The sequence below is a fragment of the Terriglobales bacterium genome, assembly GCA_035487355.1.
GTDB lineage: Bacteria > Acidobacteriota > Terriglobia > Terriglobales > Acidobacteriaceae > QIAW01.
Genome location: DATHMF010000115.1, coordinates 1 through 57,671, shown reverse-complemented (window position 1 = coordinate 57,671; position 57,671 = coordinate 1). Strand labels below are relative to the sequence as shown.

General features: G+C 55.2%; 49 protein-coding genes (1 of these 49 running past the window's edge). 33 read left to right on the top strand and 16 right to left on the bottom strand.

Features of this window, described 5'->3' with window-relative positions:
- Positions 1–625, top strand: partial view of an energy transducer TonB gene (locus VK738_21050; GenBank protein ID HTD25150.1) — the 3' portion only. The gene continues 77 nt to the left of window position 1, outside the view; 625 of the gene's 702 nt are visible here — the last part of the coding sequence; its start codon lies beyond the left edge, outside the window; it ends in the stop codon at positions 623–625.
- Between the two features lie 26 nt (positions 626–651).
- Here the strand turns inward: VK738_21050 and VK738_21045 are convergent, their stop codons facing one another.
- Positions 652–1,809, bottom strand: a complete 1,158-nt coding sequence (locus VK738_21045; protein ID HTD25149.1) for a hypothetical protein — start codon at positions 1,807–1,809, stop codon at positions 652–654.
- A 361-nt stretch (positions 1,810–2,170) separates the two neighbouring features.
- Here VK738_21045 and VK738_21040 point away from each other — a divergent pair, with 361 nt between their 5' ends.
- Positions 2,171–4,822, top strand: a complete 2,652-nt coding sequence (locus tag VK738_21040) for a hypothetical protein (protein HTD25148.1) — start codon at positions 2,171–2,173, stop codon at positions 4,820–4,822.
- 81 nt (positions 4,823–4,903) lie between these two features.
- Here the strand turns inward: VK738_21040 and VK738_21035 are convergent, their stop codons facing one another.
- Positions 4,904–7,816 carry a carboxypeptidase regulatory-like domain-containing protein gene (locus VK738_21035; protein HTD25147.1) on the bottom strand — a complete coding sequence of 971 codons (2,913 nt, stop codon included), beginning with the start codon at positions 7,814–7,816 and terminating at the stop codon, positions 4,904–4,906.
- A gap of 111 nt (positions 7,817–7,927) precedes the next feature.
- Positions 7,928–9,184 carry a hypothetical protein gene (locus tag VK738_21030; protein HTD25146.1) on the bottom strand — a complete coding sequence of 419 codons (1,257 nt, stop codon included), beginning with the start codon at positions 9,182–9,184 and terminating at the stop codon, positions 7,928–7,930.
- A gap of 588 nt (positions 9,185–9,772) precedes the next feature.
- On the opposite strand from VK738_21030, the gene def reads away from it, so the two are divergent.
- The 3 genes from def to VK738_21015 all read left to right on the top strand — a co-directional run bounded on the left by def (position 9,773) and on the right by VK738_21015 (position 12,217).
- Positions 9,773–10,357 (top strand): peptide deformylase, encoded by a 585-nt coding sequence (def, locus tag VK738_21025; protein HTD25145.1) that lies wholly within the window; start codon positions 9,773–9,775, stop codon positions 10,355–10,357.
- Between the two features lie 28 nt (positions 10,358–10,385).
- A complete protein-coding gene (locus VK738_21020; protein ID HTD25144.1) occupies positions 10,386–11,309 on the top strand; it encodes a DUF6159 family protein in 924 nt (307 codons plus the stop codon).
- A gap of 164 nt (positions 11,310–11,473) precedes the next feature.
- Positions 11,474–12,217: a hypothetical protein gene (locus tag VK738_21015; protein ID HTD25143.1), complete on the top strand. Its 744-nt coding sequence runs from the start codon at positions 11,474–11,476 to the stop codon at positions 12,215–12,217.
- An 89-nt stretch (positions 12,218–12,306) separates the two neighbouring features.
- Here VK738_21015 and VK738_21010 read toward each other — a convergent pair whose 3' ends face one another.
- Positions 12,307–13,179 carry an energy transducer TonB gene (locus VK738_21010; protein ID HTD25142.1) on the bottom strand — a complete coding sequence of 291 codons (873 nt, stop codon included), beginning with the start codon at positions 13,177–13,179 and terminating at the stop codon, positions 12,307–12,309.
- 1,232 nt (positions 13,180–14,411) lie between these two features.
- On the opposite strand from VK738_21010, the gene VK738_21005 reads away from it, so the two are divergent.
- Positions 14,412–16,295 (top strand): tetratricopeptide repeat protein, encoded by a 1,884-nt coding sequence (locus VK738_21005; GenBank protein HTD25141.1) that lies wholly within the window; start codon positions 14,412–14,414, stop codon positions 16,293–16,295.
- 93 nt (positions 16,296–16,388) lie between these two features.
- A complete protein-coding gene (locus VK738_21000) occupies positions 16,389–17,093 on the top strand; it encodes a hypothetical protein (GenBank protein HTD25140.1) in 705 nt (234 codons plus the stop codon).
- 38 nt (positions 17,094–17,131) lie between these two features.
- On the opposite strand, the gene VK738_20995 is transcribed toward VK738_21000, so the two are convergent.
- The 3 genes from VK738_20995 to VK738_20985 form a co-directional block, all read right to left on the bottom strand.
- Positions 17,132–17,668 carry a DUF2199 domain-containing protein gene (locus VK738_20995; GenBank protein ID HTD25139.1) on the bottom strand — a complete coding sequence of 179 codons (537 nt, stop codon included), beginning with the start codon at positions 17,666–17,668 and terminating at the stop codon, positions 17,132–17,134.
- 17 nt (positions 17,669–17,685) lie between these two features.
- Complete coding sequence (locus VK738_20990) at positions 17,686–18,477, bottom strand: OmpA family protein (GenBank protein HTD25138.1); 792 nt, start codon at positions 18,475–18,477, stop codon at positions 17,686–17,688.
- A 109-nt stretch (positions 18,478–18,586) separates the two neighbouring features.
- On the bottom strand, positions 18,587–18,721 hold the full coding sequence (locus tag VK738_20985; GenBank protein HTD25137.1) for a hypothetical protein: 135 nt from the start codon (positions 18,719–18,721) through the stop codon (positions 18,587–18,589).
- A 252-nt stretch (positions 18,722–18,973) separates the two neighbouring features.
- On the opposite strand from VK738_20985, the gene VK738_20980 reads away from it, so the two are divergent.
- From VK738_20980 to VK738_20945, 8 genes are all read left to right on the top strand, one after another.
- Positions 18,974–20,533, top strand: coding sequence for a tyrosinase family protein (locus VK738_20980; GenBank protein ID HTD25136.1), 1,560 nt, complete (start codon positions 18,974–18,976; stop codon positions 20,531–20,533).
- 273 nt (positions 20,534–20,806) lie between these two features.
- A complete protein-coding gene (locus tag VK738_20975; GenBank protein HTD25135.1) occupies positions 20,807–21,151 on the top strand; it encodes a metalloregulator ArsR/SmtB family transcription factor in 345 nt (114 codons plus the stop codon).
- 269 nt (positions 21,152–21,420) lie between these two features.
- Positions 21,421–22,278 (top strand): arsenite methyltransferase, encoded by an 858-nt coding sequence (locus VK738_20970; protein ID HTD25134.1) that lies wholly within the window; start codon positions 21,421–21,423, stop codon positions 22,276–22,278.
- Complete coding sequence (locus VK738_20965; protein ID HTD25133.1) at positions 22,275–22,997, top strand: MIP/aquaporin family protein; 723 nt, start codon at positions 22,275–22,277, stop codon at positions 22,995–22,997. The genes VK738_20970 and VK738_20965 overlap by 4 nt, the downstream gene beginning before the upstream one ends.
- A complete protein-coding gene (locus VK738_20960; GenBank protein HTD25132.1) occupies positions 22,948–23,427 on the top strand; it encodes an arsenate reductase ArsC in 480 nt (159 codons plus the stop codon). The genes VK738_20965 and VK738_20960 overlap by 50 nt, the downstream gene beginning before the upstream one ends.
- Before the next feature lie 144 nt (positions 23,428–23,571).
- A complete protein-coding gene (locus tag VK738_20955; GenBank protein HTD25131.1) occupies positions 23,572–24,360 on the top strand; it encodes a hypothetical protein in 789 nt (262 codons plus the stop codon).
- Positions 24,361–24,545: 185 nt separating this feature from the next.
- On the top strand, positions 24,546–25,307 hold the full coding sequence (locus VK738_20950) for a sigma-70 family RNA polymerase sigma factor (GenBank protein HTD25130.1): 762 nt from the start codon (positions 24,546–24,548) through the stop codon (positions 25,305–25,307).
- Positions 25,304–25,975 (top strand): zf-HC2 domain-containing protein, encoded by a 672-nt coding sequence (locus VK738_20945; GenBank protein HTD25129.1) that lies wholly within the window; start codon positions 25,304–25,306, stop codon positions 25,973–25,975. The genes VK738_20950 and VK738_20945 overlap by 4 nt, the downstream gene beginning before the upstream one ends.
- Before the next feature lie 59 nt (positions 25,976–26,034).
- On the opposite strand, the gene VK738_20940 is transcribed toward VK738_20945, so the two are convergent.
- Positions 26,035–26,538, bottom strand: coding sequence for a DinB family protein (locus VK738_20940; GenBank protein ID HTD25128.1), 504 nt, complete (start codon positions 26,536–26,538; stop codon positions 26,035–26,037).
- 242 nt (positions 26,539–26,780) lie between these two features.
- Between VK738_20940 and VK738_20935 the strand changes: the two genes are divergently transcribed.
- The 8 genes from VK738_20935 (at position 26,781) to VK738_20900 (ending at position 35,541) form a co-directional block, all read left to right on the top strand.
- Positions 26,781–28,292, top strand: coding sequence for a tetratricopeptide repeat protein (locus tag VK738_20935; GenBank protein ID HTD25127.1), 1,512 nt, complete (start codon positions 26,781–26,783; stop codon positions 28,290–28,292).
- Positions 28,293–28,326: 34 nt separating this feature from the next.
- Positions 28,327–29,142, top strand: a complete 816-nt coding sequence (locus VK738_20930) for a hypothetical protein (protein HTD25126.1) — start codon at positions 28,327–28,329, stop codon at positions 29,140–29,142.
- Between the two features lie 16 nt (positions 29,143–29,158).
- Positions 29,159–29,974: a ribonuclease III gene (gene rnc, locus VK738_20925; protein HTD25125.1), complete on the top strand. Its 816-nt coding sequence runs from the start codon at positions 29,159–29,161 to the stop codon at positions 29,972–29,974.
- Complete coding sequence (gene lepB / locus VK738_20920; GenBank protein HTD25124.1) at positions 29,971–30,852, top strand: signal peptidase I; 882 nt, start codon at positions 29,971–29,973, stop codon at positions 30,850–30,852. Before rnc ends, lepB (VK738_20920) begins: the two co-directional genes overlap by 4 nt.
- Before the next feature lie 8 nt (positions 30,853–30,860).
- The gene (gene lepB / locus VK738_20915) at positions 30,861–31,661 is read left to right on the top strand and encodes a signal peptidase I (GenBank protein ID HTD25123.1); all 801 of its coding nucleotides are present in this window, start codon (positions 30,861–30,863) and stop codon (positions 31,659–31,661) included.
- A gap of 14 nt (positions 31,662–31,675) precedes the next feature.
- The gene (locus VK738_20910; protein HTD25122.1) at positions 31,676–33,367 is read left to right on the top strand and encodes an AsmA family protein; all 1,692 of its coding nucleotides are present in this window, start codon (positions 31,676–31,678) and stop codon (positions 33,365–33,367) included.
- Positions 33,368–33,371: 4 nt separating this feature from the next.
- Entirely contained in the window at positions 33,372–33,992 is a 621-nt protein-coding gene (locus tag VK738_20905) for a hypothetical protein (protein HTD25121.1), read from the top strand.
- Positions 33,993–34,671: 679 nt separating this feature from the next.
- Positions 34,672–35,541 carry an aldo/keto reductase gene (locus tag VK738_20900; protein ID HTD25120.1) on the top strand — a complete coding sequence of 290 codons (870 nt, stop codon included), beginning with the start codon at positions 34,672–34,674 and terminating at the stop codon, positions 35,539–35,541.
- A gap of 8 nt (positions 35,542–35,549) precedes the next feature.
- On the opposite strand, the gene VK738_20895 is transcribed toward VK738_20900, so the two are convergent.
- On the bottom strand, positions 35,550–36,986 hold the full coding sequence (locus VK738_20895; protein HTD25119.1) for an MFS transporter: 1,437 nt from the start codon (positions 36,984–36,986) through the stop codon (positions 35,550–35,552).
- Positions 36,987–37,206: 220 nt separating this feature from the next.
- On the opposite strand from VK738_20895, the gene VK738_20890 reads away from it, so the two are divergent.
- From VK738_20890 to VK738_20855, 8 genes are all read left to right on the top strand, one after another.
- Positions 37,207–37,758: a GNAT family N-acetyltransferase gene (locus tag VK738_20890; GenBank protein ID HTD25118.1), complete on the top strand. Its 552-nt coding sequence runs from the start codon at positions 37,207–37,209 to the stop codon at positions 37,756–37,758.
- Positions 37,759–37,842: 84 nt separating this feature from the next.
- Positions 37,843–38,235, top strand: coding sequence for a nuclear transport factor 2 family protein (locus VK738_20885; GenBank protein HTD25117.1), 393 nt, complete (start codon positions 37,843–37,845; stop codon positions 38,233–38,235).
- A complete protein-coding gene (locus tag VK738_20880; protein ID HTD25116.1) occupies positions 38,232–38,693 on the top strand; it encodes a nuclear transport factor 2 family protein in 462 nt (153 codons plus the stop codon). Before VK738_20885 ends, VK738_20880 begins: the two co-directional genes overlap by 4 nt.
- A gap of 145 nt (positions 38,694–38,838) precedes the next feature.
- The gene (locus tag VK738_20875) at positions 38,839–39,558 is read left to right on the top strand and encodes a VIT1/CCC1 transporter family protein (GenBank protein HTD25115.1); all 720 of its coding nucleotides are present in this window, start codon (positions 38,839–38,841) and stop codon (positions 39,556–39,558) included.
- A gap of 429 nt (positions 39,559–39,987) precedes the next feature.
- On the top strand, positions 39,988–42,420 hold the full coding sequence (locus VK738_20870) for a 3-hydroxyacyl-CoA dehydrogenase/enoyl-CoA hydratase family protein (protein HTD25114.1): 2,433 nt from the start codon (positions 39,988–39,990) through the stop codon (positions 42,418–42,420).
- 67 nt (positions 42,421–42,487) lie between these two features.
- Positions 42,488–42,853, top strand: coding sequence for a hypothetical protein (locus VK738_20865; protein ID HTD25113.1), 366 nt, complete (start codon positions 42,488–42,490; stop codon positions 42,851–42,853).
- Positions 42,854–42,866: 13 nt separating this feature from the next.
- Positions 42,867–44,045 carry an acetyl-CoA C-acyltransferase gene (locus tag VK738_20860; protein ID HTD25112.1) on the top strand — a complete coding sequence of 393 codons (1,179 nt, stop codon included), beginning with the start codon at positions 42,867–42,869 and terminating at the stop codon, positions 44,043–44,045.
- Positions 44,046–44,203: 158 nt separating this feature from the next.
- Positions 44,204–46,003, top strand: a complete 1,800-nt coding sequence (locus VK738_20855) for an acyl-CoA dehydrogenase family protein (protein HTD25111.1) — start codon at positions 44,204–44,206, stop codon at positions 46,001–46,003.
- 66 nt (positions 46,004–46,069) lie between these two features.
- Here VK738_20855 and VK738_20850 read toward each other — a convergent pair whose 3' ends face one another.
- From VK738_20850 to VK738_20825, 6 genes are all read right to left on the bottom strand, one after another.
- On the bottom strand, positions 46,070–46,345 hold the full coding sequence (locus VK738_20850; protein ID HTD25110.1) for a hypothetical protein: 276 nt from the start codon (positions 46,343–46,345) through the stop codon (positions 46,070–46,072).
- 194 nt (positions 46,346–46,539) lie between these two features.
- Positions 46,540–48,042, bottom strand: coding sequence for an aminomethyl-transferring glycine dehydrogenase subunit GcvPB (gcvPB, locus tag VK738_20845; protein ID HTD25109.1), 1,503 nt, complete (start codon positions 48,040–48,042; stop codon positions 46,540–46,542).
- A complete protein-coding gene (gene gcvPA / locus VK738_20840) occupies positions 48,039–49,364 on the bottom strand; it encodes an aminomethyl-transferring glycine dehydrogenase subunit GcvPA (GenBank protein ID HTD25108.1) in 1,326 nt (441 codons plus the stop codon). The genes gcvPB and gcvPA overlap by 4 nt, the downstream gene beginning before the upstream one ends.
- A 97-nt stretch (positions 49,365–49,461) precedes the next feature.
- Positions 49,462–49,851, bottom strand: a complete 390-nt coding sequence (gene gcvH, locus VK738_20835) for a glycine cleavage system protein GcvH (GenBank protein HTD25107.1) — start codon at positions 49,849–49,851, stop codon at positions 49,462–49,464.
- A gap of 101 nt (positions 49,852–49,952) precedes the next feature.
- Positions 49,953–51,116 carry a glycine cleavage system aminomethyltransferase GcvT gene (gene gcvT, locus VK738_20830; GenBank protein HTD25106.1) on the bottom strand — a complete coding sequence of 388 codons (1,164 nt, stop codon included), beginning with the start codon at positions 51,114–51,116 and terminating at the stop codon, positions 49,953–49,955.
- A gap of 396 nt (positions 51,117–51,512) precedes the next feature.
- Positions 51,513–53,141, bottom strand: coding sequence for a methylmalonyl-CoA mutase family protein (locus VK738_20825; GenBank protein ID HTD25105.1), 1,629 nt, complete (start codon positions 53,139–53,141; stop codon positions 51,513–51,515).
- Between the two features lie 753 nt (positions 53,142–53,894).
- Here VK738_20825 and VK738_20820 point away from each other — a divergent pair.
- On the top strand, positions 53,895–54,176 hold the full coding sequence (locus tag VK738_20820) for a hypothetical protein (protein ID HTD25104.1): 282 nt from the start codon (positions 53,895–53,897) through the stop codon (positions 54,174–54,176).
- Positions 54,177–54,280: 104 nt separating this feature from the next.
- A complete protein-coding gene (gene glgC / locus VK738_20815; GenBank protein ID HTD25103.1) occupies positions 54,281–55,582 on the top strand; it encodes a glucose-1-phosphate adenylyltransferase in 1,302 nt (433 codons plus the stop codon).
- 440 nt (positions 55,583–56,022) lie between these two features.
- Here the strand turns inward: glgC and VK738_20810 are convergent, their stop codons facing one another.
- A complete protein-coding gene (locus VK738_20810; GenBank protein HTD25102.1) occupies positions 56,023–57,639 on the bottom strand; it encodes a DUF4097 family beta strand repeat-containing protein in 1,617 nt (538 codons plus the stop codon).
- Positions 57,640–57,671: the final 32 nt, after the last annotated feature.

Sequence of the window (57,671 nt, the reverse complement as noted above, 5' to 3'; positions counted from 1 at the left end):
GATTTCTGCCTCCGTGTTGCTCCATGTGTTGATTTTGTGGCTGGTGGTCCACCCTCCGGCGCCTACTTTCGTAAAAGTGAAGGAAGTACGCGCAGGACGCAACGGCACAACTACGTCAATCATTTATTCTCACTACGACGGAGAAGCCAGTGCCGAGCGTACCGTCTCCAGGTCGGATTCATCTTCTCAGTCGGCCCAGCTCCATTTAAATAATCCAGCACGCTCGAAGGCCCGCTCTTATGCTCCCCAGGTTCCCGCAAAGGGAAACGCAAGCCAGGCGGCGGAGAACAGCTCTTCTGCCGCTCCACCGGCAGGCCAGACGTACGGGACCTCTCCTGATGGCGAGTTGTCGGGATCGGAGATTCGTCCTGCGCTGCCTGTCTATGGCCCGTATCCCAAGGCAAGGCTTGCTGAGCTACCGAATCATCAGGAAGGCAATGTCATCATCGAGATCGCCATTGATGAACAAGGCAAGATCGTGCAAACCAAGGTGCTGCAGAGCATGGGACCTAATATTGATGGGCTCGTGCTTCGTGCGCTGGCAGATTGGCGCTTCAAACCGGCAACCCGTGATGGTGTGCCCATCGCCTCGCTGCAGGATGTCTACTTCCACTTCCCAACATAGGAACCTACGAACTGAGCGCTGCTCCATTACTGCGACACCTCAGTACTCTCCTCCGTCTTGCTGCTTTCGTTGCCGCGCAGGTCAATCGCCGATATCGCGTAGAAGTACTTATGGCCTGCTACCACGCTGGTGTCTTGAAATGAAAGCATGGTGATTGGATCAGGATTGATGCGCGCCAACTTTTCGCCTTTTTCGCGGCGGTAAACGTTGTATCCGGCGAGGTCTTTCTCTGCGTTCGGCGCCCACATCAGGTCAACAAACTTTCTTGTAGGAATTTCACTGGCCAACGCCAGCAATCCCTCGGGAGTAGCCGGCGGGAAGACATCATGAGCCACGACTGGAACCGGGGCGGAATCTTCTCCTTCGATTTCGGCAATGAGTTGGTGGCCTTCCGAATACACTCTGGTCACCGGCATGACCCAATAGGTGTACGTTTTTTCCCATTCGATGCTCGTATCTACTCCGCTCCATCGCTCGCCATCGCGCTGGTGAAGAACTGCACGCAAGAATGGAACGGCAACTCTCTTGCGGGAATCTTTTTCCTGCCGGTAGATACGGTAATCAAACTGCACCGAGGCCGGATGATCTCCCATGTCCGCATCCCATATCAGGTAGACACCATGCACATCGAGCGAGAAATGCAGGCCTTTCGCCGGCACCGTGGGCACGAGCGAAACCGAAACTGGGCTGGAAATCCCCGCGCTGTGCCCCTGCTTGTCACGCATCTCAACCCGGTAGATTGCAAACTGTAGTGGGGTTGCACTCAGCAGGTCTTCTGGCAGCGTGTCGATGAACCGGAGCGCAACGCTGCTATCCGATTTTTCTGTCTCTACCTTCGCGCCCGCGGATTTGTCAATGTCAACTTCACCCACCGCTTGCCCACAAGTGGTAGTCGAATTCCCCGTCGCCGAATTGGAAACTTGTGGAGACGAGGAAACATCGCGGCATATCTTGGCTGTGCTCACATGGCGCTGCCCCGACGACGTGCCGTCACGAATATCGCGCGGCTGGCTCCAAGTCAGCGTTACCTTATCACCCTTGCGGATAGCGCGCAGATCGCGCACCGATTGAGGCGAATCATTCACCGTGGACTTCTGCACTTCAGAAGCGCACCAGGCCGGCGTCGCGTCGAGCGCCAGCACAATGCCGCAGACAAATGCCAATAAGATTAGCTTTGATTTCATGTCGAGTTTTTCCGGAACATGTGTGATAGATGAAAAGCGGACTCAATAGTGCCACAGAGCACGAGTCACAGGCAATTGTGGTCAGCATTAGGCATTTTTCATCCTGCAGTTCCTGAAGCCTGTAGTCCAGCGATCAAGACCCATCCCGCCCTATTGAGTTTTTTCAAAGACATTGTTTAGAGGTTTTGCTTTGACACAAACGGCTAAATTCGTGTAAACGTTTACGAGCTTGCTGATATCAGCAAACTGAAAGCGGCTTGAAGTTTGTATTGACCATCACCATTGGCGCTTGCCCGCACCCTGCGCTGCTCGACCACGATACTGCACAATCATCACGATTCCTTGTGAGGAGATTGATCCAATGAATACAGGATTCTCTGCTAGCCATGCCCTCCCCTGTCGCCGATGGACCATAGTAACGGCCGTACTTTTGCTGGCGCTGCCGGCTTTTGCCCAGGTGAATGTCCTGACGCAGCACAACGACAACGGACGCACCGGCGCCAACCTCAATGAAACCATTCTCACGCATGCCAACGTGAACGTAAACCAGTTCGGCATGCTGTTCAAGCGCGTGGTGGACGACCAGGTTTATGGCCAGCCGCTGGTTGCCACCAATGTCAGCATTGCCGCGGGCACCCACAACGTGGTTTATGTCACCACCATGCACAATAGCGTTTATGCTTTCGATGCCGACGACCCCAGCGTCACCGCTCCGTATTGGCACGTCAATTTCGGCGCACCAGTGGCCAATCATTTCCGCTGCACCGATATCAATGGCAATATCGGCGTCACCGGCACCCCGGTGATTGATGGCAACACCGACACCCTCTACGTGGTTTCGCTGAGCGGCACGACGCAACGACTGCACGCTCTGGATATCGCTACCGGAATCGAACGCTCAGGCAGTCCGGTGATAATCGCGGCCTCTGGCTTTAATGCATCGCAGGAAAATCAGCGGCCAGCATTGCTGCTCTCCAACGGGGTGGTGTACATCGGTTATTCGTCACACTGCGACCAAGGCATTTACCACGGATTCCTTCTCGCCTACAACGCCAACACGCTACAGCAAGTGGGGGCCTTCAACACCTCGACCTCGGGCAACGGCGACAGCATCTGGCATTCGGGCACGGGGCCGGCTGTGGACGTCAACGGGAACATCTATGTCATTACCAGTAATGGCACATGGGATGGGGTCAACAATTTCAGCGAAACTTTCATGAAGTTGAGCCCCGGCAGTTTGCACTTGCTCGATTGGTTCACGCCACACGACCATGCCACGCTGGATGGCGCCGATGCGGACGTTAATTCCGGTGGGCCCATGCTGCTTCCCGGCACAAATCTTCTGATCGGCGGCGGCAAGGGGGCAAAATTATATGTCGTAGATACTAACAATTTCGGCCACGTGCATCCCAGTGACGACAACCAGATCGTTCAGAGCTTCCAGACCGGCACTTTCAACAAGCAACATCTGCACAGCCTCGCGTTCTGGAATAGTGCCGTGAACGGCCCCATGCTCTACATGTGGCCGCAGGCTGATCGCTTCAAGGTCTACAAATTCAACGGCAGCACATTCAACACTACGCCCTTCATGATCCAGCCCACGGCCAACACCGGTCATCCCGGCGGCATGCTCTCAATTTCCGCAAATGGGAATGCCAACGGAATCGTGTGGGCGGCTATCATGGCCAGTGGCGATGCCTGGCACTCATCGCGGCCCGGCGTGCTGCATGCATTTAACGCCGACAATATCAACAACGAGCTGTGGAACTCGTTGCAAAACAGTGCCCGCGACAATTGCAACAACTACTCTAAGATGGCTCCGCCCACCATTGCCAATGGCAAGGTGTATCTGTCCAGCTTCGGCACTGCCAACACCGGCACCGGCCAGCTGTGCGTGTATGGATTGTTAGCGCCTCCTTCTCCTGACTTTTCGCTGGGGGCATCGCCAAGTTCGCAGACCGTGGTAGCCGGGAACAGCACCACTTACACAACCACCGTGACACCTTCAAACGGGTTTAGCAGCGCTGTGACGTTGAGTGTGGGCGGATTGCCGGCGGGTGCAAGCTCCAGCTTCAGCCCGAATCCTGTTCCAGGCGGTTCCGGTTCTTCCACGTTAGGCATCTCCACTTCCAGCACAACTCCGGCCGGCACTTACACTCTGACCATTACGGGAACAAGCGGCAATTTGTCACACTCGACCAACGTCACCTTGATTGTCAACCAGCCGTTGCAGCCGGACTTTACGCTGAAAGCTTCGCCGGGTTCGCAAACTGTGACCGTAGGCGGCAGCACCAGCTATACGGCGACGGTCGGCGCGGTGAATGGGTTCAACGGAAACGTTGCCCTCACGGTGACCGGTCAGTCGGCAGGAGTCACAGCCAGTCTTACTCCGACATCGGTGAGTGGTTCCGGCGCTTCTATGCTGAATGTTTCGACAACCATCTCGGCTTCAACCGGCACCTTTACCCTGACCATTATGGGAACCAGCGGTAGCCTCTCCCACACTGCGAACGTGGTGCTCGTGGTCAATCCTGTAGTCAGTACATGTCCGAAGGCAGTAGGCGGAGCAGGATGGGTGAACACCGCATTTGCTTCGCAGACAGGAACATTTACCACCACCTTTGATGCCACGCCTGCGCATAACAACATGAACAGCGTGGTCGCACTCTCACATGGGGCTGGGACTGCCTACAGCGCATTCGCCAACCTGGTGGCCTTTAACGGCACGCAGGGCGTGATTTTGGCGCGTGATGGTGGAAGTTATGCCGGACCCACACCGGCCATCCCGTACTCCGGCGGAAATACGTATCATTTCCGTTTGGTGGTCAACGTCCCCGTGCACACCTACTCCGTCTTTGTAACTCCGCCGGGAGGATCGGAGTTGACCATCGGCAGCAATTTCCACTTCCGCACCGAGCAGAACACAGTGACAAGCGTCAATAACTACGGAGTCTTTGTGGGTACTACATCGGCAGCGGACACGTTAACAGTATGTAATTTCAATATCCAGTAAGTAAGCCGCAAGAAGCAATCGGTTCTAAAAAAGGAAAACGGTGGGCGTTATGACCCACCGTTTTTTTCGCGCACTGATTCGCTAGAAGGAGAAATTCACCTGCAGGTCCACACGACGGTTCGTGGCGAAGGTGTTCGGGGGCGTGAACGGAGGGCCGGTGAGCGTCTTAACGAAACCAAAGGTCGATGAGCTGACGTTGCCAATCGGATCACCCAGGTTCGTGTGATTGAAAAGATTGAACGCGCCAACGGTGAAGGTCAGATTGTAACGTTGCTCACTGCCGCCGCCGCCGCCACCGCCGCCGAAGCCGCCGCGACCGATACCTTCGCCGCCGCCACCACGACCCTCACCTCCGCCTCCCATCCTCGGACCGCCACCGCCCGGACCGCCTCCACCAGGGCCACCGTTGCCACCGGATCTGGCTTGGCTGGAACTGCCTCCAAACCCGAAGGTCTTACTCAATCTCGTATTCAAGCTATACCTGGCCGGCTCGGTGCCAAAATTAATCGGAATGATCTTCTGGCCGAGAGATGGATTCAGGTCAAACGTTCCAAAGCGCGTTGGGACCAAGTTTTGTTGCAGCGTCGCACTGGTGGCGAATGCAGGTCTGTCATTGCCGATAACGGAATCGCCGTTCAGATCAGTTCCCGTGTAGATGTTAAACGGCGCGCCTGAGTTGACCACCATGAATGGGTTGAGCCGAAATCCGTAAGGCATGGAAATAGAGCCGCCGAAGAAGATGCGGTGGTGAATGTCATACCCTGTGCGTCCGTAGTCCTGACCCAAGTCATATTCGTTTGACGGAAAGCTGCCAGCACCGGAGGTGTTGCTCTTCGCGTAGTTCAACATATAGAAGCCAAAGAGGGAGAGTACTCTTCCGCGCACATTGAAACTGGTGATCAATTGGTTTTGATTGAAAATCCCCTCCGACTGATATTGATAAACATTGCCCTGTTGACCTAACGGATATATGACGCTGGGTGCTCCAGGCAACGGCGTGTTGATGTTGCGCGAGAGAAGCTGATGGACGCCTCGCGAGTGCAGATAAGTAATGCTCAAGTTCGCAGTTTTAGTCAGTTGCCGTTCAACTGAGGTCGCAAACTGCATGGTGTAAGGTGCGTGCAACTTGGTATCAATATGGCGAACGGAAAGCGCCGGCGTGCTGGTAAGCAAGCTGATAGGTGGGATGTTTGGGTAAAAGCCCAGGATTGCTCCAGCATTTGGCGTCAACGAATCTACAGTAAACTGCTGCTGATTGATGCCATTCTGCCGTAGCGCTTGCAATACCAGGTTCTGTCCGAAACGGTCGTAAAAAAGGCCGAATCCTGCTCGCAGTACAGTTTTGGGGGACGCATTCTTTGTACCACCTGGAGCCCAGGCAACACCGACGCGTGGAGCGAAATCAGCGTGGTCGTGAATATCGTTCTGCGTCTCAAATCGCAATCCGTGGCTGAACATCAAGTCAGGCCGTATCTTCCAGTCCTCTTCGACGTACAGTCCCGCATCCACAGAGGTATTGGAGGTACGAGGATTTCCGGTGTTGATAGAAAACTGGGTAGGTCCAGGGCCCAATCCCTGCAGGGTTGTCAGGTACGCATTCAATGATGAAAACGTATACGTGCCGTTAAAATTCTGGATAAAGTTGTCTGTCTCCGCTGTACCGCGCAACCTTCCACCGAACCTGACAAAGTGGTTGCCCAGAGACATGGAAGTATAGTTCTGCAGCTCGTAATGGTCCTGGCTGGTCGAGCTTCGGCCAATCGGATTGCCTCCGCTGTTGAAAGCACCCAGCACGGAAATCTGCGGCGAAAAGCTTTGTGCCCTTTGGGAACTGATGTTGCGCACATATTGAAAGCGGGTCTCGTTGACGGTTTTAGAATTTACAATCTGCGTGTCGCTCACCTGTGCGTTGATCTCGGAGCTGCGGGTATTGTAGGCCTGCTCAGGTAGCGAGAGCGTTCCCAATGCGTTATCGGAGTGGTTGCGGTTGTATTCGAAGCGGGTTGTCAGCGTGTTGTTTGCAGTGATCTGGTAATCGAATCGCGGAGAGATTTCAATACCCGCGCCGGGGTAAGACACTGCTTGCGGAAAGGCGACCGCCTTATTGTTCGCATCCAGAGAGAGGAATGGGGTTGTAATCCTGTGATCCTGCGTGTTGCGGTCTTCCACATTCAGAAAAAATGAGCCGTTCTTGTTGATTGGGCCGCCGATATTGCCTTCGACCTGTTGCGCACTATAAGTAGGCCTGAGTGGAAATGCGAATGGATTAGCAGCGCTGAGACCAGTAGGGCTGTCCCTGAACATCAGTTGGCCATGAAACTTGTCTGTTCCCGGTTTGGTGAAGATTTCAATGCGGCCATAACCGAGCCGGTCATACTGTGCCGAGAAGGGATTTTGATTCACCCTGATCTCACGGATTGACGCCTTGGGCGGAAGTGTGCCGCCGCTAAATCCATCAATATACATCTGGCCGCCATTGGGCCCCGCGGCCGGGCCAGCCAGCGCCTGCAGTTCCGATGACAGCTCGTCGGGATCGTCGGAGAGAGCTTCCAGGTCTTTTCCTTTGATGACCACCGCACTGGCATTATTTTCAGAGCCAATGTCCACCTTGGTCTGGGTCTCTTCCACCGCGACTTGCTGTTGCTCGACTGCAATCTCCAGATGAACATCGAGCTTCTGCTCTTTCCCCGCGACCACCTCCACATCATTCGCGGACACCGCAAAACCTTTAGCGGCGGCGCTGACTGTGTACTTGCCCGGCGCGAGCCCCTTGATTTCGTAGGTCCCCAACTTGCCTGTCTTCGTACTAGTTGCTTGCCCGGACTCGCTCTTGGCCGTTACGGTAGCGGACTGCACCACGGCGCCCGAAGGGTCACTCACCTGCCCACGCAGGGTCCCGGAAGGAGTTTGCCCAAACAAATAATTCGTGAACAGCAGAATAAGAAGTATAAGAAGGAAGATAGATCGTGATAATGCCCAGCTTTTGGACCCCATAAAAAAATCACCCCATGACCTTTAGAGCAGTCTTTTAATTACTGTTTACCTGAACAGCAGTGCGAAACCTTTTGAGCCTTCCAATCAGTCCTATATACAAACTCGAAACTTCTATTGCGCGTCTCCGCCCCCGGACATGTTCCACGCAGATAGCACCGCGGCGGTCGCGCCCCCACTCGGCGATGCCGTGAGAATGGGCTCGACTCCGCTTAACAACGTGATCGCCCTGGCCTCGGCCGTATCTGCGCCCTGGGTTGAGACAATCATTACCGCGTCGCCCTTCTGCAAATCAGCAAGCGTTACCGTTGGAAGCCGGCCCAGGATTTGTTGGAACTCAGGCGGACGTCCCCCAGTTCCCCCTGGCCGCTCACCTCCACCAGCAGCTTGAGCTCGTGGTCCACTCGTCTGCCCGCTCGCTGGGCTTGTTGCTGCGTTACCGGATGAGGGAGCACCGGGCTGAGGAGTTCCTCCCGAAGGAGGGACTCCGCCCTGAGAAGGAATTCCCTTGAGCATCATCGCGATTCTCTGTGCTGCCTGCGGAGGCAGTTTCCGCAACTGGGAATCAGCCGCGAACTTCACGGTGACCGCTTTCTTCTTTAACAGGTCCATGACGCTGATTGTATTGTTGCTGGTGTCAATCGAGAGTATTGTGCCGGCTATGTTTCTGAATGCGCCTGAAATGATTTCATCGGCGGCAAATTCTTTGCTATCGGCACTCTTCGTTCCTCGCGCGCGAAGCTGGTCTCCGATCTTGATCTGGTCGAAGGTCCCTGGCGTGGCATCGCTGAACTTCACCGAGTCTGCCGCATAGCGGAGATAGTGTGTGTCCTTCGAAGTTTTTAGGGCAACGTTGTAGGTCGGTGCAATCGAAACGCTAACGATTCCGCTGGCAGGGTCGACCGCCGTAACGATCCCGCCCGTTCCGCGTTTCTGCCAGTCTTCCCGTTCATGCTCCTGCTTTTGGGAAACGTCGGCTTGTTTCATGACCACCACAAGGGCCGCCGCTATAGACTGCGCATTGTCTCCCTGATTGCCGCGTGCCAGGATTCTGTCCCCGACCTGCAGGTCTGAGAGTTGTATTGTGGTCGCATCTTTCAGGCTGGTTTGTCCGGGGGCGATGCGCACGATGCGCGTGGAGTCCTGCACCAAAACCTGGAATTCAGGACCGGAGTCACTCTTCAGCGTGAGAGTATTTCCCGCAATGGCTTTCACTGCGCCAATCTGCTTTGCCGGTGCAGCTTGTGCCGCCGGAGCCGGCTGCGTCTGGCCGTAACTAACGCCGCTGAAGATTCCCAAAACAAGAACAGCAGCACCCCAGACCAGCAATCCTGATTTCTTTAATATGCGCTTCATTAATATGCGGTTCATTGAACCTTTACTCCGTGACTTCCCATTCCCTCAAATTCCCAAAAAACCACACTACCTTGGACGTATAACTGCTGCTAACTGCTGCGAAACTTACGCGTTTTCTGTAAAAAATGGCGCGATTGCAGGAAACCAGCTTCGCCGTACCTCAAAAACACTTATCCCAGGTTTCATTGAGAGCGTTTTTCGCACTTACAGCATGCCTGATTTACTGTAGGTTTGGAGCTTGCAACCTGGAGCCGCTCTGAAATCACTCCCCACCACGAATGACCTCTGATCAATCTGCTTGTATTTTATAAGACGTATTTCGCTTTAATTTGTTCTACTTTTTTAGATTAATAAAGTTTCACAGGGCAAAATAAACTCTGCGGCCTTCCATAACGTTTTAACTTAACCAAGCGGGCTTGAACTGTAATTTTTTGTTAAGTCACTCGAAGTGAAAACCGGGCGCTTTCTCAAATCTGATTAGAGTACCGAACTAAAATGAAGATTTGCTGAATCTAATTCCAAATCTGCAGAGCTCGCTCATGCAGCAAAACTATTCTTGAATTGTTGATAACCTAATTACAGCCAGAAGCTGGCGATAATCCTATGCGCCTAAAGATCGTTCAAGCCGGAGACCCGGTTCTTCGCCAGCAGGCCAGGCCATTGTCTGCCGAGGAAATTCTTAGTGCCAACATCCAGCAACTCATCGAGCATATGAAAGAGACCATGCGCGATGCGCCCGGCGTCGGCCTCGCCGCGCCCCAGGTGGGGATGTCACTGCAGCTTGCCGTGATCGAGGATCGCGCCGAGTATTCCAAAGATGTCTCCGCCGAACAGCTCCTCGAGCGCGAACGAAAACCGGTTCCGTTCCACGTGATCATCAATCCCAAGATCGTCTCCACATCCGGCGCGCCAGTTGAGTTCTTCGAAGGATGTCTTAGTCTTGCCGGCTTCTGCGCTCTCGTGCCGCGTTCTCGCACTGTACGCGTGGAATGCCTGGACGAAAAAGGGACACCCCGCGTAATCGAAGCCTCCGGATGGTACGCCCGCATCCTTCAGCATGAAATAGACCACCTGAACGGAACTATTTATATAGACCGCATGCACAGCCGTTCGCTGACCACACTGGAAAACCTCACCCGCTTTTGGAAAAACAAATCTATTCAAGAGGTCCGTGATGCCCTAAAATAATCGGCACAGCAGTCCGGAGGAAAATGTCATGGGCAAATTTCAACGTAGTTGGCTGTTATTCAAGAGTTCCATCTCCGTCATTACGCGGAACAAACAGTTGCTGCTTTTCCCGGTTGTCATCTCCGTGCTCACGTTGGTCATCATTCTTTTCTTCGCGGCGCCCGCGGCGCTGTGGCCGACCGGTCATTCCTATACATCCCTCGATCACTGGCAGGCGATTGGCGCCACGTTTTTCCGGGTGTCACCGCATGCCACCGACTCGTCAGAGACTACTTTCACCTATTCGCCCACAGCGATCGCTTATCTGGTCTTTCTTTATTTCGTTTCTATGTTTCTTGCCACATTCTTCAACGTGGCTTTCTATAACGAAATTCTCGCGGCGCTGACGGGAAAACCTGTTTCCATCAGCCGCGGCCTCAAGTTCGCCTGCTCCCGCTTTCAGGCCATTTTCATGTGGACCCTTTTCGCCGGACTAGTTGGCTTGATCATCAAAACCATCGAGCGGCGGCTCGATCTCGTGGGCCGGATCATCGCCCGCCTGATCGGCATCACCTGGAGCATCGCCTCTGTCTTCGTGATTCCGATTATCGTGCGCGACCCGAGCGTGAACCCGGTGGCCATGTTGCGGAAATCGGCCGCCATGCTGAAGCGCACATGGGGCGAGGCCCTCATCGGATACGCCGGCATGGCCTTCGGCAGCCTGATCATCATGCTCGCTTCACTGGTGCTGTTGGGTGGCGCCGTGTTCGTCTCCATCCAGGCGAACAATTTCTGGATCATCGGCATTGCGGCGGCCGTCTGGGTGCTGGGCCTGATTGCCTGGAGTTATCTGATGAACGTTGCCGGCCTGGTTTTCAAAGGCGCGCTGTATCTTTACGCCGCCGAAGGCATCGTGCCGCAACCTTATAATAAGGAAATGCTCGACGCAGCCTGGAAGTATAAGAAGAGCTAAAGTAAAGCATTCTCAGGACGTCCTTTACACTCTGTTGTGCGCGAAGATGCCTGCGAAGCTAAAGTAGGCTAAGTTCCCGAAAAGGGTGTAATATGAGCATTACGACCCCCTAATTTTTACAGGCTGTTGCAGATTCGGATGACCCGTCTATATTAGAACTCGCCATGATACACGAACAAGACTCGCAGGAAAGTGTACACGATCTGCTTCCGCAGGAAGATCTTCCCGCTGAAGCGGTTGCACCAGCCCCAAAAACGGAACGGTCGGCCGGGCAGGCCGCGCCGCCAACCATCCAAACCCCAAGCATCTCTGAGGTCTACGCACAAGCTGGTGTTCGCGTGCCGCCGCATGGCTTCTCTATCCTGAAGGTTGCGGAGATGCTGAGCAGTGTGCACATTCGAGAGCTTACTCCCGACGCCAAGCGCGCGGCGGTCTTGCTGACGCTCGAGGCCAGCAACATACAGGTCAATGAGGTGACCGAGGACGCCGCACGGCGCGAGCGTGTGCTGAATGACTACGAAGCACGCCAGCTCCAGATATTCCAGAATTACAAAACTGGAAAGGCGCAGCAGAGCCAGGAGACCCAGGCTGAAATCGACCGCCTGACCGAACAGCTCCGCTTGCTGATTCAGGCCAATGAGAAAGAGATCGCCAGCGAAAAAACCCGCCTGGACGAGTGGCGCACCCGAAAACGCGAGGAAGAGCGCAAAATTCGCACGGCTGCGTCTTTATTTGCAACAACCCTCGCCCAGCAGCCCGCAGCCGATACGATCCCAATGCCTACCGTTCCGCAGCCGGATGCACCGGCCGCCGCAGCCGCCGCGGGTAATCGTCCGCCGGCAGCGACTCCGGCCGCAGATAATAGTGCCCCAAAATCGTCTACGCGCCCATCTCTGTGGAAGCGATAGACAGGCTTTCAATCGGACCTATCTGGAATTTTTCTCGCCCGAGCTCTTGCCTTCTAATGGCAACCGGCCGCCGGCAACCGACAACTGTTCTAGTAGCTTTGCCCCGGTGAGCCGAGAGGGCCAGCGGAAACGCTGAAGGTTTTGCACTGCCCGAACTCGAGGGCTACGCTTGCGTTCACCGCGATGGGTCGGTCGTCGCACAGCGCGGGCACAAACTTCCATTGCTTTACGGCGGCGACTGCGGGCTCATCCAACGCCTGGGCAATCGATTGCACCACCCGAACATCCCTCGCACTCCCCCGCTCGTTCACTACCAGGCGAAGCACGACCACACCCTGCACTCCTGCCTGACGCGCCTCGTCCGAATACTCAGGATTGGGCGCATGGATCAGCTCCGGCGCACATGCCATCTTCGAGCTCACTCCAATCGCGCCGCGGCACCCGTAGAGCTGCGGATCGCGGCACGCTGTCTTTTTACCAGGCTCTGTTTCTGCCATAGAAAATTCAGACCCGGGAGCAGGAAACAGCCGATACGCTCCAGGGGTGTCGCAATGCTGGAAGTAAATCGGCAAGGTGACGCTGACCGCGACCGCGTGGCCTTTATATGTCCCAGGGGTGAACTTCCATTGCTCGACGGCGGTGACGGAGCGCTCGTCTAATCCTTTGCCGAGGGATTTGACCACGTGAACGTCGCTGGGCACGCCTTTCTTCCCCACCACCAGCGCAACCACGACCTCGCCCGCTAATTGGGCCTGGCGCGCCTCTTCGCTGTATTCAGGGAGCACCGCATGGATGGCCACCGGCGTCGTAGCACACGGCCCAGCCGAGGCCGGATGCTCGTAGCTGCATTCATAGAAAGGCTGGTCCGCTTTGGGTTTGCCCGCGAAAAGAAGCGATAGCGGGCACAGCAAAAGCATGACATACAGTCCGATTCTGCTGGCCATTTTGTAGAGAAGTGGCATGTTAGTGCGCCTTTCATGATTTAGATCGGCCTTCAGTTGCTGCCGCTTTCGGCCCCTGACTCAAAGAACGCCGAAGCTAGGATATCTTGCAGGTTCGCGCATCTCCAGCACGGCTTAGATTTAATTCACCGCAGAGATACAGAGGCACAGAGAAAGCCGGCTACATGTGCAGAAAGGGTTTGCGATTTCAAGTACTACCCCCACCCCCATTACTCAGAGTAGTCTTCGTGGAGTTAAGTCATTCTAATTCAAGTACATACGAGAGAGCGAAAGAGTGAAGAGTAATGGTTGCTGGATAAATACTTGATCCGTAAAACTGTGGGCAGTACTCAGAAAAACGACCGCAAAAACCTTTCGCCACGGATGAACACGGATTCCTGAGGATTGTGCCCCCCACCCCGCTTGCTAGCTTGTGGTTAGAGTGCCCCAAATCGCGTCTGACCCGCGTCATTATTGGCGAAGATCAATCCGGGCCGGGGGACTAGCTGGTAGTCTGGAAGACAGCTCCAAGCTCACAGCCCTCAGCTCCAAGGGTCAAGCTGCTCGGGTCATCTCACCCCGACCAGCCAAACAGCGCTTGATCACTGCAAGCGGATATTCATCCTGCAAGGTAACGAATTTTCAAAGACCTAGGGGCCTAACCCCCGCATTCTGGAATGCGGTCAAACACACCTCAAGGACAAATGATGGCATAAAATTCCTAAGAAATTAAGAATTTGATATCACAGTGATACCACGGTTAGCCGAGGTTGGGATATCTTGCAGGTGATCGCGCATGTAGCAGAGCTTAAAGGAAGCACGTTCCTCAGTTCTTAAATGATCCAATGACCTGATGACCCAATGAAGCAATGACTCAATCCCGCGCATATCCGCGTTCATCCGCGGCGGGAAGAAAGTTTTCTACTCACCCGGCTTGTCTGGATCTAATTGACTACGCCCACACTCTGCTGTAGGCTCCCGTTCTACACCCTGAGAGTGTGCGCAAGATGTCCGTCGCAAAAGCGGTCAAATGGCTGACATACAGTTTGCTGACAATCCTAGTCGGCACTGCAATCTTCATTGTGAAAGACCAGCTCGCTGAAAAGCCGTCGCCAAATCTGACGCCATGGATAAACATCCTGAAATCCCACCTAATTTTGAGTTCTTTTTCGGGACTGGCCTTCGTTCTTCTCTGCGCTTGTCTCTGGTTGCTCGCTGATCGCCAAGAGGCGCTGGAAGCAGTTAAACCCATCGTGAAACTCCTTACCCATGGCAGAAAATTGCGCCCCGCCGACTTAGGCATCGTCGGTTTCAACACATTTTATAAAGCGCATTCGGAGGCGCAGGAGGCCAAACAAGCACTCTTGCAGAAAAATCGCGTTCTTATCGTAGGACCACCCTCGGGTGGAAAGACCCGGCTCGCCTTCAACCTGGCTAAAGATGTGGGGAGTAGCGACCTGGTGTTACGGCTTGACCCTGAATTTAACGACTGGAAGGCCCTCAACTTCCCCAAGCTTGGGGTTCGCTGCAAAGTCCTATGGATTATTGATGATGCGGACAAATTCCTGGGCAAGCTAGACCTGAATCGGGGAGAACGTATGCTCGGGGAGCAATGCCTCGTCCGAATCATCGTCACATGCCGTTCCGGCCAGGAGCTTGAGATGGTCCGCTCTGATGCGGAAATGGCCTCTTTTATAGACCAGTTTCTAACGGTGAGCTGCAGTGACTTTACGGAAACGGAGCTCGCCGATCTAGCCCAAAGCGTCGGCAAACCGGCCCCCAAAATCCACGACCGTACTCCCGGCAGTATTTTGCTGGGGCTGGAGCAGATGCGTGTGCGCCTTAAGAAAGCCGGTGAAAAATCTCAGACCCTCATGAAGGCAATGTTTCTTCTGCGTACAGCTCTTATCTTTTCTCCAGAAGAGACGCTCGTCGGCGCGGTCATGAAAGACATCTATGAATGTAGCCTCCCCGAAGACAAATTTGAATCTACCCTCCGTGACTTGATTCGCGATGGCTTCCTGCATCGCAACGGAACCATCGCCGCCTCTCACGACAGCTATCTCACGCTTGATTTCTTTGACTACTATTCACGGAACAGCGCTCTCTTGAACTCGCATGTCGAGCGCTTGGGAGACACGGTTGAGGGAGTAGGCTCTGCGCGCGACCTGCAGTCCCTCGGCATCTTCTGGAAAAGCGGCGAGAACTATCAGCAAGCCCTCGTTTATCTGGCGAAGGCGGCCAGAACACTTACCGATGACGCGGTTCTTGCCTTCGACATGGCTTACTGCTTCCATCACATCAAACGTCTGGACGAAGCCATTGCCAGCTACCGCAAGGCGCTGCAAATAGGCCCCGATAATGTCGGTGCGCTGAATAACCTAGGGATCGCGCTCAAAGACCAGGGTCAGCTTGATGAAGCCGTTGCCAGCTATCGCAAGGCGCTGCAAATAGGCCCCGATAATGCCGGTGTGCTAAATAACCTGGGCAACGCGCTTTGGAACAAGGGCCTGCCGGATGAAGCCATTGCCAGCTATCGCAAGGCTCTCCAAATAAGCCCCGATAATGTCAAAGCGCTGAATAATCTAGGTGTCGCGCTCAAAGACAAGGGCTTGCCGGATGAAGCCATCGCCAGTTATCACAAGGCGCTGGAGATTGAGCCCGATTATGTTGATGCGCTGAACAACCTAGGTGTCGCGCTCAAAGACAAGGGCCTGCTGGATGAAGCCATCGCCAGTTATCACAAGGTGCTAGAGATCAAGCCCGATGATGTTGATGCGCTGAATAATCTAGGCAATGCGCTAGCAGCCAACGGTCTGCTGGAGGAGGCCATTGCTAGCTTTCGCAAGGCGCTGGAGATTGAGCCCGACTATATCAATGCGTTGAGCAACCTAGGCAACGCCCTAGTGGACAAAGGGCTGCCGAATGAGGCCATTGCTAGTTATCGCAAGGCGCTGAAGATCAAGCCCGATTATTTCAATGCGCTGAATAACCTTGGCGCCGCGCTAGCAGACAAGGGCCTGCTGGATGAGGCAATTGCCAGCTATCGCAAGGCGCTGGAGGTGAAGCCCGATGATGTTGATGCGTTGTATAACCTGGGTGCCGCGTTAAAAAAGAAGAGCAGCCAATCGGAGTAGGCCGGGTGCAGCGGACCCCAAGGTTCGCGGCGTATGGGTCATCCTGACGCTTCATCTTTAAATCTAGGGCGCGCTGTCCAAATTGGAGAAAGTATGAAAAAGTCCATCTGTTTTGTTGATGACGATCCGGACGAAATTGAGCGTTTCCGAAAGTACATGGGTGAACGCTACATTATTGGCGCTGCAACTATGTTGGAAGACGCACTTGATCAGCTCCAGAAGCAGCATGTGCGCAAGCCAGATCTTTTTCTGCTGGATCTCTATTACGGGCCGCACACAGAAGAGAAAAAGCGCGCGGCGATCGCCGCTGCCGACGATGAGCTATCAGCGATGGAAGCTCATCTTCGCGCTCTCCTGCTCGACGCCGGACAATCACCGAAAGAGGGGTTCAAGCTTGCAGAGCGCGCTCATTCGAAGTACTCAGCCACGCCTCGCATCTTCTTTAGCCGCAAAGCATTCCTGCAGGACGCACTCGAGGCTCAAGAGAGGGGCCTCGCTATCCTTGAAAAACCTGATCCTGACGACAATGACCACGGCACCACATCCAAGGAGCGCTACGATGCAGCCTTTGGCAGATACTCCGAAGAGATCGCCCGAAAGCTGGATCGGATTGTCAGTCAGAATACCTGGTGGGCACGCTACCGCCAGAAGATCGAAGGCTTCTCGACAGGCTTCTTCTTCTTTCTCTCAAAGATTGGTTGGGACTTATGGAAAGGCAGCGCCCACGGCGCTGCGGTGAGCGTCTGGATTGTGTCAGTCGCTATTCTTGCTCTTGCTTGGTTCACCAAACGTCCGTAGCCCTAACAAAGATTCCCAGCAGGGGAGCTCGCTGACTCTTACCCGTGCAACAGCAGCGCCGCCAACTCCATGGCTCGGGTGCGGGTGATGCCATCTCGTTGTTCGGCGCCCAAGGGATGCCCGGTCTCTTCCACCTTGAACAGCGGACGCGCCCCAACCGGCTGCAGGGCAATCTCCAGCTTCAGATTCAGTGTTTCCGGATACATCCTCAGCGAATTGTTCAGCCTTCCTTTGAACGGGCCGTGGGTTTTCTCTCTTCCTTCGAGCGTCCAGCACTCCCCGATTTCGTCATAGACCTCTTCGCGGACCGAAGCCCACAGGCCCCACAGAAAAATCTCATCACTGCTGATAATGGGAATTTCCAGGCACCCGCGGATAAAAAACCACTCGCCATCAATGATGCATTGATCGCTGCCGATCTGCGCGCGCACGTCGCGCTCTTCCCTCTTCATGTTGGCGTACATGTCGGGAAAATCGGCGGCAAAACTCAGTGGAATTCCGGCATGGGACTGGCCGCAGGTAGAGCACTTCCAACCCTTGCTCATCTCGGCGGCGTTTTTCGAATCTGTGTTCATGCGCTGCGAAATCTCTTCTAGTCCGTGACTACAATTTCCACCCGGCGATTGTGGGCCCGGGCCTCATCGTTGGTATTGGGATACCGTGGGTTCCGCTTGCCATATCCCATGGTCTTCAACTGCGCCGCGGCGAAGTCATGGCCTCCGAGCCAGCTTGCCACCGAAGCGGCCCGCCGCCGGGAGAGCACAAGGTTATGAGCATCGCTGCCCAGGTCGTCAGTGTATCCGGCGATCAGCAGGTGAGACTTAGGATGGTTGTCTTTCAGGAATCCGGCAATTTTTTCGAGCGTGGCCTCCGCCCCGGGCTTGAGCTTGTATTTATCCAAATCGAAAAGAATAGCGCTATCCAGGGCCAGAGTGGGCTTGCCGACCCTCTCCCATAGCGCATCGGCGCCGCAGCTATTGGCAACTTTGAGGTGGGTGGCATCCATGATGGTCACGGTGACGTCAACCCAGTGCGCATTTTGAAATCCCGCCGACGCGCATACCTGTTGCGCGCTGAAAGGGTTGGCGGTGTAGGCGCCGTGTATGGTCACCTTGCCGGCGGGCACAAATTCATCCCCGGTAATTTTGGTGGCAACCATGTCGTTACCGATTTGCTGGATCATCACCTTTTCAATCTTCAAATCGGCCTGGTTCACCGTAAACTTCCCTTGCCACTCGCCATTCAGGTCATAGCGCGGTGCGCCAGAGGGCTTGTTGACCGGCGCAGCCTGCCAGGCGTTGCCCGGGAGCAGCACAGCCGTGGCAACGGCCGCGACGACGACAGCCTTGACGGCAAGCCGAAAGACGTACACTCGTGCCTTCATGGATATCTCCTCAAAAATGTTGGGAATGTCGGACGCAAATAATATCGGCCCCAAGCACGAAGTTGTCAACCACAAGGATGGAGCAAATTGTCACTGCATAACTTGCTGGTCATCTGTGTCCTTTGCGGTTAATTGCTAACTGCTCAATGCCTATGCGCTGTTTTTTAAAGAGAATTTCATCAGCACTTAATACACCTTGCCATCCTTCTGGGGTTACACTTTCGCCGCTCAGCAGTTCAGGCACGGAAAAACTTCTCACAAGGTGAGACGGTTTGCGATCGTCCCACACTATTCAGAACAGGGAAATTGCGATTTACGAAATATGGTAAGTGTTCAGAAAAGCACCGGGCTGAAGCCCATTTGTTTGGCATTTCAACGCGGGCCTGAAGGCCCGCTCTTCCACGGTGATGGATACAGTAATTGTGGAATCGCGTTAGCCGTCTTTCGAGGAGTTACGGGCCCCATTGCGTAAGAAGCTGTTCAAGGAGAAATCAATATGAGTGATCACACCAGCCGTATCAACCGCCGCCGTTTCCTGCAGGGCACAGCGGCCATTGCGGCCGGCTCTGTCGTGGCCGGCTACAGCACTATTGGGGCGTTGCCGACTTGGGCGCAGGACCCGCCTTTCGGATGTCCGGTGCCCGCCGCGGGAGGCATCCCATTTGTTGCCGGCAGCGATACCCGGCCGATTATCCTGCGCCGGTCCATCAGCTCGCTGTCGGGAGCGGAGCTTACCGAGTTGGCGTCCGCATACGCCGCGCTGCGCGCTCTTCCCTTGAGCGACAAGCGCACCTGGGTGCTGCAGGCCGATATCCATGCAACCAACTGCCATCAATGCAGCAATGACAACACCCAGATCCACGGCTCGTGGAACTTCTTTCCCTGGCATCGCGCTTATCTCTACTACTACGAGCGCATCCTGGGATCGCTGGTAGGGAACATAGATGGCTTCCGCCTGCCTTATTGGGATTGGGAAAACATCCGCAACCTGCCCACGCCTTACACAACCCCGGGGTCGTCGGTCAATTCTCTGTTTGACGCCAAGCGCGACGTCGGGCTGGCCGGCGGCGGCAACCTGCCCGCATTCGACGGTACGGCGTCGCGGGTCAAGACGCTGCTGGGCATGACGGATTTTCCCACCTTCGGTGGAGACGCTTTCAGCTCGGGCGGTTGCGAGGATGACCCGCACAACATCATTCATACCGATGTAGGCCTGGGCGGCGGCAATGACATGGGAACACTGGCGTTTGCCGCCCGCGACCCGCTGTTCTTTGCCCACCACTGCAATATCGATAAGCTGTGGAGCAAGTGGAACAGCCTGACGAGCAAAAAACTGCCTCCAACCGCGTATCACAATCCCACCGACGCCAGCTTCCTCAACGCGCGCTGGTCGTTCTATGACGAGAACCAGCAGGTGGTCTCCATCAGCGCCGCCGACGTGCTCGATCACCGCAGCAACCTGCGCTATACCTACGTGAACGAGTTCATCATCCCGCCGTACATCGTCGCCTACATATGCCAGTTGCTTTGCTGCCAGCCTCCGCCCGAGGTGGGTCCGATCATTGGTATCAACGAAGAGGCCAGGACGATCCTCCTCTCCCAGGCCGGCGCAAACTTCCCGGCAGCCCTTGTGCTGCACGGAGTGGTTGTGCCCCGCCAGTTTACCGGCACCTTCGACATATTTGCCACGCGGACAAACAAACGGACCCTGCTGGGGGCGATCTCCTTCTTCGGGGACGAAGCCATACATGAACTCGCGCAGAGTACGGAGCGCCGGCCCAAGACGCTGGTTCTGGACATAACCACTTCGCTGGCAGACTTGTTGTCAAAAACCAATCCGGCGACGATCCAAGTCTTCAAGAGAAAAAGGCGCAAAGCTGAGGATGAAGACCGCGATCACGATCACGATAAAGACAGAGATGAAGCCCAGCGCCGCCGTGAAGGACGGCAGCAAGAAAGAGAAGAAAAACACGAAAGGCATGAAGAAGAAGAGCATGAAGAGAAGCCGGCTTTCGTCCTGAGCGCGGCCAGCGCCGAAATTCGCGTGCAACGTTAACGAAGTTTAACCACAAAGGACACAAAGAAACAGAAAGGCATGTCGGTCGAAAATCGTAAATCACCGGATGACTCAATGATTCTTTGTGTCTCTTTGGTTAAGCTTTGCTTCTCGCTGTGCCGCAGGGCGAAGTCTCAGTACCCGTAGCCTGCCCTGACCTTTAGCGCCTAACTGCCTTTAAAAATCCGTGACAATCCGCGTTGATCTGCAGCGAATTTTTCCTTGACAAATCTTATATATTTCGATAATTGTAGAAATATAGAAGGAGCCACCGTGCCTGCCAAACTCAACCCGAATGAAGTCATCCGCTATGCGGACATGCTCTCGGCCATGGGGGCCGAGCCCCGGCTGCGCATTGTGCGGCTGCTGCTGTCGGCGCATCCTGAGGGCATGGTTGTCGGCGAGATCGGCGAAGAGTTGGAAATTCCCAATTCCACTCTCTCGCATCATCTGGAAAAACTGAAGAACGAAGACCTTGTGCAGGTGCAGCGCGAGGGCACGTTTCTGCGCTACACCGCCAACACGGCCGCGCTGGAAGAGCTGCTCGGATTTCTTTACGCCGAGTGCTGCACGCGCAACAAAGCTGTGGCGCCGCAGAGAGTGGTCTGCTGTAAGTGACAGTTTCGAGTTTCAGGTTTCGAGAATCCAGATCCCTCGACTGCGCTCGGGATTTCGCCTCGCGGCTCGGACGCCGCGAAAACGGCTCAAGTTTCGAGCAAAGGCAAAAGCAAAAGATTTTTCGCCGCGGATGAACGCGGATGTTCGATCCGATAAGAAAACGCAAGATCCTTCACGCCACAAGCGGGCGCTCAGGATGACAAACCTAAACGGTAACGCGGCGAAAGAAGAATACCAAAACGGGAAACTTCACGAAAGGAGACAAAACCATGTCCACTACAAACATTAAAGACGTTGTCCGGGAAAAGTACGGAGAGGCGGCCAAGCGCGTCCTTTCCGGAGCCAGCAGCTCGTGCTGTGGGGCGGCACCCTGCTGCACTGACGCCGATCCCATCACGCGCGATCTTTACGACAGCGCCCAGACTGGGGTTCTGCCTGAGCAGGCGGTCAAGGCTTCACTCGGATGCGGCAATCCTACCGCGCTCGCCCAACTCAATCCCGGCGAAACCGTACTTGATTTGGGCTCGGGCGGCGGCATTGATGTGCTGCTCTCAGCCCGGCGCGTTGGGCCCAGCGGCAAGGCCTACGGACTTGATATGACCGACGAAATGCTCACGCTCGCCCGCGAAAACCAGCGGCAGGCCGGGGTTGAAAACGTGGAGTTCCTCAAAGGAGAGATCGAGAACATCCCTCTGCCTGAAAATTCTGTGGATGTGATCATCTCCAACTGCGTCATCAACCTCTCGGCTGATAAGGACCGCGTGCTACGCGAGGCCTTCCGCGTGCTCAAGCCCGGCGGACGATTCGCCGTCTCTGATGTAGTGGTGCGCGGCGAGGTCCCCGAAGAAATCCGCAGAAGCGTGCTGCTGTGGGTGGGCTGCGTGGCTGGCGCCTTGAGCGATTCTGACTACGTCGCCAAGCTCAAGCAGGCGGGCTTTGAGGCCATCGAGATCGAGCCCACGCGCGTCTACACCATCGAAGATGCCCGCGCCTTCTTGACCGGACAAGGCGTCAACCTAGACGCCATCGCCCCGTTCGTGGATGGCAAGTTCATGAGCGTCTTCATTCGGGCCACGAAGCCGGCGGCGTGTTGCTCGCCGGCTGCAAATAAAGGAACTGCGGCTTGAACTCGGGCGTCACAACTTCAAGAAGGCTCGTTGCCGAACTTCTTGGCACCGCATTCCTTCTGGCTGCCGTGGTTGGCTCGGGCATCATGGGTGAGAAGCTCTCAGGAGGAAACGTCGCTCTAGCGCTGCTGGCCAACACTATCGCTACCGGCGCGGCGCTGGTTGCTTTGATTCTGACCTTTGGGCCGATTTCAGGCGCGCACCTTAATCCTGCCGTCACCATTGCGGATGCAACTCAGGGAGGCACCGCCTGGCGTCTCGTCCCTGGCTATATCGCCGCCCAGTGCACTGGGGCAATGCTCGGCGTCTACGCTGCTCATCTGATGTTCGCTCAGCCGGTGATTCAGGTTTCCACGCACGTCCGCAGCGGTCCCGCGCAACTGTTCAGCGAATTCGTCGCCAGCTTCGGCCTGCTGGCAGTCATCTGGGGATGTTCGCGCGCACGGCCCTCTGCCGTTCCGTACGCTGTGGGCGCATACATTACCGCCGCTTACTGGTTCACGGCCTCAACCTCATTTGCCAATCCTGCCCTGACCCTGGCGCGCTCGTTCACCAACACCTTTGTCGGAATCCGCCCCCCTGATGCACCCGGCTTTATCGTGATGCAGTTGCTGGGCGCGCTCTCGGCCACAGCGCTCTTCCGCTGGCTGGCCGGCAAGTCGCCGGAAACTGAAACACTGCCCCATCCGCAGCAGAAAGCTGAGGTTCCTTATTCTTAAGGTCATCTTTGCTTGCGTCCACAACGCCGGCCGGTCACAGATGTCGGCGGCCTTCTTTAATAAGTATGCCGATCCCGCCAAGGCCGTGGCCATCTCCGCCGGAACTCAGCCTGGCGAGCGGGTGCATCCTGAAGTAGTCGAGGTCATGCGTGAAGTTGGCATAGATCTCACCCAGGCCCACCCCCAGAAGCTGAGCACCGAACTCGCCCAGGATGCCAACCTGCTCATCACCATGGGATGCGGTGATGCCTGCCCCTATATTCCCGGCCTGCGCATAGATGACTGGCCTCTGCCCGACCCAAAAGGCCAAGGCATAGACCAAGTCCGCCAGATAAGAGATGAAATTCGTGGGCGCGTGCTTGCGCTCATTCAAGAAGAATTAACCGCAGAGGACGCAAAGGTACGCAGAGGCCAAAGCGGGCCACTCTGAAACGCTTTGTGAAACCAGGCCCCAGCCCCACAAAAGGAAAGTAAAGTCGCAGGTAAGCACAATCTGTTCTAAACTGGTACCAAGAATATAGAGTCCAGTAACCTGCGCCGCTGAGTCAACATCCTTATATGGAGATTGCCAGCCATGAGACACAAGTTCCTCATATTTATTGCCGTAATGGGGGGAGTAATAAGTTGTTGGGGCCAGTCGTCCCAGCCCGCTAAATCTACCCTCAAGCCGCGGAGCACGTCTGCGGCGAAGACAACGCCTGTCAGCGCTCCTGCGTTGAATATCACGCAGCTCAGTTCGACGCTCGCGGGCCTGGAGCAATTAACACGGCAGACTACACTCGACCTGGCAAGACTCCGCATTGATAAATGGAAGACGGACGGCAACACCAAAGACCAAATACAATCCAATGCGCAATCGTTGATGAGCAACATGACCAACGCCCTGCCGGGCATGATCAGCGCCGCCCGTAGCGCGCCGACTTCCCTCTCGGCCAATTTAAGACTCTACCGTGATTTGAACGTGCTCTACGAGGTGCTGTCGCCGCTGGCCGATTCCGCGGGAGCGTTTGGCAGCAAAGACGAATACCAGATACTCTCTACCGATACACAATTACTCGAAGCCAACCGGCACTCGCTGGCTAATTACATGGAAAGCCTTGCTGCCTTCCAGGATGCCGAACTCGCCCGCCTGCGCGGACGCAGCAGCCAAACCGCCAGCCCGGTCGCCAGCAGCGGCGGCAAGGCCACCCCAGCGCCGACGCCGGCGCATACAGGTCCGGTGATCATCGTTGGGGCAAACGGAGTGCCCAAGCGGATTGTAGATGCAGGGGATGACAGCGACACGGCGAGAAAGCCGGTTCACAAGAAAACTCCGTCCTCAACGTCACAGCCAACACCGCAAGGCACTGCTAAATCGCAATAAGTCCGGGAATTCCAAGAGGATAGCTTTACAAAATTATCTATCCCCAACCCCCTTTTTTGGGAACCTTTGAAGGGGTATGGACGTCTATTGTAAGTAGTAAGCAGGCTTCGCCCGGGGGCGGCTACCATAGGCCAAATGGTGTGTTGAAGCTGGCATCATATCCTGCTAATGTGAGAGGTGACGCCATGAAGGCGATGGCGGGAGCAACTACGTTGGCCGAATTAGCAAGCGCGCTCGCGAATGCCACGGAAGAAAGTTCAATCGTGGCGGAGCTTAAGTCCGGGTCAGAAGAGGCGTACTCCTGGCTGATTGCACATTATCACCAGCAGGTTTATAGCCTGGTGTACCGCATCGTCAACAATCCAGCGGATGCGGCGGATACAACCCAGGAAGTTTTCCTCAAGATTTTCCGCGGGATGAGCCACTTCCACGGTGAATCGAGCCTGAAGACCTGGATTTACCGCATTGCCGTGCATGAGGCCTGTAACTCCAAGCGCTGGTGGTTCCGCCATAAGAGGCGCGAGACCAGCCTCGAACCTGTGGTGGATGAAATGAATGATGGCCCACCCGCCCAGGGTCTTAAGGACTCGCTGCAAGACCACGGCGACTCACCATTTGAGAGCCTCGCGCACGAAGAGGTCCGGGCCCGAGTCGAGGAAGAGTTGAGACAGGTCCCGGAACCGTACCGCACGACGGTGATCTTGCGTGATATTGAAGACCTTTCGTACGAGGAGATTGCAGAAGTCACACGAGCCTCTCTGGGTACGGTAAAAAGCCGGCTTACCCGCGGCCGCGAGATGCTGAAGAAAAGACTGCAACCTTATGTGAACGAAGTCGGCCAGGAGATGGGATTAGCCACAGAGCGTAATGTGGAGGCCAACGACCGCGAACGATCCAAGGCAAAAATGCCGGGAATGCGGCGAGCCAACGTTGAGGTGATGTCATGAAGTGCAGCGAAGTGCAGTCTTTGTTTTCGTTGTATCTGGATAGCGCCCTGACCGGTGTACAGATGCAGCAAGTGGCTGCGCATGCCGAAGCATGTGACTCCTGTCAGGCTGAATACCAACAGCTTCGGGCCACGCAACGCATGGTTGCCGGCCTGGGAAGGCGACAGGCGCCTCCTGATCTGGCTCTTCAGTTGCGCATAGCGCTTTCGGTGGAGCGCACAAAAAACTATCGCCGCCGCTGGGAAGGCATGCTGGTGCGATGGGAAAATGCTTTTAATGCTTTCATGTTTCCCGCGACCGCCGGCTTGCTGAGCGCGGTAATATTTTTCGGGTTGATCATCGGGTTCTTCGGCCTGCCGGTCAACAGCTCAGCTTCTTCTGATGTGCCCCTGGCGCTGTACACTCCTCCGCAGTTGAACCCTTCGGCCCTGCCATTCTTGACTACGATTGGCAACAGCGAGGGATCATTGGTCGTGGAAACGTATGTGGACGCCAATGGCCGAGTGGAAGACTATCGAATCATATCCGCGCCTGAAGGAACCCAGGACCTGATCCCGCGTGTGGATAATCTGCTCATCTTTACAACCTTCCGTCCCGCAATGAACATGGGACGACCTACGCCCAGCCGCGTTGTGCTCTCATTTTCGGGCATGAACGTAAGGGGATAAAAACAGTTTCAAGTTTCGAGTTTCTAGGCTGCTAGAAGCCGCGCCTTGGGAACCCACGGTTAGCGGGAAATTTCTCGATAATAAGCGATCAAATCCAGCGGTGGTGGCGCGTAGCCCATAGCGCGAAGAAAGCCAGAAACCTGTCCGCGATGGTGCGTGCCGTGATTGACGACGTGGAGCGAGATCTGCCAGAGCGGAGTCTCATAGGGATTGCCCTTCAAATCTTTGTAGGAAAATTTGGTTCCCAGGGAATCTTCCGTCAGGCTTGAAGCCCAGTCTTTCCACCTCTTAAGAAGCAGAGGCCAGTCGTTTTGAAGCACTGCCAAATGCATATCCTGTTCCGGATTGATGAACTTTGCCGGCGGATTCCCCTGGATGCGCCCAAGCCAGATGCGATCGGCGGCATAAATGTGCACCAGGGTGCCGAGAACGTTGTGGTCAGCGGTGTGGAAGTCTCTTGTTAACTCCTCGGCGCTCAGTGAACTTGCCGCATTCACCAGCCTGCTGCTGGCCCAAGCCGTGTAATCAAAATGAGTACGAAGTGCTTCTAATGTGATCGTCATGGATGGTCATAAGTGTACACTCACAGTTTCGGATTTCCAGTTTCCAGTTTCGAGTTACAGGCAACTAGAAGCCATCTCAATAGATGGTTAGGAGTGACAGTTGTAACCTTAGGGCCCAAATACGAGCAATTGACCGTATTCTTCCTGGGCCAGTAGAATAAGGCATCCCGCCTTGTGTTGAAGAGGAGGCCCGTCTGCGTTTTATCTCATTATTTTCAAGTGTTATCGTTTTTTGCTCAGTTGTGATTTTGCCCGGCCAGGCGCAACAGAAGTCCTCGCCAGCGCCGAGCGTTCCCCCAGCCGCAACAACTTCCAAAGTCACTTTGGATACCAGCGAGACGCTGTTCAGCCTGCTGGCCGCAATGAATGCCTGCGGGTACGATGCCGACCTGGCCAACTCGGACCCGCTGCGCGCGCAAATCCGACAGGAGATCGCGCAGAAGGCCGCGGCTTCAGAAGAGGCCACCCGTGCCCGGACGGAGTTTTGCAATTTCTACAAAGACCATCAGAATGCGGACCCCGCCCGAGATTTGGCGCAGTTTGTGTCGCTGGGGTTGTTTCTCACGCCCCCACCCGCTTTTCAGCCCAGCGTGCAAGAAGCTGACCTGCCACCGGACGCAACTTACGTCCTCGGGGCGGTCCCTTTGCTGCAAACCTTTTATCAAGCACTAGGACTGCGGGACATCTGGAAGGAGCACCAGGCCGGATATGACACCCTGGTAGACCGCTACCATACACCGGTCTCGCAGATGATTCTCAAGACCGACCTGTACTTGAAGCTGCAAATGAGCGGCTATATGGGACGGCGTTTTACCGTGCTGGTAGAACCTTTGGCTGCTCCCAGCGGCATCAATGCCCGGAACTATAGCGATGACTACTATATGGTGATCTCACCGTCGCGAGGTTCGATCAAGCTGGACCAGATCCGCCATACCTACCTGCATTATGTTCTCGATCCTTACGCGCTCAAACGCGGCACATCGCTCAAACGGCTGCAGCCTCTATTGCTCACCGTATCCACCGCCCCCATGGATGACAGCTTCAAAAATGATATCGGCCTGCTGGTTGACGAATCCCTGATTCGGGCCATCGAGGCGCGCACGCTTCCGGGAACAGGCAAAGATGCGGAAGATGTGCGGTTACAGAGAGCCAAAGCTTCAGAGAACGAGGGATTCATTCTCACCCGCTATTTTTACGAGGCCCTGCAAAAATTCGAAAAAGACCCTGCGGGATTGAAAGACAGCTACTCGGATTGGCTGTTTCAAATTGACGTTGACAAAGAAAAAAAACAGGCGCAGCAGATCAGCTTTTCGAAAGAGGCCACTCCCGAACTGTTGAGCGCAGCTAAAACACAACAAGTGCAATTGCTGGATTTAGCGGAGCAGCGGCTGGTATCGGCCGATATCCCGGGAGCAGAAAAGCTGGCGCACCAGGCGTTGGATGAAAAAAATGAAGACCCGGCACGCGCCTTATTCATTCTGGCAAGGGCGGCAGCGCTCCGCGGAGACGTGAATGGAGCGCGCGAATACTTTCAGCGCACGCTGGAAATTGCGCACGAGCCCCGGGTTGTAGCCTGGTCGCATATTTATCTGGGCAGAATCTTTGATCTTCAGGAAGAGCGGGCGGCGGCGCTTGCCCAATACCGCGCCGCGCTTGAAGCCGGCGATACCAGCCCGGACACAAGGACCGCTGCGGATCGCGGGATTTCCCAGCCTTATGAGCCGCGGTCTTCGCGTCCAAAAGATCAGAATTAGTGAGAGGAACCATTCATTCCTTTGGAGTAGCACAATGAAAAATGCCTTGAGGCTCGCCGCCATCCTGCTGACTGCAGCTAGCTTGTTGCCGGCGCAAGCTACGCAAGCACAAAATGCAAATCCTGGATCCTCTTCCCAACAGCCCGCGGGAGAACCCAAAGTTAAGGCGGCAAAGACCCAACCCGAGTACGACGCATTCCAGGCCGCTTGGAGCGAGCAGAACCTGGCTAAAGCCGACAGCGCAGCCAATGAATTCGCAAGCAAGTTTCCCGACAGCGATCTGCGGTCCACTTTGTATGAACAATTGATGCGCCGTTACCAGCAGGCCAACAACGCAGATAAAACCCTGGAGATGGGACACAAAGTGCTTGCCCTCGATCCCGATTCCGTTTTTGCGCTCATCATGGTTTCCAGTGTCCTGGCTGAGCGCAGCACAGAAACAGACCCGAACCTGCAACAGCGTCATGATGAAGTTGTGAAAGACGCCGGCCGTGCCATCCAGTTGATTGATTCGGGCGCTTTCAAGCCGGCGCAGTTCACGGCCGACCAGTTGAATACCATCAAATCCATGGCCTATGGCGCCCAGGGTACGGTGGAATTGACCAGCAAGAATGACAAGGCAGCCGAAGACTTTCTGCGTAAAGCCACCGAACTGAATACCACAAACCCTGAGCCTTCGGTGTGGCTGCGGCTGGCGATTGCCATGGACCATCAAAAGAAATATGCTGACGCTCTCACTGCTGCCAATCGAGCGGTGGGGCTTTCTGCCAGCGACGCTGACGTGCTGAAATTAGCAACGCAGGAGCAGACAAGGCTTAAGCTATTGGCTGATACAAAAACAGCGCACTGATTCCATAGGCAATCTCTTGAATTTGTTATTTGCGCCCATGACCATCCCTGATACTTCGACCCTGGAAGCCGCGCTGGGACATCGCTTCCAACACGCGGGGCTGCTGGAGCAAGCGCTCACGCACAGCTCGCATGCACACGAAGCCACAGACGCCTCGGCGCCGGGGGAGAGCACTGGCGAGAAAATGACCTTTGCCACAGGCGATAATGAAATCATGGAATTTCTGGGAGATGCGGTGCTGGGGTTTGTGACCAGCGAGGCGCTGTTTACGCGTTTTCCCGGGAAGCATGAAGGTGAACTTTCCAAAATGCGGGCACACCTGGTCAGCGCACGGCACCTGGTGCGCGTGGCCAAGCAGATTAACCTGGGAGATTATCTACGGCTGGGGCGCGGAGAGGAAAAAAGTGGCGGACGCAACAAGTCGGCCCTGCTGGTGGATGCGCTGGAGGCGGTCATCGCCGCGCTTTACCTGGATGGCGGACTGGAACTCGCCCGCCAGTTTATCTTTAAGGAGATCGTCAACCCGGAGCTCGGCAAGATGCAGCAAGCGGGAGAAAATCTGCCGCTTACGGACTACAAATCGGCGCTGCAAGAGTCGGTGCAATCCATGGGACAGCCGCAACCGGTGTACGTGATTGCGAAAGAGACCGGCCCGGACCACAAAAAAATCTTTACGGCAGAGGTGAGACTGCATTTGCGCGGCAGCGACGAAAACCCGCATTTAGTCGCCCGCGCCGAGGGCCACAGTAAGAAGAGCGCGGAGCAGCGTGCTGCCCGCCAGGCGCTCGAGCATCTTGAGAAGCAGCGATCTGCTGCCGGAGAAAGCGAATGAGCGATCCTTCTTCTCCGTCAAATTCTTCTACCGAGACCAGCGAGCCGCAAAACCAGCCGGCCGCACAGCCTGAATTTCTGCACGGGGCTGACCGCTTCCAGCCGGACATCGCAGAAGGCGCCACCCCGGCTCCAGATCCACAGCACTCCACCCGGCCACGCAAGCAGCAGGAAAGCTGGCTGGGGCTGCTGCAATCGCTATTGGTTGTGGTAGTGATTGCGCTCTTTGTGGTCACGTTTTTGATACAGGCTTTCCAGATTCCCTCAGGTTCCATGGAAAATACGCTGCTGGTGGGCGATTACGTCATGGTGGATAAGGTCCGCTTCGGCGAGGGCGGCATCTGGAACAATGTGCTGCCATATTCGCCCATCTGGCACGGCGATATTATCGTCTTCAAATACCCCATCAATCCTTCGCTTCACTATGTGAAGCGCGTCATCGGGTTGCCCGGCGATCGAGTGCGCATGGAAAACAAGAACGTCTGGGTGAATGGCAAGCTGCTGCATGAGGGTTATACCATTTATCAGACAGGGGGCCGTGGTAGCTTCCCTTCCGATTCCCTGTACGAGCACACCAATGGAAGCTGGACGACGCAATTGCCCAACTTTGTCCGGGGGGACGAGTTGGTTGTCCCGCCCGGTTCTTACTTTGTGCTGGGCGATAACCGCGACGACAGCGAAGATAGCCGCTTTTGGGGCTTCGTCCCACGGGAAAACATTGAGGGACGGCCCTGGCTGGTTTACTTCTCTTTTGCCGCGAGTCCGGTAGGAACAGAAGAAGCACAAGCGGCTGATGGTAAACTGGCAGGTCTGATATTTACAGTCCGCCACCTGTGGGAATACGTGCGTTGGAACCGGGTTATGCGACTGGTTCAGTGAGAGATACCTTGGGAAAAAATAAAAATAAAGCAAAAGCTGCTTCGGGGAATGGAAAAAACTCCGCCGAAAAACCCGAAAAGCACCACGAAACGACGATGGAGTTCATTGGCTCGATGGCTGCCGTGCTGGTTTCAGGCCTGTTCATCATTACTTTTATCCTGCAGGCCTTTGAAATTCCCTCGGAATCCATGATGAATACGCTTCTAGTAGGCGATCACCTCTTTGTGGACCGAGTGAGCCTTGCGCCCAAGACGCAGTGGGTAGGTCCTCTGCTGCCCTATGGCAAAATTAAGCGCGGCGACATCATTGTGTTCATCGCTCCTGCACAGGCAGGTTTGTACCTGGTCAAGCGCGTGCGCGGCGTACCCGGCGATCGGATACGGCTAGTCAATGGCAAACTCTACGTGAACGGCGAACTGCAGATCGAGCCTTTCGTCGTCCGCAATGGCACCTACAGCGATTATCGTGACAACTTCCCTTCCGTGCCTGCGTCCGAGATGTACGGTGCAACCGAGAAGTGGAGCCAAGCTATGACTTCGTACGTTCAGAATGGAGAACTAGTCGTGCCTCCGGACAGTTATTTCGCCATGGGTGACAATCGCGATAACAGCCTTGACAGTCGTTATTGGGGATTTGTACCCCAGGCAAACCTGATAGGACGTCCCATGTTTATTTACTGGTCGTTTAAGGCTGATAAGAGCACCTACGAGCCAAGCAGTTTCGGTGAGCGGCTCGCCAATATCGGGTACACGATTCTTCACTTTTTCGATAAAACACGCTGGAGCCGTACGCTGAACATGGTGCACTAATGGAGCGCGCTGTTATGAGCGCCAGCAGCCAAGCTATCCGTATTGAGGAGAAGCGCGCGCGTCCGCGCCGCCGGCGCAAGTGGATCATTTGGATTGCTGTAATCTTTGCGATTGCGGCTTTCATTCCCATCCGCCTTGATCGGCTGAAAAAACGCCTGGAGGCTTCGATTACCGCTTCCCTGGGCCGCCGCGTAAGCGCTCAAAACATTGATTTTCATCTTCTTCCCCGCCCGGGATTTAACCTGGAAAACTTCACGATTGAAGATGACCCTGCATTCAGCTCCGAGCCGCTGCTGCGCTCCGATAGTGTCACGGCAAACTTGCGGCTGCGGTCTCTGCTGGGAGCACGCATTGAAATCGCCCGGTTAAGCCTGAAAGAACCCAGCTTGAACCTGGTCCGTAACAGCCAGGGGCGTTGGAACGTGGAATCGCTGCTGACCCGGGCTGCGCAGATTCCCAGCGCTCCCACGGGCACCACCCATGCAGAAGCGCGGCCGCGCTTCCCCTACATTGAAGCCGACAGCGGGCGCATTAACTTCAAAATCGGGCAGGAGAAAAAAGCATTCGCCCTGACCGAGGCTGACTTTTCTTTGTGGCTGGCTTCCGAAGATCTGTGGAACATGCGCCTGGCGGCACGCCCTATCCGGTCGGATGCCAATTTGGGCGACACAGGCACGCTCAAAGTGAGCGGAAGCTTTCAGCGGGCTCCCGACCTGCGCGCCACCCCCTTCCAGATGGAGGCGACGTGGGAGAGAGCCCAACTCGGCCAGCTCACGCACCTTATTTACGGACGTGATCGCGGCTGGCGCGGGGCGGTAACCGTCACAGCTAAACTCGCGGGATCGCCTGCGGCATTTGACCTCTCGGGTGCGGTTTCCGTTGACGATTTCCGCCGTTACGACCTTGCCAGCGACGATTCCTTTGACTTCAATATCAATTGCAATGCCAGCTATCGTGCAATCGTGGTTGCGGCCAACTCTCCGTTGCGGTTTGATTGCACCCTGCCCAAGGATGGAGGAGCCATAAACCTTGTAGGCGGGCTGACATTGAATACCACGCCAAACGCGGAAAGGTTGCTGCTCTCTGATGTTTCTTTGCGGGCCTTTAAGTTTCCACTCTCGACCGTAGCAGCACTGGCGCGGCACATGAAAAAAGGCATGGCGCGTGAGCTTGACGCTTCAGGCTTCATTGACGGCACCTTCTTCAGTTCTCCAACGCCGCGGGGCCCGAGCGGCATGGTTGATCACGGAATGGAGACTTGGACGGTCATTGTTTCCAACATCAAATTAGGCTCAGAGCTGTTGCAGCCTCCAGCCAGTACAGACGTGATCGCCATCAATTATGAGCGTCCGCTTTCGGAAGATGCCGGCGGGCTGCGTCCTGCAAAAAAAGGACCGCCCGTGTTGGCGGAGCCGCAATTGGCTGTCACTCCCTTCCACGTCTCCCTGGGTGGGGCAGCACCGGCGACCGCCAGCGCGATCTTCAGCCGCAGTAATTACCACTTCGAGATCAAAGGAGATGTTGATGTGGAGAGGCTAAGCGCATTCATCGAGACCCTGGGATTGCCCCAGCCCGAGATGGAGCCACCGGCCAGCGGAAAAGCCAAGGTTGACCTGTCATTCGGCGGCGCCTGGAACGGCTTTGCTTCGCCCGAGGTTGCAGGAACAGTGCGAACCCAGACACAAACCCGCGCCGCGATACAATAAACCCATGCCCGTTTATCCCCGGAATATTTCTCTTCATATCATTTTGATCGTAATCCTGCTGACCTCGACGGCATTTGCGCAATCCTCGGTCAAGCCCTCACCCGCGAGCGGCGGCAATACGCGCGCCGCTGCCGACAGAATGGCCGCAAAGCTGAAACATATCCAGCAAAACGGAATGAAGCAGAACCCCGACCAGACACCCACAGTCCTTACCGAAGAAGAAATCAATTCCTACTTTGCCGAAGGACTGGTCAAACTGCCCACAGGAGTAAAGAGCACAAAGTTCGGGCTCGAGCCGGACATCATCAACGGCTCGGCCAAGGTTGATTTCGATGAACTGAAGGCTGGCCGCTCCAGCAGCAATCCTTTGCTGAGCATATTTAGCGGCGTGCATGAAGTCCGCGTGGTGGCACATGCCAGCGGCAGCGGCGGCGAAGGAAAGGTCAGCGTGGATTCGGTGGCACTGGATGATACGCAGATTCCACGCATGCTCCTGGAAATTTTCGTTGATAAATTTGTGAAACCCAAATACCCCAACGTAGGCCTCGATTCCACATTTAAACTCACGTCTAAAATAGACCTCGCCATTGTGGGCCAGCATAGGCTGACGGTAACGCAGAAGTAAAACTGCAGTTCCCAGTTCTCAGATCATTAGAGCTGAGAGCCTGGAGCTGCTTTTGTTAGCACCCCTTCGCACTTGCTAGCTAGTCAAATACGGCCTTAACTCATTATAAATAAAGGACATAGAGGACATAAATACCCTACTAGCTGGGTAGTGAGGAAAGTGGTTAGTCGAACGGCTAGTCAGTCCCTTGGACTCGCGCCTGTAACCCGCGAAAAGTGAATCCAAGCAAGCAACGAATTTTCAAAGAGCCTCATTTTAAGGGCTTCGCAGCCAAAAACAAGGCTACTGCGCCCTCATGCATTCTTGAATGCTGGACGTAAGACACACGTCTGGCACAATGATGGCCCCGCAGCATCCAAGGAGTCAATGTTTTGGTACCAGATTGGTGCCAGCCGCTGTTTTTGACGGCTTTTCCGCAGAAAATGATTTTTTAAATCTTCGGTACTTTTCTAGCGCTTCGCGCATGCCCTTCGGCAGAGTGGAGTTGTTCATTTTCAGCGCTTAGCGGCCCGACTAAAGTCGGGCCCTGATACTTGTCTCGTGGCACAATGAGTTTTTCCGCAGCCTCGGGAGACCGTGCAGCGGTCAGTTCCTTGGCTTATACTTGTCAGGTCTTGCCCTACCGGTCCGCTGTTTGCGGCGTCTAAAATGCATAGACCTTCTGTCATGAGGAGGACCAATGAAACGCAGGGAATTCATAGTACGCGCGGCCCAAGGCCTGGGGGCTGCATGGTTGGCATCGAAAGGCGTACTGGATGCCATTGCAGCAGCCAGTTTGCCCGGCAAGTTCAACGCCTCTGACACCGTGGTGCTGGGGAAGACCGGCATTAAGACCAGCAGACTTGCCATGGGAACCGGTACAGTCGGGTTCGGTCACCATTCCAATCAGACCGCGCTGGGCATTGACGGACTCTCTAAGCTTCTTCTCCATGGCTATGACCAGGGACTGCGGTTCTTCGATTCAGCCGATGCCTACGGCAGCCATCCGCATGTGGCCGAGGCGCTGAAGCATGTGCCTCGCGACAAAGTTACTGTCCTCACCAAAACCTGGGCACGCGACGCGGCCGGGGCGCGCGCTGACCTGGTGCGCTTCCGCCGAGAACTGGGCACCGACTACATTGACGTGTGCCTGATGCACTGCCTGACCGAAGGAGATTGGACCGAGCGATATCGGGGCGTCATGGATGTTCTCTCGGAAGCCAAGCAGAAGGGGACAATCCGCGCGCACGGGTGTTCGTGTCACAGCATCGAGGCGTTGCGGGCGGCAGCTAAATCGCCCTGGGTGGAAGTTGATCTGGCGCGCATCAATCCGATTGGAGCGCACATGGACGCCGACCCTCAGACCGTTGTAGGCGTGCTGCGCGAGATGAAAGTCGCCGGCAAGGGAGTGATCGGAATGAAGATCCTCGGGCAGGGCGCCCTGCGAGAGCGTCAGGATGAAGCTCTGAAGTATGCTCTATCGCTCGACGTGCTGGATGCATTTACCATCGGCGCCGAGAGCAAGACCGAACAGGATGACCTCGTGCGGCGCATTGCCGCAGCGGCCTAGGCAGAGCACTACTTCGTAAAAGTGCTCACGCTTCGCAATTCAGGACGCGTAAAGTAAAGCACCCACGTAGCCACCAGTGCAAGCGAACACATGGCCGCAATGGCATAAGGCGCGGTGATCACTCCAGCGAGCGAGCCCGCAATGAGGCTGCCTACAGGAGCAAGACCGAGAAAGGCAGTAGCGTAAAAGCTCATCACGCGTCCACGCATGGCCTCCGATGAAAGATGCTGCAAGAGAGTGTTCACCGTGGCCACCATCAGAATCATCGCGTAGCCTGCGAAGATCAACAGCACGCCGGACAAGAAAAATTTTCTGGACAATGTGAAACCAATGACGGCCACGAAGAAAAGTGTGGCTGCACGGACCACGAAGCTTCCACGTAGATTGGCACGTCCCAGCCAGGCGATAGTGATGGACCCCAGGAACGCGCCGACACCGGAGAAGGCCATCAGAAACCCCAGCCCGCGTTCGCCGGCATGGAGAATGTCGCGCGCGAAAAATGGAATGAAAGTGATGAACGGAACCCCGAAAATACTAGCAATGGCAACCAGGCTGAGCAGGGCGGACATCTCCTTGCGCAAGAAAACGTAGCGAAAGCCATCGGCAAGGTTCTGCCAGAGACTGGCGCTGTTGTCGCTGGTCTGCGGATCGGGGTAGTGGATCTTGGTTAAAACAAAAATCACCGCCAGAAAGCTGATGCCGTTGAGCAGAAAATTTGCCGGCACGCCCAACCAAGCCATCACCAGGCCACCGATGGTGGGCCCGATGAGACGTGAAAGGTTGAACTGGGCGGAGTTGAGCGCAATCGCGTTGGCCAGATCTTCTTTCGGGACCAGCCGCGGCACCAGCGCCTGTTGGCTGGGCGAGTTCAGCGATGCGGCGAGGCCGTTAGCAAAAGCCAGCAGGATGATCTCAGGAATATTAATCTCGTGGGTAAAGGCCAGAATTGCCATGATGAAAGCACAGACCATCATGGCGGTTTGCGTGCGCAGCATCATATTGCGCCGGTTGACACGGTCCGCAATGACGCCGCCAATCAGCGCGAAGACCAGCATGGGAGCGGAGGTGGCAAAGCCCACCAGCCCCAGCCAGAAGGCGCCGTTGGTCTGAAAGCGTCCGAGGACTTCGTGCTGCTTCATCTGGTCGGCAAGGTCCAACACCAGCCAGCCTTGCGCTACATTCTGCATCCAGGTGCCTACGTTGGAGAGAAAGTTCCCCACCCAGAACAAGAAGAAGTCGCGATGACGCACCGCCTGCAACATGCGCGGCATCTGGATCGTGGTGGAAGGAATCTCGGGAGCAATGGCTTGCTGGCTGGCCATCCCTTGTAATGCACCTTCGGCAAGCGCGGTGTCGATAGAGCGCTGCGTGCCTTCAACCTGTGTGCCCGGAAAGGCGTCACCCGGTAAAGATTCAGGAACAGAAGATGGATGTTCGTCAGGCAAAGTTACAGTTTACTGCAAACGGAAGAAGCGGTGGGGTGCAGAGGATCTTATTCACCACAGAGGCACAGAGAAGAATCGGGTCATTGGATCGTCGGGTCGTCGAGTCATTGTGTGCGGCAAAGCATCTTAGGAGGGTCGTGAACGCTTTGAAAATCATACCCTGCGCCTGGCTTTAGGCGATACCCGTCACAATATATAGTTAAGAGGATAGAGTGCTCGAATGATTGCTGCTATTAAAGATTCGATTTCTCCTGTTCGCATCCGTGCAGCAACCGCTGCCGATATGCCTGCCATGATCCCGGTGGTTAATGCCGCCTTCGCCATTGAGACCTTTCTCGACGGCACGGGCACCGATGAGGAGCGCATGGCGGAGATGATGCGCAAGGGCGAGTTCCTGGTTGCGGAAATTATTGCCGAAGAAATTGCGGACGGCGTTGCAAAAGCGGGGGCCGCTGTCAAGGGCGCGCGCCGCATTGTCGCGGCGGTCTATACGGAGTTGCGCGGCGAGCGCGGATATTTCGGCATGTTGTCGGTTGATCCTTCGCGGCAGGGCACGGGCCTGGGACGCGTGATGGTCGAGGCCGCCGAAGATTATTGCCGTAAGCACGGCTGTAAATACGTGGATATTGTTGTCCTCAGCTTGCGACCGGATTTGCCGCCGTTTTATCGCAAGCTGGGGTATATCCAAACCGGCACAGAAGCAGTTCGAACCTCGCGTCCTTTAAAAGACGGCGTGGAGTGTCACGGCATCACCATGTCGAAGGTACTGTGACAGAATTGGCCGCCATTCCTTTGTAAAATTGAGGCGCAGCAGGCCCGTCTCTGCATTAGGGATTCAAAACAGGCACAGAACAACATGATCAGCAAAGAACTTGAAGAGAAACTTATCGCCAACGAGAGAAGCATTCTCGCCGCCCTGAAGCGGCGCGACCCTTCTGCTGTCGCTACCGCGCTGGCCGATGGATTCTATGAGATCGGCAAAGGCGGGAAATCCTATTCGAAAGCGGAAATCATGAATGCCCTCAAAGATCCGGCGGCGATCACTGACTACTCGCTCGAACAATTCAGACTGCTGCGGGTCAGCGCAAGCTGCATGATCGTCACCTATATTGCCACCGTACGGCGCCGCCTCCAGGGGAAGGAAGAGGTCACTCGGGCTTACCGGAGCTCAACCTGGATTGAGCAGGCCGGCTCATGGCGCATGATCTTTCACCAGGGCACCCCCATCACCAGAGACTCAATATTATGACCAGCGAAGAACTCAAAGAGCTGGAAGAAAAGCTCATCGCCAAAGAACGGAGCATTTTCGCTGCTCAGAAGCGCCGCGATTTCGTTGCCGTTGAAGCTGCGCTGGCCCAGGGCTTCCGTGAAATCAGCGGTAGTGGCCTTTTTTTTTCGAAGGCCCAGGTGCTCGATAGACTCAAATTTGTGCATCTGCTGGATTACTGGCTCGAGTGCTTCCGGCTGCTGCCCATTGACCCAACATGCGTGATCCTCACCTACATCGTCACGGTAGAGCGCCGCTATAAGGGGCAACAATACTTCAATCGCAGCCACCGGAGTTCAATCTGGATTGAGCGCAACGGCTCATGGCGCGTAATTTTTCATCAGGCCACTCCGTTGCAGGAAGATGAGACCGCCGCAACTGAAGTTGAGCCATCTGACGCCGCCCTAACTGAAGATATCCCATTTCGGGAAAACACTTAACGAATGCGCTTGTAAAAATGTCTCGCTTCGTCCGTCATCGTAAACGGAATCCCATATTACCCAACAGTGCCAGACATCCTCATTCTCCAGCAGTTGCAACCCGCTGAGGGCGCTGTTATAACCAAGGCTCCTACGGGAGCATGGTATGCCAGCACAGGAGCAGGTCATGGAAACGCCGCATCATGTTGAGCGCCACTTTACCGGCGGAGAAAAGGTCCGCGACGTTGTGATTGGGATGTCCGATGGATTGACTGTACCCTTTGCGCTGGCCGCGGGATTGACCGGCGCAGTTGCGGCCAGCGGTTTGGTGGTGGTGGCCGGCCTCGCGGAAATTGCCGCTGGCTCCATCGCCATGGGATTGGGCGGATATCTGGCGGCACGCAGCGACGCCGAACACTATACCAGTGAACGAATTCGCGAACAGACCGAGGTCAGAGAGAAGCCCACGGTCGAAGCCGATGAGATTACCGAAATTTTTGAGGCCTACGGGGTTAAGCCCGAAGAAAGCGCAACGCTGGTGGAAGCATTAAAGCAGCATCCCGAGGCATGGGTTGATTTCATGATGCGCTTCGAATTGGGTCTGGAGAAACCAGAACCCAAACGTGCGCTGCAAAGCGCGGTAACCATCGCGGGTTCGTATATCGTGGGAGGATTGATTCCGCTGGCGCCATATATGTTTATCCGCGATACCCATACCGCACTGCCCTTTTCCGTAGGAGTTACGCTGGTGGCGCTGGCAGCCTTCGGCTACATCAAGGGACGCTTTACTGGCGCACATGCCCTCCGCAGCGCTCTGGAGACGGTGATCATCGGTAGTGTGGCGGCAGCAGCGGCGTTTGGATTGGCAAGGCTGATTTCGCCATAGAGACAGGAGCTTAACCACAAAGGGCACAAAGGCAGACGAAAGGAAACACAAAGGAAGGCAAAAATGTATAAACTTGACTGAATGAGTGTTCATTCAGTATGATTAAGCTCATCATAACGGGTGCAGGCTGGAGCCATCCTCACCCCACTTTATTCAGCCTGCGCCTTCTTTCATCATGCAAGTCCGCTCTAAGGCATCACGCGGCGGGATTCGCGGCGATCAAACCCTTGCGCCGTTGAAAGCAGCGGTGCATCCAGTAGTCTTCATCGTTAATTTATTCAACCCTGTTAGTAAGAGTTTATTCAAACCTGTTAAGATTTCGCCGCGGCATGACGGCGAGCTTTTGGCGCCGTCAAATGTGGTGTTGTCCGGTAGTTCCAGATTTGGCAGTCTCAACCGAAAAACATAAATCTCTTCTGGCGAGCACGTATGCACAAACGGATTCATAAAGTCGCGGTTCTGGGCGCAGGTACGATGGGCGCGCGCATTGCCGCCCACATGGCGAACGCCGGTGTTCCCTGTTATCTGCTGGATATAGTTCCTCCCGATGCGGCCGGCAGCAACGACCGCACGAAACGCAACTCGATTGCGGCCGCAGGACTCGAGGCAGCGAAAAAATCGAAACCGGCGGCCTTTTTTGATCCCTCACTGGTGCGGCTGGTCACCATCGGCAATTTTGAGGACGACATCAAACTGCTGGCCGAGGTGGATTGGATCATCGAAGCCGTGGTCGAGCGTCTCGATATCAAGCGTGAGCTGCTCAAGAAGGTGGAAGCGGTGCGGCGTCCGGGGACGATCATCACCACCAACACCAGCGGCTTGCCAGTCGGCAAGATTGCCGAAGGCTTCTCGGAAGACCTGCGGCACAACTGGTTTGGCACACACTTTTTTAATCCGCCACGGTATATGCGGCTGCTGGAGCTGATCCCAACGCCCGAGGCTGATCGAGCCTCTATGGAGGCGATTGCTCACTTCTGCGATGTGCGCCTGGGCAAGGGAGTGGTCTATGCCAAGGACACGCCGAATTTTATCGGCAACCGCATCGGCACCTTTTCGGTGCTCAACGTTATACGCGTCATGCAGGAGATGGACCTCAGCATCGAAGAAATCGATTCTTTGACGGGAGCCTCGGTGGGCTGGCCCAAGTCGGCGACGTTCCGCACCATTGATCTGGTCGGACTCGACATCCTCGGTCACGTGGTCAGCAACATGACCACCAACATCAAAGACGAGCGCTCAGAACTCAAGCTGCCCCCGTTCTTCAACCAAATGCTCGAGCGCAAGATGCTGGGCGACAAGACCGGCGGCGGCTTCTATAAGAAGAAGAAAACCGCCGAAGGCGAGCAGCGACTGGGACTCGATTGGAAAACGCTGGAGTATCGCGAGCGCCAGAAGCCGAAGTTCGCGGCGCTGGATATGGCCAAGAACGTCGAATCCACCGCCGAGCGGCTGCGCATGTTGCTAGGCGGCGACCCGGCCAAAGACAAAGTAGCGCAATTCATGTGGGCTACGCTGCCCGACCTTTGGACCTACGCTGCCAACCGCGTCGGCGAGATTTGCGATTCCATCGTAGAAATTGACCGCTCGATGAAGCTGGGCTTCAACTGGGAGCTTGGTCCGTTCGAACTGTGGGACGCGGCCGGCGTAGAGCAAACCGTGGCTCGCATGAAGAAAGAAGGACGCCCGGTCTCGGCCAATGTGGAGAAGCTTTTAAGCAGCGGCAAGAAATCCTGGTATGTAGATGCGCCTGAGGCAGCTTCGGGGCGCGCTTACTTCGATCTTAAAACCGGCGACTACAAGCCGGTAGAAGTCTCCGAGGGTGTGTGGTCGGTCGAGGTTGCTAAGAAAAAACCAAATGCCGTGGTGAAGAAGAATGCAGGTGCTTCACTGATAGATCTAGGCGATGGTGTGGGCTGTATTGAGTTTCATTCGAAGATGAATGCCCTGGGCGGCGATATTGTTCAGCTTGTCACGCAGACTTTGAAACCGGGTTCGGGGCCCGGGCCCGGCGACAACTTCGACGCATTTGTCATCACCAATGACGCGCAGCACTTCTCCGTAGGCGCCAATATCATGCTGCTGCTCATGGCGGTCCAAGAGGGCGAGTGGGATGATATTGACCTCATGATCCGCAGCTTCCAAGGTATGACTCAGGCTATTAAGTTCTCTCCTAAACCGGTAGTAGTTGCGTCCTTTGGAATGACTCTAGGAGGCGGCTGCGAAGTGGGACTGCACGGGGCGCTGCGCCAGCCACATGCCGAACTGTATATGGGCTTGGTGGAAGTCGGCGTCGGCTTGCTGCCGGGCGGTGGCGGATGCAAAGAGATGACGCTGCGTGCGGTGGATGCGGCGAGATCTATCCGACCCGATGGGCGGGGCGAATCGGTGGAGACCATGGAAGCCATGAAACGCGCCTTTGAAACCATTGCCATGGGCAAGGTTTCTACCTCTGCTGAAGAAGCGCGTGGCTACGGATTTATTTCCAGCGGCGATGAGATCTCTATGAACCGCGAACGCGTACTGACTGACGCCAAAGCACGGGCGCTGGAACTGGTACGCAGCGGCTACAAGGCGCCGGTTCCGCGCACGGATGTTCCTGCTCCGGGTGAAAATATTCTGGCTACACTTAAACTCGGGGTTTACCTGATGCGCCAGGGCGAATACATCAGCGATCATGAGGTAAAGATTGGCAACAAAGTCGCAGAGGTGCTGTGCGGCGGCAGCGTATCGCCGGGGACTCCGGTGAGCGAGCAGTATCTGCTCGACCTGGAGCGTGAAGGCTTCAAGTCGCTCTGCGGCGAGCGCAAGACGCAGGAGCGGATTCAGTTCACGCTGAAGACGGGAAAGACATTGAGGAATTGAGTAATTGGGTAATCGGGTAATTTGCTAGAGCTTGGATAAGCCTGCGGTTGGCCCTGGGAACAGGCAAATGAACATCTTGCTCTTCGTCGCGGCGATATTGACGTTTCTGCTGGGGGCGGTGCATTCGGCCCTGGGTGAGCGCTTAATTATCCGGCGACTGCTGGGCCTGGAGTTACCCAAATTAGCCGGCAGCTCCCGGATGATGCGGCGCTCGGTATGGTTCGCCTGGCATCTCACTACAGTGCTGATGTGGGGAATGGCAGCCTTGCTGCTTAACATGAGTTTGGGTACAAGCTCTTTTGTAAGCGCACGAACGATTATTGGTTGTATCTTTGTGGCTTGTGCAGTGCTATCGCTCGGGGCCACGCGGGGAAAGCATTTTTCCTGGGTTATTTTTGGAGTCATCGCCATACTGACGCTCATCAGTAGATAGTAGAGGTAACTATATGCGAGAAGCTGTTATTGTCAGCGCCGTCCGCACGCCGGTCGGCAAAGCACTCAAAGGAACTTTACGGGCAACGCGTCCCGACGATTTTGCAGCCGTTGCCATCAAGGGCGCCCTCGACCGGGTGCCGCAACTGGATCGCAATGAGATTGAAGACGTGATCCTGGGCTGCGCCATGCCCGAGGCCGAGCAGGGGATGAACGTCGCCCGCACTGCCTCGTTAATTGCAGGATTGCCTGTCGAGGTCTCGGCCATGACCATCAACCGCTTTTGCTCCTCCGGCCTGCAGGCGATTGCGCTGGGTGCGGAACGCATACGTGGAGGCGGAGCTGAAGTTGTTGTGGCTGGTGGGACTGAATCCATGTCCATGGTTCCGATGGGTGGGAACAAAATCAGCGCCAATCCTTGGCTGGTGGCGAACTATCCTGATGCTTATCTTTCCATGGGGCTCACGGCGGAACGTCTTGCCAAGCGCTTTGGTATCAGCCGTCAGGAAGCAGACGAATTCTCACTGAACAGCCACAAGAAAGCACTGGCGGCGATCGCAGCCGGCAAGTTTGACGAAGAAATCGTGCCCGTGCCGGTAAGCTTTACCACTCCTAATGGCAGTAAGCCAAAGCGCATTGACATCCAATTCAAAATGGATGAAGGCCCACGCGCTGATACGACTCTTGATGCTCTAGCAGCACTTAAACCGGCATTCCATGTCAACGGCATCACCACGGCGGGAAATTCTTCGCAGATGTCTGATGGCGCGGCAGCAGCAGTCGTCATGAGTGCCGAACGTGCGCAGGCTTTGGGTATCAAGCCGCTGGCACGCTTTGTTTCCTTTGCCACGGCCGGATATAAGCCCGAAGAGATGGGACTAGGCCCGGTCTTCGCCATTCCCAAGGCGCTGAAGCTGGCAGGATTGAAGCTAAGCGATATCGACGTGATCGAGCTGAATGAGGCCTTTGCTGTGCAGGCGCTGAGCGTGATCAAAGAAGCTGGGCTCGACCCGGCGCGGATCAACCCCAATGGCGGAGCCATTGCACTGGGACATCCTTTGGGGTGCACGGGGGCGAAGGTGACGGCGACGATTATCCGCGAACTGAAGCGGCGTAATGGACGTTATGGCATGGTGACCATGTGCATCGGCGGCGGCATGGGCGCAGCAGGGATTTTCGAGAATCTAAATTAATTTGAACCACAGAGACACAGAGGCACAGAGAAGAACAATTCGTTTCAATTTTAACGTGACACAAGATTGAGCTATGCACAGAAAGATTGGTTGTTGAACATGAAATTACGAATCGCTTTTCTCTGTGTCTCTGTGCCTCTGTGGTGAAAAGAGGTTTTATGGCAACAGCTACAGCAGTTCCCAAGACAAAAATCGGCGGCGGAAGCTGGCTGCTGGAAGACCGCAGCCCGGAAGACATCTTTACACCGGAAGACTTCAGCGATGAGCACCAGCAGATAGCGCAGACCACGGAAGAGTTCGCGATCAAAGAAATTGTTGCGAATAACGAGAAGATCGAGCACAAGGAGTGGGCGGTCACGCGCGAACTGCTGCGCAAGGCCAGCGAGATTGGCATTGCCACGGTGGATGTCCCCGAACAATATGGCGGGGCTGACATGGATAAAGTCTCTTCCGCCATCATTGCCGATCGCATTGCCAAGTCGGGCAGCTTCAGCGTCAGCTTTGGCGCACACGTAGGCATCGGCACCCTGCCTATCGTCTACTTCGGGACCGAAGAGCAGAAGAAAAAATATCTGCCCAAGCTGACCACCGCCGAGTGGATTGGCGCTTACGCTCTATCAGAATCAACCTCGGGCTCCGATGCGCTCAATGCCCGCACCAAGGCGGTGCTCTCGCCTGACGGCAAGCACTACATCCTCAACGGCGAGAAGATGTGGATCACCAACGGCGGTTTTGCCGATGTGTTCATCGTCTTCGCCAAGATTGATGGTGAGAAATTTACCGCGTTCATCGTGGAGCGGACCTTCCCGGGCTTCTCTTCCGGCGCGGAAGAAAAAAAGCTGGGTATTCGTGGATCTTCCACTTGTCCGTTGATCCTGAACGACTGCAAAGTCCCCGTAGAAAACCTGCTGGGCGAGATTGGTAAAGGACACGTCATTGCCTTCAACATCCTCAATATTGGCCGCTTCAAGCTGGGGGCGGGCTGCGTAGGCGGCACGCGCACCGCGTTGCAGAACGCCATTGGCTATGCCAAGCAGCGCAAAGCCTTCGGCAAGAGCATCGCCGAATTTGGCCTGATTAAAGAAAAGATTGCTGACATCGCCATCGGCATCTACACCGGCGAGGCCCTGGTGTATCGCACCGTGGGCATGATCGATGCTGCCCTCGCCAACATTGACAAGAACAGCCCTGAAGCTTCGCGCGAAATCCGTAAAGGCATCGAAGAACATGCCGTCGAATGCTCCATCGCCAAAGTCTGGGGCTCGGAGCTGCTGGACCGCGCCGTGGATGAGACCGTACAAATCTACGGTGGTTATGGCTTCGTAGAGGAGTACCCGGCAGAGCGCGCCTATCGCGACTCGCGCGTTAACCGCATCTTCGAAGGCACCAACGAAATCAACCGTATGATCACCACCGGCTGGCTGCTGAAGCAGGCAGTTTCGGGCAAGCTTCCGTTGATGTCGGCGATCAAGAAGCTGATGGATGAAGTCTTGGCTGGACCGAGTCTTGCTGAGCCGCTGGAGGGGGCGCTGGCCGCCGAACGCACCATCGTGTCGAATGCCAAGAAGACAGCTTTGTTCGTTGCCGGCTCAGCCTCACAAAAATACATGATGGCGCTGCCCGATCAGCAGGAGATCATGGGTGCAATGGCAGACATCCTGATCGAAGTTTTCGCCATGGAGTCTGCCCTGCTGCGTACGCAGAAACTCGTTGCGCACAAGGGCGAGGCTGCCGCACAATTGGCCATTGCCATGACGCAGGTTTACATCATGGAAGCAATGGAAAAAATTGAAGCTGCTTCCAGGAAAGTCATTGCTGCAGTGGCTGAAGGCGACATGCTGCGTACCCAGCTTGCGATTTTGCGCCGGCTGCTTAAATATGAGCCGGTGAATACGATTGCTCTGCGGCAGAAGATCGCTGATCGCGTGCTGGAAGCGGGAAAGTACGTTACGGCGTAGTTTTTCGCCACGGATTTGCACGGATCAACACGGATGCTTATTAGCGAATTAGAACAAATCCCGTGTTTATCTGTGTTCATCCGTGGCGGATTTGTTTTTTTCAAGCTCTTCCATCACCGAGCGAATTAGTTCCTTTGAGTCGTTCAGGCACTTAAGAATAATCTGCACGTCCATGGCGGGCTTACCGGGCTGACGGGCGCTCTGGCAGTAGACTCCGTGCTGGCCGACGAGGACTAGGGCGTCGGTGAGGGCGTCCATGGTGACGGCCAGGCGGCCGCGAGTCACACCCATCATGAATTCGTATTTTTCAAGTTCTTGCTTGCGATCTTCGTAAACCGACATAGAAGGATTTAACCACAAAGGACACGAAGGTTAACCACGAAGGACACAAAGAATCAGCAAGATCTGTTGGTTTCGGTATTGATATCTACTGGCAGTCGTCCAGATGCCCATGAGCACAGGGCTGATTGAAATCGCATATGAATTGTCTCGCTTTCCTTTGTGCTCTTTGTGGTTAACCTTCGTGTCCTTTGTGGTTAAACTTTTTCCGGCTTCCAGCACAGAACCGGTTTGCGGGCTGCGGTGACCTCATCCAAGCGCGAGACGCGGGTCGTGTGCGGCGCTTTCAGAATTGTGTCGGGCTCGGTTTGTGCTTCCTCCGCGATGGCACGCATGGCTTCAATGAACAAATCCATCTCTTCCTTGGATTCGCTCTCCGTGGGCTCGATCATCATGGCGCCGTGATCGGCAACGATGAGCGGAAACGCTGTTGTGTAGGGGTGAAAGCCGTAGTCAATGAGCCGCTTGGCGATGTCTCCTGTCTTGACCCCCTGCCGAGCCTGGCGATGGTGGCTCAGGATGACCTCGTGCATGGAAGGGGTTTTGTACGGAACTTCGTAGACATCTTCCAATTTTTTGCGAATGTAGTTGGCGTTGAGAACAGCGTCTTCCGTCGTCAGGCGCAGGCCATCGTAGCCATTGGCCATGATGTAGGCCAACGCTCGCACATGCATTCCGAAGTTACCGTAGAACATGCGCACACGACCGATGGCCTTTGGACGATCATAGTTAAAACCCAGACTGCCGTCCGGCTTGGTCACAACGACTGGAATCGGCAAGAAGGGTTCCAGATGATTCTTGCAGGCCACAGGGCCTGAGCCCGGTCCGCCGCCGCCGTGCGGTGTAGAAAAAGTCTTGTGCAGGTTAAGATGCATCACATCCACGCCAAAATCGCCGGGGCGGGTCTTGCCCACGAGGGCGTTCATGTTGGCGCCATCCATGTAGAGCAGACCGCCCTTTTCGTGCAGGATGTCGGCAATCTTGTGAATTTCTTCTTCGAAGATGCCCAGCGTGTTGGGATTGGTGAGCATGATGCCGGCTACATCTTCGTTCATCTGCGCGGCCAGAGCGCTCACGTCAACCATGCCGGCGGAATTTGATTTGAGGTTCTCGACGGTATAACCGCAGATGGCTGCGGTAGCAGGGTTAGTACCATGTGCCGAATCGGGAATCAGAATTTTTTTGCGCGGGTTCCCCTTGGATTCCAGATAAGCGCGAATGAGCAGGATGCCGGTCATCTCGCCGTGCGCTCCGGCCGCAGGCTGCAGCGTGATCGCTTCCATGCCGGTAATTTCCAGAAGGTAATCGGCGAGCAGTCTGAGAATGCGCAGGGCGCCTTGCGACATCTTCTCCGGCTGGTAGGGATGCGCGTTGGCCAGCCCAGGGATGCGGGCCACAGCTTCATTCACGCGCGCGTTGTACTTCATGGTGCAGGAGCCCAGCGGATACATCCCCAGATCAATGGCGTAGTTCCAGGTGGAAAGCCGGGTAAAGTGGCGGATAATCTCAAATTCGCTGACCTCGGGCATGTTGCCCAAGTCCTGGCGCTCACTGGTTCCAAGAAGTTTGGCGGCGTCTACCGGCGGCACATCCAGAGGAGGAAGTTTGTAACCTTTCTTGCCGGGCGAGGATTTTTCAAAGATCAATCCTTCATTCTGGCTGGGATGCGGCCTTACTTTCTTCATTTCTTTGGCGCTCATTGGGCTACCGCCTGGGCGGCAGACTCAATCTGCTCGCGCGTGATCATTTCGGTGCAACACCAAAGGGCTGCATTGCCGAGTTCAGGATAGAACTTCTGCAACGGGAACCCCCCAATAATATTTTTTGCCAGCAGCTTGTTATTGATGATGTGAGGATCTTCCGCTGTTTGCACCACAAACTCATTAAACCGTGGTGCGCCCTCAAACAGTACCTTGGCTTTCTTTCCGAATTGTTGTGAAGCATAGTGCGCCTTGGCGAGATTGTGCTGGGCCAGCTCTTTAAATCCTTCGCGTCCGTAGATGGTCATAAAGATAGTAGCCATGGTTGCAATCAAGGCCTGGTTCGTGCAGATGTTAGAGGTCGCCTTCTCGCGTTTGATGTGCTGCTCACGCGTGGCCAGCGTAAGCACAAAGCCGCGATGGCCTTGCTGATCTACGGTCTGACCGACCAGGCGCCCGGGCATCTGGCGGACGAATTTTTCGCGAGTCGCGATTACACCGGCATAGGGCCCGCCGAATCCCAGAGGCACGCCAAACGATTGTGCTTCCATGGCAACAATGTCGGCCTCGGAAGGCGGCTTCACAATCCCCAAAGAAATCGCCTCTGCAATGGAGACAATCAGCAACGTACCCTTTTTATGGGCCACATCAGCTACAGCCGTAACGTCTTCAATGGTCCCGAAAAAATTCGGCGACTGGATGACAACGCACGCGGTCTGATCGCTGATGGCCTGATCGAGAGCGTCAAGATCCACACGGCCATTGGCCAGAAAAGGAATCGTGGCCACGGGGATTCCTTGATACTTGGAGTAAGTGCTGAGCACGCCACGGTACTCCGGGTGCAAGCTGCGCGCAACCACCGCGCCGGAACGTCCGGTGATACGTATGGCCATCATCACAGCCTCGGGAACCGCCGTTGAGCCGTCGTACATGGAGGCATTAGCGACTTCCATGCCGGTGAGCTCGCAGATCATGCTCTGAAATTCAAAGATGGCCTGCAGCGTTCCCTGCGCGATCTCAGCTTGATAGGGTGTGTAAGCCGTAAAAAACTCGCCGCGCGAGACGAGCGAATCAACTACCACGGGGCGATAGTGATTGTAGGCCCCAGCTCCCAGGAAGTTGGCATATCCAGCGGCGCACTCGGAAGCGCGCTGCTGGAAGTAATCTACAATTTCCGATTCCGCCAACTGCCGCGTGACTTTCAGGTCGCGGTTCAGCCGGTATTCATCGGGAATGTGAGAAAAAAGTTCGTCAATCGACGCTGCGCCGATTTCGCGCAGCATCTGCTCGCGGTCTGCTGGAGATTTAGGAAGATAACGCATGAATGAATTGGGTCATTGAATCATTGAATCATTGCGCCATTGAAACGACGAGCAAGACAATCACTCAATGACCCGATGACTCAATCACTCAATCAAATTAGTGTCCTTGTTCTTCGGTGATAAATTTTTCGTAATCGGCGGCGGAAAGCAATCCGTTAAGTTCCGCTGGGTCCTTCATTTCTATGCGGACCATCCACGAACCGTGAGCGTCAGTGTCGATCTTTTCCGGGGCAGTGGCCAGGGCTTCGTTCACGGCAACAACTTTGCCGGAAACCGGGGCAAAGATCTCCGAGACCGACTTCACCGATTCCACCGTGCCAAAGCTTTTACCCTTGGTGACCTCGGTTCCCACTTTAGGAAGCTCGACAAAAACGATGTCGCCAAGTTGGTCCTGGGCATAGTTGGTAATGCCCACGGTGGCGGTTTTGCCTTCAACTTTTACCCACTCGTGCTCGCGGGTGTACTTCAACTCATTGGGATATGCCATGAATGTCCTCTAAATATAAAACTGGTTTGATAAATATTTTTGAGCTTTTCGATTCGAACCTCAAGGCTAAAGCCCGATTATTCCTGGCTTCTAACGGCACCTCATGACTGCTTTCTTGGTTTCTTATAAAACGGCGTTGGCACCACCTGGCACTTCACGCTCTGTCCCCGGATTTCAACGTTCACCGTAGAACCAATTTCAGAAAACTTTGGCGGCACATAGGCCAAGGCAATATTTTTCTTCAAAAACGGCGCGTAGGATCCGCTGGTGACGTAGCCAATTTCAATCCCAGAGCCGTCCAGAACTTTATAGCCATCGCGCGGGATGCCGCGCTCAACGGATTCCAAGCCTACCAGCACGCGCTTAATGCCTTCGGCTTTTTGTTTTTCCAGCGCGGCTTTGCCGATGAAATCGCTTTTGTCAAATTTGCAGTAGCGCTCCAGGCCGGCCTCGAGCACGGTGATGGTGTCGGATATCTCGTGCCCATAGAGCGCCATCTTGGCCTCCAGGCGCAGAGTGTTGCGCGCGCCTAATCCGCAGGGGAGGATATTGAATTCCCTTCCCGCCTCCAGAACTTTGTTCCAGACCTCGGCACTCGTCTTTTCATCCGAAGGAACGTAGATTTCAAAGCCGTCTTCCCCGGTGTAGCCGGTGCGAGCGATGAGAGTGTTCTTCAAGCCGCAAACCGTCCCGTGCGTAAACCAATAGTTCTTGATAGAGGCCAAATCTACATCGGTCAGTTTGCGGAGAAGGTCAGCCGCCCTGGGGCCCTGAATCGCGATCTGGGTGTAAAGGTCGCCAATATCTTCCGCTGTGCAGTTGAATTCCCTTATGTTTTCGCGGACCCAGTTGTAATCTTTTTCGCGCGTGCCGGCATTGATCACCAGCAGGTACACGTTCCCGCCCAGGCGATGAACAATCACGTCATCCACAAATGTGCCCTGGGGGTAGAGCAGCGCCGAATAGTGGGCCTGGCCAATGGTAAGGTGCGAGGCGTCGTTCATGGAAATGTGTTGTACCGCAGCCAGCGCTTCGGGGCCGGTAACGCGGATATCGCCCATGTGGCTGACGTCGAAGACGCCCACGCCAGTGCGCACAGCCAGGTGCTCTTTCATCAGCCCCCCCGGGCCGAGGGGCGAGTTGCAATATTCGATAGGCATATCCCAGCCGCCGAAGTCCACCATTTTTGCTCCCATCTGGCGATGGACAGCATTGAGCGCGGTTTTACGCAGCACAGTGGTAGTGGCCTCAAAAGTCTGGGACAAGTCAGTTCCTTCTCCGGCAGATTGGAGCAGAATTGGGTGCCGAACCTTTCAAGTTAACAGTTCCAAGCCGCATGTTGCAAGCGCCGGGGTTTGAGAGCAATCCAGGCTTTTAAGCGGACTTTTTGCAAATGAACGAGGTTTCCCTACGGAATCGCGGCCCTATTTCAATCCAGAGAAAAACGCGGTACATTCTTGGTCATGGCCGATTACTTTGTCTGTCTGCTGTGCGGTGCAAAAGAAGAAGATTGCAAGTGCGAACGTTATTGCTCCATCTGTCAAAATGACCTTAATGTCCGCCTCTGTATCGATGGGAACTACTACTGCCTCGATTGCCGCGAAGCATGTCAGTACGAGGCACAGAAAACTCCGTAGCTCTGCGACCTCAAGCAGTTCTGACTAAATCACCACTGTCTCCTGGTGCTCCCCAAAAACTCGGCGCAGGGTGTCGGAAATTTCGCCGACGGTAGCGTAGTTTTCCACGGCATGAATAATATGAGGCATCAGGTTGTCGCCTGAGCGGGCGGCGTCTTCTATGTGCTGGAGCGCGGTCTTCCATGCAGCCGCATCGCGGCGCGCACGCAATGCGCGTACACGCTCCACCTGTTTGCGTTCAAGAGCCTCATCCACGCGCTGTATGGGCGGGCCCTTTTCCTCTTCGATCTGGAATTGATTCACGCCCACGATGACGGCCTGGTGGGAATCCACCGCTTGCTGAAAAGCATAAGCGGCATTTTGGATTTCCTGTTGAACATAGCCGATCTCAATGGCTTTCAGCATGCCGCCGAGAGCGTCAATTTTATCCAGGTAAACCTGGGCGCGTTTTTCGATCTCATCGGTCAGAGACTCGATGTAGTACGAACCGGCCAGGGGATCAACAGTCTGGGGCGCCCCCGATTCGTAGGCGATGATCTGTTGGGTGCGCAGCGCGATGCGTGCCGCCTCTTCTGTAGGCAAAGCCAGCGCTTCGTCAAAGCCATTGGTGTGCAGCGATTGCGAGCCCCCCAGGACCGCCGCCAGCGCCTGCAGCGCCGTGCGCGCGATGTTGATCTCAGGCTGCTGGGCCTGCAGGGTCGAGCCTGCCGTCTGGGTATGAAAGCGCAGCATGAGAGAACGCGGATTTTTTGCTGCAACGCGTTCCTGCATCAGGCGGGCCCACATACGCCGCGCGGCGCGGAACTTGGCAATTTCTTCCAAAAAATTGTTATGGCAGTTGAAGAAGAAAGAAAGGCGGGGAGCGAATTCATCTACGTTCAAGCCGGCATGAATCGCAGCTTGCACATAGGTCAGGCCGTTGGCCAAGGTAAAGGCGACTTCCTGAACGGCGGTGCATCCCGCCTCACGCATGTGGTAGCCGGAAATGGAGATGGTATTCCACTCCGGCACATTGCGGTTGGCATAGGCAAACAGATCGGTAATGATGCGCATCGCCTGCCGCGGGGGATAGATGTACGTCCCGCGCGCAATGTATTCCTTCAGAATGTCATTCTGCACAGTCCCGCTCAGCTTGCGCAGGTCGCTGCCGTTGCGTTTGGCCACGGCGATGTAGAGCGCCAGCAAGATGGAAGCAGTGGCATTGATGGTCATTGAAGTGGAAATTTTCTCCAGATCAATGCCGGCAAAAAGCCGCTGCATGTCTTCGATGGAATCAATGGCCACGCCGACTTTGCCGACTTCGCCCAGGGCCATGGGATGGTCGGAATCCATCCCGATCTGCGTGGGCAGGTCGAAGGCGACTGAGAGACCCGTGGTCCCGTGGGCCAGCAGATATTTGTAACGCTTATTCGATTCCTCAGCGTCGCCCATGCCGGCGTACTGGCGCATGGTCCAGAGGCGTCCGCGGTACATCGTGGGCTGTATGCCGCGCGTAAAAGGAAGCTGACCGGGATAGCCTACCTGCAACTCCTGATCGTGCTGCTGCTTTTCCAGATCGGCCGGGGTGTATACGGGCTGCACTTCAATGCCGGAAGAGGTTTGAGTAGGTAGTCCGGAAGTGGATGTGTTGGCGGGTTTCGTGGGCCCGGCCATTGGGTTACTTCTTTCCTCTCGAGTTTTCTCGTGCGCGGGCGCCGAAATAAGCACGCCAGAAGGAGCTGATGCCGAAATAAAGAAATACCAGAGAAAATACTCCAGCCGCGATCAAATGTGACGCGCTTGGATGCGGCATCTGCGATGAGTATTTACGATACTCACGATATGCCGACAGGCCTCCCACGAGAGAGAAAACCAAGAAGACAGATCCCATCACCTCGTGCCACAGCCGGTGGGCAACTCGGCCAAGGGATCGCAAAACTGTGGAAATGGCATTCCGTGCGGCTGAAATCGTGCGACTTCGGCCGGCATACCGTCCGGCGACCCGGCTGGCAGCAGCGAATTTACGACTATTGGAAACCTCAGCCACTGTTGGCATTTTAGCAGCCGGCGATGGAACTAAACCGCAGAGGACGCGGAGGGGCCTTTTGAAGGCTTTGTCATGAATCTGTTGAATTGGGGATTGAGAGCACCCGGGAGGTCACACACCTTCGTTTAAACTGACCTGGCTAATTTTTACAGTTGGCAACACAGATTTCCATTAAACTTTAATGCCCAAGCAAGCATCCAATGGAGGAGAAGTCAATGTTTCCCTTTGGATGGAGGCGTTTCACCGGATTTTTCCGCAAATTTTGGAAGTCCCGGAAACGCTCCAAAAATACGGACCCTCAAAGCCGCCCTATTACCGGCAATGTTATAGTTGCGTCTTCAGAGCTAGAGCAAACGGGAGTTCCTGGGGGGATTGAAAACTTGGACGAAAACCTCAAAAAACGAATTAAGCACCTGGGAGAGGCCATCAACCAGTCGCTCTCAGAGTCCGAGCCGATTGCAAAAGCGATTGCCGATATCAAGGCCGCAGGGTATGACATATTCCTGGTCCTGGAAGCTACTGTCGGGTTCACCCAGCAGGGCGAAGAGAGCAGCAATCCTGCCATGGTCACGGCTTCCTTGAATGCGCACGAGCCTGAGTTCCAGATCACCGCTCAGGACATGAAGTTCCTGAAATCGTTGCGCATCCGGCTGGAAGAATAGAAGAAAGACGAATAGAAGAAATTGGCCCCTATCGCTCCGCGCGCTGGCAACGTGTTACGCTTAGGTAATGCGCCGGGCCAGACGGTGGGCAATGGGCCTGTTGTCTGGTACCATCCTTTTCTGGCAGATCAAGCAGTCGAGTACAACCAAACATGAAAGACACGCTGGGAGTTCTGCTAGCTGGAGGCGCGGGGGAGCGCTTATACCCGCTGACGCGCGACCGCGCTAAACCTGCAGTTACCTTTGGCGGCATCTACCGCATTATCGATGTTACCCTCTCCAACTGCATTAATTCAGACCTGCGCAAGGTCCATATCCTCACGCAATACAAGGCACTCTCGTTGAACCGCCACATTCGCGAAGGATGGAGCAATCTGGTCTCGCGCCACCTGGGCGAGTTCATCGAGATTCTACCGCCCATGAAGCGGGTGAGCGACAACTGGTACCTGGGCACGGCGGACGCCGTGTATCAGAACATCTACTCCATCGGCAGCGAGCAGCCCCGGCGCGTGCTGGTGCTGAGCGGCGATCATATCTACAAGATGAATTACGAGTTGATGATGCGGCAACACGTGGATGCCGGCGCCGACGTTACCCTGGCCACCATTCTGGTTGACCCCAGCGAAACTTCGCGCTTCGGCGTGGTAGAAATTGACCGCGAAGGCCGCATTGTCGGCTTTCAGGAAAAGCCGCAGAGCACCGATATCCGTTCGCCTTACAATCCGCGCATGGTTTCCGGCTCGATGGGGGTTTATCTGTTCAATACAGATGTTCTGTTGCCCATCCTGCTAAAAGACGCCGAGGATCCGAACTCTTCGCATGACTTTGGACATGACATTCTGCCGCGCATTGTGGATGAGTACCGGGTGTATTCGTTCAACTTCGTGGATGAGAACAAGAAAGAGGCGCTCTATTGGCGCGACGTGGGCACCCTGGAGGCTTATTACGAGGCCAACATGGATGTGGTCTCGGTCTCACCGGTTTTCAACTTGTATGACAAGGAGTGGCCCATCCGCACGCACCAGCGCCAGTATCCGCCGGCCAAATTTGTCTTCGCCGAACCCGGACGCCGGGGCGAGGCCGTGGATTCCATCGTCTGCATGGGATGCATCGTCTCCGGAGGCAGCGTAAAGAACAGCCTGCTCTCGCCGGATGTGCGGGTCAACTCTTACGCTGAGGTTGACGCGAGCATCGTTTTTTCGCACGTCAATATCGGCCGCCATTGCCGCATCCGCAAAGCGATTATTGACCGCGATGTGCACATCCCGGAGGGCACTGTGATCGGTTACGACCCGGAAAGCGACCGGCAGAATTACTTTGTGACCGAAAGCGGCATTATCGTGGTCACCCGCGACTACTCCCTCTTTGAAAATCCGGTGCCGGTGGATTACTTCACGTCGGAGTAGGCATTGTCAGGAACGGTCTTTGCCGCTAGTAATCTTTTAGTAATCTTGCCATCTTATAATTTTGGCTTTACCCCTCACCACTTGCTGGCTTGTCGGCTTAAGTAGCAAGCCATTACAAATCAACTAGATAGAATGGGATAAAAAGTATAAGCAGCAAGTGTCTGTTGTTATTAAATTAGTAAACGATCAGTGGGGCGTGAAATTTACTTTGCGCTTGTGAGGATATTCACAAATCCGCTTCATAGAATCAATTTTCAAAGATCAAAATAGAGCAATGCCCTCGCATCCTGGGATGCTGGATACACTTCCAGGGACAATGATAATCCGGGTTTCTCAGGAATGAAGAGTTTGATATCACAATGGGGCCATGCCCAGAATTGAGGGATTGAATAATCGGGTAATTTGGTAATTGGAATTGCGATCAAAGCGAGACGCCGGCGCTACTCGTCTGACTTGTCGGATTTTTGATCTTTCTTGTCGGATTTCTGATCTTTGTTTTCCGAACTCTTCTCATCGCTTTTGCGGATCTCTATATCAGAATGTTCGGTGGAAAGCTGGATCTTCTTGCCGCCCGCGCCGACGGCGCCGCTGGCAGTGGCATTGTCTTCAGAGGGGTTCTGGATTTTGACCTGCTCGAAGTCGGAGTGAATCTGGCCGCCGCGAACCGTAGCATCTACCTGAAAGGCACTCTGGCTGGGGAAAGCGACCTCGATCCCTCCGTCCTTATTGGTAATCAGGATATTCCCGGCAGGCGGCTTGCTGGTACGCAGTTGTACTTCAGAATTCTTGTTGTTGACCTCAACGTCGCCCACGACGTCTTCCAGGTGGATGTCCTTGGAGCGGGTGGTCACCTTGAAGCCGCCGCTTATATTGCTGGCACGCAGGCTGTCTCCATCAAAGCGCAGCTCACCTTGAATTTTTCCGGTCTCGAGATCGGTGCGGGAGGAGTTGAAGCGGAACCCCTGCTCCACGTTCTGCACAATGGTCTCTCCCACATAATCGCCGTTCATAGATACCAGACCGCTGATATTGGAGAAGTTGCTGTCGTCGGCGTGGCCCTCAACCGTAACGTTGCCTTTGACGTTGCGCACGTTCAAGTTCCCTCCCTGCATTCCGCCATGCATGGTAATGGTGGCGTTGCCGGTCAGGTCATCTACAGTAACGTCGCCATGATTGGCAATAAGCTTCACGTCTGCCTGCCGGCTGCGCACTTCAATATCGCCGCGCTGGGTGCTCAATTCCAGCGTGAGTGTCGGCGGAACGTGCAATTCGATGTTGTCTTCAGCAGAGTTGTTGGAAGAAGACCCAATGTTCACGCGGATGATCTCTTGACGCGCATGCTCGGCCTCGGCGCGAGCGCGGTCTATTTGTGACTTTGCCCGATCCACTTCGGCGCGGGCATGGTCTATTTCTGCGCGAATTTTGTCTTTTTCGGCTGAAGAGAGACCAGGCACATCAGGCAGATTGGGTATCTTCGGTGTGGAAATCTCGTCGGTCTTGATCTCGGGCTGGGTGGCCTGATCAATACGGTCAGCTTCTTCCTGGGAAGAAGCTCTGATCGTCTTCTTCACCGATACATGCACCTTCTCATCGGTCGAAGGCAATACCGTGATCGAACCGCGTTGCAGGGCCAAAGTGAAAACCCCATGCGAGGCGACGGCCTGATCAACCTGGTTGGAATACTCGTATTTGTTGCCGACAGGGATCTCGACACCTAAATCATCCAGCTTCTTATGAAGCCCCGTCCAATCTACCCTTACAACTTCGGTAGCCACGAGGCCGGAGACAACGATAAAGATGACCAGGAACACTCCTCCAACCCCTATGCCGGAAGACTGGTATCCCTGGCGGCGAGCCATTTGGTACTCGATCACTTTGATGACACCCCAAAGGATCAGCAGCAGCGGCCAGTAGTGGGCAAACCAAATTGCCAGGCTGGGCCAGGTGATTACATGCATGTTCCCCAGAAGAAAGATCACGCCGAGCGAAATCAGAACTATGGGGCCGGCAAAGCTGCGGCGGCGTGAAGGAATGCCGGGAACAGGTTCGCTAGCCATGGGTGACCTCGTTTTCTGAGGAAGACGTAGCC

Coding starts and splice junctions, on each gene's coding strand:
- VK738_20870 (HTD25114.1), top strand. CDS start 39,988: ATGCACAAACGGATTCATAAAGTCGCGGTTCTGGGCGCAGGTACGATG.
- VK738_20970 (HTD25134.1), top strand. CDS start 21,421: ATGTCCACTACAAACATTAAAGACGTTGTCCGGGAAAAGTACGGAGAG.
- gcvPA (HTD25108.1), bottom strand. CDS start 49,364: ATGCGTTATCTTCCTAAATCTCCAGCAGACCGCGAGCAGATGCTGCGC.
- VK738_20945 (HTD25129.1), top strand. CDS start 25,304: ATGAAGTGCAGCGAAGTGCAGTCTTTGTTTTCGTTGTATCTGGATAGC.
- VK738_20910 (HTD25122.1), top strand. CDS start 31,676: ATGAGCGCCAGCAGCCAAGCTATCCGTATTGAGGAGAAGCGCGCGCGT.
- VK738_21015 (HTD25143.1), top strand. CDS start 11,474: ATGATACACGAACAAGACTCGCAGGAAAGTGTACACGATCTGCTTCCG.
- VK738_20905 (HTD25121.1), top strand. CDS start 33,372: ATGCCCGTTTATCCCCGGAATATTTCTCTTCATATCATTTTGATCGTA.
- VK738_20900 (HTD25120.1), top strand. CDS start 34,672: ATGAAACGCAGGGAATTCATAGTACGCGCGGCCCAAGGCCTGGGGGCT.
- lepB (HTD25124.1), top strand. CDS start 29,971: ATGAGCGATCCTTCTTCTCCGTCAAATTCTTCTACCGAGACCAGCGAG.
- gcvPB (HTD25109.1), bottom strand. CDS start 48,042: ATGAGCGCCAAAGAAATGAAGAAAGTAAGGCCGCATCCCAGCCAGAAT.
- VK738_21020 (HTD25144.1), top strand. CDS start 10,386: ATGGGCAAATTTCAACGTAGTTGGCTGTTATTCAAGAGTTCCATCTCC.
- VK738_21000 (HTD25140.1), top strand. CDS start 16,389: ATGAAAAAGTCCATCTGTTTTGTTGATGACGATCCGGACGAAATTGAG.
- VK738_20865 (HTD25113.1), top strand. CDS start 42,488: ATGAACATCTTGCTCTTCGTCGCGGCGATATTGACGTTTCTGCTGGGG.
- VK738_21040 (HTD25148.1), top strand. CDS start 2,171: ATGAATACAGGATTCTCTGCTAGCCATGCCCTCCCCTGTCGCCGATGG.
- VK738_21045 (HTD25149.1), bottom strand. CDS start 1,809: ATGAAATCAAAGCTAATCTTATTGGCATTTGTCTGCGGCATTGTGCTG.
- VK738_20850 (HTD25110.1), bottom strand. CDS start 46,345: ATGTCGGTTTACGAAGATCGCAAGCAAGAACTTGAAAAATACGAATTC.
- VK738_21035 (HTD25147.1), bottom strand. CDS start 7,816: ATGGGGTCCAAAAGCTGGGCATTATCACGATCTATCTTCCTTCTTATA.
- VK738_20950 (HTD25130.1), top strand. CDS start 24,546: ATGAAGGCGATGGCGGGAGCAACTACGTTGGCCGAATTAGCAAGCGCG.
- VK738_21010 (HTD25142.1), bottom strand. CDS start 13,179: ATGCCACTTCTCTACAAAATGGCCAGCAGAATCGGACTGTATGTCATG.
- VK738_20875 (HTD25115.1), top strand. CDS start 38,839: ATGCCAGCACAGGAGCAGGTCATGGAAACGCCGCATCATGTTGAGCGC.
- VK738_20880 (HTD25116.1), top strand. CDS start 38,232: ATGACCAGCGAAGAACTCAAAGAGCTGGAAGAAAAGCTCATCGCCAAA.
- VK738_20890 (HTD25118.1), top strand. CDS start 37,207: ATGATTGCTGCTATTAAAGATTCGATTTCTCCTGTTCGCATCCGTGCA.
- VK738_20825 (HTD25105.1), bottom strand. CDS start 53,141: ATGGCCGGGCCCACGAAACCCGCCAACACATCCACTTCCGGACTACCT.
- VK738_20980 (HTD25136.1), top strand. CDS start 18,974: ATGAGTGATCACACCAGCCGTATCAACCGCCGCCGTTTCCTGCAGGGC.
- VK738_20860 (HTD25112.1), top strand. CDS start 42,867: ATGCGAGAAGCTGTTATTGTCAGCGCCGTCCGCACGCCGGTCGGCAAA.
- VK738_20990 (HTD25138.1), bottom strand. CDS start 18,477: ATGAAGGCACGAGTGTACGTCTTTCGGCTTGCCGTCAAGGCTGTCGTC.
- VK738_20940 (HTD25128.1), bottom strand. CDS start 26,538: ATGACGATCACATTAGAAGCACTTCGTACTCATTTTGATTACACGGCT.
- VK738_20995 (HTD25139.1), bottom strand. CDS start 17,668: ATGAACACAGATTCGAAAAACGCCGCCGAGATGAGCAAGGGTTGGAAG.
- gcvH (HTD25107.1), bottom strand. CDS start 49,851: ATGGCATATCCCAATGAGTTGAAGTACACCCGCGAGCACGAGTGGGTA.
- VK738_20810 (HTD25102.1), bottom strand. CDS start 57,639: ATGGCTAGCGAACCTGTTCCCGGCATTCCTTCACGCCGCCGCAGCTTT.
- def (HTD25145.1), top strand. CDS start 9,773: ATGCGCCTAAAGATCGTTCAAGCCGGAGACCCGGTTCTTCGCCAGCAG.
- VK738_20855 (HTD25111.1), top strand. CDS start 44,204: ATGGCAACAGCTACAGCAGTTCCCAAGACAAAAATCGGCGGCGGAAGC.
- VK738_20955 (HTD25131.1), top strand. CDS start 23,572: ATGAGACACAAGTTCCTCATATTTATTGCCGTAATGGGGGGAGTAATA.
- VK738_20930 (HTD25126.1), top strand. CDS start 28,327: ATGAAAAATGCCTTGAGGCTCGCCGCCATCCTGCTGACTGCAGCTAGC.
- VK738_20885 (HTD25117.1), top strand. CDS start 37,843: ATGATCAGCAAAGAACTTGAAGAGAAACTTATCGCCAACGAGAGAAGC.
- VK738_21030 (HTD25146.1), bottom strand. CDS start 9,184: ATGAACCGCATATTAATGAAGCGCATATTAAAGAAATCAGGATTGCTG.